Source organism: Arthrobacter sp. HLT1-20, from assembly GCF_054510895.1.
In genome coordinates, this window is the sequence record NZ_JBTNDR010000007.1 from 57,672 (window position 1) to 115,342 (window position 57,671).

A 57,671-nucleotide genomic window follows, 5' to 3' on the forward strand; every position below is an offset into this window, starting at 1 on the left:
AGTCCGGGAACGGGTTCACGTCATTGGCCAGGACGGGAACCGTTTCCAGGCGCCCGGCATGGGCATCCGGGACGGAATCGTCATTGGCCACAGCCTTGGGCTGGGTGGAGGAGATGACCTTGACGCTCACGGCAGCCGTGACGGGCGGGTTATGTCCGTCAGTCACGGAAATGCCCACCGTCTGAGTGGAGCCCAGGGCCGCGTCCTTGCCCGCCTCAACCGTGAGAATGCCGGCGTCGAGCTTCATCTTCAGCCCGGCCGGCTTGTCTCCGGCCACGGCAAACGTCAGCGGATCCTTCTCCGGATCGCTGGCCAGCAGATTTAGATTGGCTGTGCCGGATTCCAGCTGGGCCACCTCCAGGGAACTGCCCTGGAGCTTCGGCGCCAAGTTCTTCGCCGGGGCGGGGGCCACCTCCGTCATGATGGTCAGCGTCGATTTCAGCCCCTGCGGGTCATCCGGTCCGGTGCCGTCGGTGACCTCAAAGGTGATGGATCCGGGACCGTAGAAGTCAAGGTTCGATGCATAGCGCAGCCCTGCGCCGTCCGGGGTGACCAGATTGGCACCACCGGCGCCAAGCATCTTGATCTTGTCCACCTGGGTGATCCGCGGCGTGCGGCCGGGGCGGACTTTGACGTAGTCGCGCAGATTGGCAACGGCCGTCTCCCCGGCCTTGACCTCAATGACGTCATTGCTGGCCAGCACAGGGTACTGGGCATCAAGGCCGGGCACCCAGACAATGGCTGTTGAGGCCAGCTTGTCCTGGTCGGTGACAGTGTACGGCACCATTTGGGGCACTGCCGTGAGGGCAATGCGCAGTGTGCCGTCGGCGTTCACCGAGGCGTTCGGGTTGGGCAGCGTGAGGCTCACGGTAAGATTCTCGGCCACCCCGTCCGGGTCCTCGTCGTTCTTGAGTACCGGGACGTTCACGGTGTTTTTACCCAGGGCCTCCTGCACCGTGACCTCGTCATCGCGGGCAATGGGGGCGCGCAGCGGCGCATCCGGGGTTACCGTCATGCGGATGTTGGCGGTGGCTGTGGCGCCGGCCGGATCACCCACCTTGTAGCCCATGGTGGCGATGCCCGTCGCCGCAGGGCTGCTCAGCAGCACGCGTCCCAGCTCAGTGACCGAGGGCTTCATCTCCCCCGGCCCGCTGAAACCGTCCTTGAGGACAAAGAGCTTGTCGCCGTCCGGGTCGCTGTCATTGAGGGCCACGTCCAGGGCCACCTGGCGGCCCGGGCGCAGGGTGATGAAATCATCGGCAGCCTTGGGCGGGCGGTTGCTGGAATCCTCCGGCGCAATGCCCACCTCAACGGTGCCGGTGGCCTGCGCGCCCTGACGGTCCTTGACCTTGTAACTAAAGGTGTCGGTGCCGGCCGCGTTGCCCGCCGCCGTGTAGAGAATGAAACCATTGCCCGCCACAGCCGTGCCCAACGACGGCGGGATGTCGATCCCAGCCAACCGCACCGAATCGCCGTCGGGGTCAATGCCGTCCAGCGGGATGTGAATCTTAGTCTGGCCGCCGGCGATGACCCGGCCCTCAACATTTTTCGGCGCCGGGGGCAGATTGCGTTCGGGGTCCTGGGCAATGATGTTGATGGTCACCGCGGCCGAGTCCACCTGGCCGGAATCATTGGTGACCTTGTAAATGGCAGTCACGGAACCGGGGGTGTCCGCTGCCAGGAAGCGCAGCGCGTTTTGGTCAACCCACAGCTTGCCAGCCCCCGCGTCCGGGCTTTCCACGATTTCCGGGTGCTTGAGGGTGTCGCCATTGGGGTCAAAGTCGTTGGCCAGCACGGGGATGCGGACCACATCGCCCACCCGGACATCCACCACGTCGGGGCGCGCCACGGGTGGCTGCAGGGTTGTTGCGGACGGGATGCGCACCACTGAAACAGCACCCACGGAGGTGCCCTGGCCGTTGGAGACCGAGTAGTGAATGGTGACGGGGAAGCCGGGATCGCGCACATCGGTCATTTTGACAACGTTGTGTTCCAGCACTGTCACCGAGACGCCAGCGTCTTCGGGCACGTCAACGCCGCGGACCACCAGCACGCCGCCGGCGGGGTCGGTGTCATTGCCCAGCACATCCACCAGCGTGGTTCCGCCCACAGGCAGCAGTGCCATGTCCTTGACGGCAATGGGTGCCAGCTCGGCCTGTGCCGGGACCACGTCGATGCGGATCAGCCCCGTGGCGCTTTGCGGGCCATTGGTCACCTGGTACGTCAAATAGCTGGCACCCAGGGTGTCGGAGCTGAAGGTGATGGTGCCGTTGTCCGCAATGGCGGAAACACTGCCCGTGGCGGGCTTGTCCACGCTGGCCAGGCGCAGTTCCCCGCCCAGCGGGTCCTGGTCGTTCTTCAGCGGTGCCACAATGGCTTTTTGGCCCGCCACGACGCGGACGTAGTCGGCGTTGGCCACGGGCGGCACTCCCCCGGCGGGCTTCACACTGATTTGGATCTTCTTTTCCACAATGGAGCGGGTATCGGAGACCTCAATGACCACTGTGCGCAAACCGTTGGAGGAGCCGTCGTCGGTGTAGCTCAATTCACCGTCCGGGGTGAACTTGACCTGCCCGGTTTCCTCCTGGGAGGTGGCGCCCACCAGGAAGATGCTGTCGCCGTCGGGGTCGATCATGTCAGCCAGCACGTTCTGGCTGATGGCTTGGCCCTGTGCCACCACCATGGTGGTGGGGCGCAGCGAAGCGGCCGGGGAGTTCTCGGCTTCCGGCACCACACGCACACTCACGGCGCCCTTGGCAGTACCGCCACGGCCGTCGTCGTTGGTGTAGCCAAAGGATTCAGTCCCAGCAGGGGCACCCTCGGGCACCACCAGCTGCAGGCCCGTGCCGCCGTAGACGGTTTGCAGGGTGCCGGCCTTGATGGAGGTGGCACTATCCCGCACCGTCAGCACGTCACCATCGGGATCGGAATCGTTGTACAGCACCGGCAACAGCGTGGTGCTGCCCGCCCTGACCCCAAACTGGTCTGGCTCGGCCAGCGGCGGCCGGTTGGGTTTCGTCCTGTCAGGGAGCGTGTTGACCACATTGGGGTCCGAGGAGTCCTTGTCAGCATTTTCGGCGTTCTTTTGGTCCACCGTGAGGTCATCCCAGTTGTTGACCAGCATCATGTTCTGGTTGACCAGCCACACGTCCCCGCCGGCCATGTCATTGAGCACCACAACGTCCCGGTTCTGCCGGAACACGAGATCCGAGGCCGCCGTAACCTTGGGCACGCTGATGGGCTTGGCGTCACCGCCGGGGCAGTGGAAAAGGTACTTGTTGGAGCCGTTCCAGGCGGCGTGGACGCAGCCACCCTGCTGCACCGGGGTCACCGGCCGGCCCAGGGCTCCTGCATCAACACTGCTTGCTGCGCCGCCCTTGAGTGGCTGGAGCACCAGGGCATTGCCGGTTTCCAGGGCCACAAAATCCGACTCCGCACTGCGTTGTTGCAGGCGGGCGCCCTTGGCATTTTCCAGCACAACGCGCTTGTTGCCGGGCAGGAACACTGTGCCGGTGTCAGGGTCAAACACCACTGGCTTCTCACCCACCATGCTCATCATCAGCTTGGCCGAATCCGGCACGCCGTCCATGGCGGTCTCGGCGGCGTCCACCACCTTGCCATCGGCAGAAATTCTGGCGTGGGTGAGTTGCGCCTTACCGGGGTCCAGCACAAAGACGTCGCTCACGCCGTCGCGGGTGGAGAGGGCGACGGCGGCCTTGGCGTTGGTGATTTTCGTCAGGATGGGCTTGCTGGTCTTCTCATCAAACGAGGCCGCCGCTGCGGTGGGCACGGCCCACACCTTGCCGGCCGCCGCGTCGGTGATGACTGTGATGGCACTGCCCAGCGACACTGCTTTGCCGCCGCCCAGGGCGGTGTCCTGGGTCAGGGTCATGGCAGGTACGTCCACCTGGTTCAACAGAGTGCCGGAGTCGTTGTCCATGAACACTGTCCCGGCATCCTGGAGCACGTTGAAGCCCTGGGAGGTGGCCGTGAAGCCGCCATCCAAAACCTCGGAGGGGACGTTGAGGTGGCCCGCCATGTTGATGCTGCGGTTTGTCACCCACACGCCGCCGTCGTTGAGGTCAACGTCGGCGGTGCTGAAGCCGGGGTAAATCAACGCCCCGGTCACCACGGCTGCCGTAACGGCGGCCGCGGCGGAGACGGAGAAGAACCTCTTGCGGGCAAAGATTTTTGAAGCCATGACAAACCCTTAGCTCGGCCGATTTGTTGGAGTCAGCCGGATGAAACCTGATGAAACGGTGGTGCGGAAGGCGGAACGGACGTGGTACGGAAGGACTAGTGCGCCATTGTCAGTGTTGCCGACGGCGGCACACGCAGCAATGGGGAGTTGTGCCCGCCAAGGCCCAACTCCCCATTGCCCGCGGTTACTGCTAGCAGCGGAGGCCGCCGCCATTGCGGTCGCGCACGTCCACTGTGTCATTGCGGACCCAGCGGCCCGGGTGCGGGCCATTGGACATGACGTACCAGCCGCTGCGGCAGCCGGTGACCTGTACCCAGCCGTCGGCCGTATCCAGCCATTTGCCGCCAAGGTTAACGTCACCGCCGGGCGACCTGACACCGTCGCAATAGGAGTCGCCATTGATTTTTTCGTAGTTGCTGTTCTCACCCTGCCCCTGGGTGCAGGAGTGCCACGTGCCTCCCTTTACCTGAACTTCGGTGACGGGCGGATCCGGCGGCGGCGGGGCCGAGCCGGCCTTGGCTTGCACGGCTCCGGAGCCGGCGCCACAGCCACCGGCGTTGCAGGCCCGCACATTGAGTGTGGCAGTGTCGTTGTAGTTGGCCGTCCCGGTTTCGTAGCTCGTGGCCATGCCACGGTTCTCCCAGCCGGTGCCATTGAGCCTGCTCTCAAAGCGGGTGATGGTGCTGCCATTGTTGTTGGGCACATTCCAGCTCCAGCGCACAGTCTTGTCACCCTGGCCGGCCGTCTTGCCGTCGACGCCCACCTGATTTGGCACACCGTAGGGAGCCATTGTTGGCGATGGACCCGAGGACGGGCCCCTGTCATTGGTGTTGGAGATGGGCCGCACAAACACGTTGGCATAGACGGCTTGCCCGTTGGGAGCGGCGAGCGTAACACCGGAGGGTACCCCGCAGCTCAGACCAGCCGTGGACAGGGTGATGCAGTATTCAACTTCAGTGCTGGCGTAGCCATTGAGCTGTGACTCGGCAACAGCCTGGTACGTGACCCGCACCTGACCGCCAGCACCATTGGTGCCCTCAAGCGTCATGCCGGGCGCTTGCGGAACTGCAGAAATTTTCCCTACGGCCCGTTGCGGCGCGGACGCTCCACCAAACGCGGTGGTGCCTGCCTTGTTGGTGGCACGGACACGGTACTGGTACCCCTGGGTGGAGGTGCCCACCGAGAACGTGGCACTGGTGCCCGTCACGGTTTGTGTGACGGCCCCTTGTCCGCCGCCTGAGCGTTCAACATCATATTTACTGACGGGGTCGCCGTTTTCAAAGGACGCTTCCCAGCTGACGCTGACCTGGCTGTTGGAACCCACGGCGGGCTGCGTTTGAACAGTTGGTGTGGCGGGAACGCCCGGCAGTCCTGCCGGGATCACTGAGGCCGAGTACGCTCCCCACTCGGAGGGTTTCGGCGCGTTGTTCACGGCTTGGACCCTGAATTGGTACTCCGTGCCATTCTCCAGTCCCGACCAGGTCAAGGTGTTACCCGTGACACCGGTCTTCTGGCCGTTCTGGCCTGCGGGCACCGGCGAGATTTCCACATTGTATTTAGTGACGGCAGAGAATTTGCCCACGGGGGTAACCCAGCTGACATCCACCTGCTTGTCACCAAAAACGGTGGACGGAGCAGCGGGGGCATCGGGCATGCGGTCAGGTGTTGCCGTGACCGAGGCCGGCGAAGCCGCCGAGGTGCCCACATCATTGCTGGCCGTCACAGTGAACTTGTACTGTGTGGTGTTGTTCAGGCCAGTGATGGTGCAGGTGTTGGTTTCGCAGTCCTGCGTCCCCCCTGCCCAGGCCACCGTGTACTTGCTGATGGGCGCGCCATTGTCCGCGGGCGGATCCCACGTCAGCAGCACGGCTTCATCCTTTTCCTCAACGATTTGTGGCTTGCTGGGAGCATCGGGTTTGCCCTTGACGGTGATGCGGATGCGTCCGTTGACGTACCTGTCCTGGTTCTTGGTCTTATCCGCAACGGTGTAGCGCACCACCACAGTTCCCTTGTAGTCCGGATCGGTGTTGACGGTGACGGCGTCGTCAACGTGGGTGACAATAATTCCTGCACTCCCCGTCTCCACGGAGGTGTCCACCACTTTCAGTGCCGTGTCCGGGAACGGGTTCACGTCATTGCCCAGGACCTTGACAACCTCGGCACGGCCGGCGTGGGCGTCCGTCACGATGTCCTCATTGGCCACCGCCAAGGGTTCGGAGGAGGACGTCGCCGTCAGGACCACCTCGGCCGTGACGGGCTCGTTGCTGCCGTCGGTGACCTGCACCCTAACGGTGCCTGTGGCCCCCACCGGGGTGCCGTCATTGGCGGAAACCGTTAATTCAGTGCCCTTGAAGTCCACGGTGAAACCGGCTGGCGCACCACCGGCCATGGAGTACTTGAATTTGTCCTTGTCTCCCGGATCAATATCAAAGGCCAGGGGCCCAACATCCAAGGTGGCCTTCTCCTGCTGCGGCACCTCCAGGCTGGACCCGGTGAAGGTGGGCGGAGTGTTCTTCTTCTCCGGGTCCTTCTTATCCTTCTGACTGGCCGGGGCCGGATCAACCAGGGTCATGACTGTCAGGGTCGATTTCAGGCCCGCTGGATCGTCGGGTCCGGCGCCGTCGGTCACCTCAAAGGTGATGGAGCCCGGGCCATAGAACTTAATGTCGGAGGCGTACGTGATGCCCTCGCCGTCGCCCATGATGACGTTCTCATTGGAGGCGCCCAGCAGGGAGATTTTGGCGGCCTCGGTGAGGCGCGCCGTGCGGCCTTCACGAACCTGCACGTAGTCGGTCAGCTTCAGGGTGGCGGTTTGGCCGGCAACAACGCGGATCACGTCAGTCTTTTTCAGCACGGGGTACTGCTTGTCCAGCCCCGGCACCCAAATCACGGCCGTTGCTTTCAGCCCGTCCTGGTCGGTGACGGTGTAGGGGACCATCTGCTCCCCGGCTTCCAGAACCACGCGCACGGCACCGGTGGAGGTGACGGACGCGCTGGTATTCGCCTTGCCGGGAGCTTGCTCAACGGCCACCGCCAGTGTCTGCGTCACGCCGTCGGGATCGGCATCGTTGTCCAGCACGGGCACGTCTACGGTGTTCTTGCCCAGCATTTGTTTGACGGTCACCCTGTCATCACGCGCAATGGGAGCCTTCAACGGGGCGTCAGGTGTGACTGTCATGCGGATGTTGCCGGTGGCCCTGGCCCCAAACTTGTCCGCCACGGTGTACATCATGGTGGCAATGCCCGGTTCCAGCGGCGCTGTCAGCACCACCTTGCCCTTGGGCGTGATGGAGGGTGCCATGGCCTCGGGGCCCTTAAACCCGTCCTTCACCAGGCCCAGCTGGCCGCCGTCGGGATCTGAATCATTGAGCACCACATCCAGCGCCACTTTGCGGCCCGGACGCATGGTGATGAAGTCATCCTCGGTGACCGGCGGGTGGTTCATGGTGAGAGGTGGGGCCACGCCCACATCAACGCGGGCCATGGCCTCGGCGCCCAGCCTGTCCCGCACCCGGTAGGTGAAGGTGTCGGTGCCGGCCGAGCTTCCGCCCGCCGTGTAGTAGATGTAGCCGTTGCCGGTCTCGGCGGTGCCCAGCTTGGGCGCCTTGTCGATGCCCACCAGTTCCACGGAATCACCCTCGGGATCAATGCCGTTCAGCGGGACAGGAATCTTGACCTGATCCCCCGCAATGACGCGTCCGGTGATGTTCTTCGGGGCCGGTGGCAGGTTGTGCTCGGGATCGGCGGCCACAACGGTGATATTCACCGTGGCCGAGTCAAATTGCCCAGAGCTGTTGGCCACCTTGTAAACGCCCGTAACCTTCTTGGGTGTCTGACCCGCAATGTAGCGGAGCTGGTTTTGGTCGGCGAACAACGTGCCCGCGGCCGGATCCCCCGCCTCGGTCACAACGGGCGCCTTGAGCACCTCACCGTTGGGGTCGGTGTCATTGGCCAGCACGGGAATGCTGACAATGTCCCCCACCCGAACCACGGCGGTATCATCCTCGGCACGCGGCGGCAGCAGCTTGTCCGACGCCGGGATCCTGATCACCGCGATCTCCCCCACGGCACTGCCCGCGCCGTTGGAAATGGTGTATTTGATGCTCATGGCGGAGTTGAGGCCGCGCACGTCCGTCAGCTTGATGACGTTTCGTTCAATGATGGTGGCCGCCACGGGTGCCCCGCCGGGGACATCTACCGCTTGAATCACCAGTACGCCTCCTGCCGGATCCATGTCATTGCCCAGCACGTCCACCAGCACCGAGCCGCCGGCGGGCAGCATGGCCAGATCCTTCACGGCCACGGGCAGCCCTTGTTGGTCTGCCGGAACCACGTCGACGCGGATCAGGCCGGTGGCGCTCATGGGGCCGTTGGTCACCTGGTAGTCCAGGTACACAGGCCCGGGCGCACTGGCCGTGAAGGTCACGGTGCCGTTGTCGGCAATCTTGGAAACGGTGGCATTGGCTGGCTTGGACACACTGGCCAGGCGCAAGGTGCCACCGGAGGGGTCCTGATCGTTTTTGAGCGGCGAGAGCGCAATGGGCTGGCCCACCACGGCGCGGAAGAAGTCGGCGTTGGCCACGGGAGGCACCGTGCCGGTCGCCTTGACGTTGACCTTGACCTTTTTCTCGCTGCTGTCCATGCCGTCGGAAACGGTGATGGTCATGGACTTCAGGCCGTCTTTTTCGCCGTCGTCGGTGTACTTCAGTTCCCCGTCGGGGCCGGTCTTGATGACGGCGCTCTTGTCGTCGGAGACAGCGCCGGTGAGGAAAATGTCATCCCCGTCGGGGTCAATCCAGTCGGTGAGAACGTTTTGGCTCATGGTCTGGCCCAGCTCCACCACCATGGTGGAATCACGCAAAACCTTGGGCGGGGTGTTTTCGCCAGCCGGCACTACGCGCACGTTGACGCTGGCCCGGGAAGTACCGCCGCGGCCGTCGTTGGCGATGTAGCCAAACTGGCCGGACCCCTTGGACTCGGCCGGAACGTTAATCTGCAGCCCGGTCCCGCCGTAGATGGATTGCACGGCGCCCAGAGGAGGGTCGACGGCGGGCGCCTCCACCGTGAGCACGTCACCGTCGGGATCTGAGTCGTTGAACAGCACCGGCAGGATGCTGGTTTTGCCTGCGCGCACACCAAATTCATCCGGCAGCGCCTCGGGTGGGCGGTTCGGCTTGGTCCTGTCCGGCAGGGTGCTGACCACGTTGGGGTCGGCCGAATCCTTGTCCGCGTTGTCCGCGTTCTTCAGATCAGTTTTGAGGTCATCCCAGTTGTTGACCAGGAGCATGTTTTGGTTGACCAGCCAAACGTTTCCGGTGTTGACATCGTTCAGGACAACCACGTCACGGTTCTTGCGGAAGACAAAAAGGGACGCGCCACCGGCCTTGGGAATGTCAATGAGTTCGCCCGCTCCCCCACAGGACAGCGCGTACTTGTTGGCGCCGGACCAGGCTGCGTGGACGCAACCGTCCTGCACCACCGGTGCCACGGCTTTTCCGGTGCTGCCCAGTTGCAGGACTTGCGCGGCCGAGCCGTCCAGCGGCTGGGTGAACAAGGCGGTGGAGGTTTCCAGCGCCACAAAGTTGCCCTGGTCCGCGGGCTGGGCCAGGCGCGCCCCGGCAGAGTCCGGGATGTTCACCGTTTTGCCGCCGGGCAGGAACAACTTTCCGGATTCTGGCGAGAACGCAACGGCCTTGCCGCCGGCCACGGTGACTTGAAGGTCCTTGGCCCCAGCCAGGCCCTCAACCTTCGCCCGCTCCTGGGAGGCAACCTTGCCGGCGTCGTCCATCACAGTGGAAATCAACTCACCCGACTCGCCGTCCACCGTGTAAACGGTGTCATCGGGGGCCGTCACGGATACGGGGTTGCGCAGGCCCGTGAGGATGGGGACGGTGCTCTTGTCATTGAAACTGGGGGCGTTCTGGTTGGCCACGGCCCACACTTTGCCGGCGCCGGGGTCGGTCAGGGCAACCATGCCTGTGCCCTGGGAGACTGCCATGCCGCCGCCAAGACTTGTCTCCGAGGCAAGGGCCATCATGGGGATGTTGACCGGATTCAGGAGGTTGCCGCCGTCGGCGCTCATGAAGACGTTGTCGGCGTTCTGGACCACATCAAAGTTGGTGGTGGTGGCTGTGAAGCCGCCGTCGAGGACCTTGGACTGGTCGTTGAGGTGGCCCACCAGGCCGTCAACACGGTTGGTGACCCAGACGCTGCCGTCATTGAGGTCAACATCTGCCGTGGTGAAGCCGGGGTACACCACTGCCCCCGTCACCACTGCTGCCGAAAGCACAATCGCAGCCGATGCCGTGAAGAACTGCTTCTTGTTGCCTGACCTGGTGAAAAGATCGCTCAATGCCATGAATAGCCTTTATTCATCCGATTCCTAAGGCAGAATGCGGGTCCAAACTGACTCTGGGCCTACGCAAAGGGAGGCACCCTTAGAATCCTATCGGATTGATCCAAATGATGGGCTAATCACATTCGGCGGCCTGGAGCTCCTTGGGTGGCGGCCCCGGCGGACACTGCAGGGCACAGCGACAGCCCCGCTGCGCAAGGTCCGCGGCGGGGTACAGGTGTGGCGGGAACGCGCCTGCTACTGTCCGCTCAGCTCAGCCGGCGAGCCCTGGTGCAGGCACAGGATATTGCCATCCGGGTCCTTGAACCAGGCCGCCTTTTCCGCGCCGAGAACGCAGACGTGGTCAGTGGTTTTGAGCCCGGGTAGGTCGTAGTCCTCAAAGACCACGCCGCGGGTGCCCAAATCGCCAATCGAGGCCTCGATGTCCGCCACCTCGAAGCTCATGGCGGTGTGCACGGAGGGGCTCGCGTCGGGGTCTTCCATGAGGGCAAGGCTGGCGGAGCCCTCCAGCCCAAAAATCAGGTTTCCGTCGGCCGATTGCCCACGGAATTCCAGGCCGAGTGACTCGGCATAATAGTCTCGGGAACGGGCCGCATTGGCCACCGGCAGAACGGTTGTTGCGGGACTGGATGCAAGGGACATTGTCATCATCGCCTTAGGGGATCAATGGCACCCATTCTACGCCGGGCCTGGCAGATCCGCAGCGTTTTTCGCGGTACTCAGCAAGCTAAAACGAGCCCGCAACATTGGCCCCACCCGGGGACCGCTGCGCTAGTGTGTCAACATGCGACGGCTTCGAGATGAGATGGGACGTCACCTTGGTGACCTACCCTCTCCGGGGCTACCCCGGGGCACGAAGACTTACCTCCAGCATGCGCCTTGGGCGCTCCGCTACGCTCCGCGAAGAGCAGCGCCCAAACAGACAGATTGGTCATCTTTGAAGCCGTCGCCGCATTGACCCCCTCACTCTCCTCCGCCGTGCTGGCCCGCAGTCCCCGGCCCACGCCCCAGACTGTAGCCACAGCCCTGTCACACGCATTCCTTGCGGCCGAGGACTGGTCCAAGCCAGCCCTTGTCAATGCGGGCGCCAACGTTTTGGGGGCTCGACGGCGTTGGCTGGGTCCGCTGGCCGGCCACATCGTGGGCCTCTACCACCGGCGCCCGGCAGACGCCCCCCGTGAGCTGGCCGCCGTCGTTCTGGGCAACGAGGCCTTCAGAACGGCGGTGATGAAGGCCGCCAAGGCGCGCAAGCCGATCACCCTGGCGCACTACGTGGTGCAGCCCGCCGAGGCCCGCGAGGCCAAGGTCCGCCACCTCCACACATTGGCCGAACTGACAGGGCTGCTGGGCTTGGGTATGGGTGAGTTGGAGTGGTTTGCCGATCCCCGGCAGTGGAACCGCACAGCCACGAGCAGGCGGCTGCAGCATTACAGGTATCAGTGGCGCAGCCGTCCCGGAAAGGTGCCCAGGCTTCTGGAAATTCCGCATCCGCGGCTGCGGGCGCTCCAACGCACGGTGCTGCGTGAGCTGCTGGCACCCATCCCGCTGCACAATGCAGCACACGGATTTGTGCCCGGGCGCGGCGCCGTGAGCGGGGCAAGGCTGCACACCGGCTCCGAGGTGGTGGTGAGCCTGGATCTGGCAGCCTTCTTTGCCCATGTCACCCCGGGCAAGGTGTTTGGCGTGCTGCGCCAGGCCGGATTCACCGAGGCGGTGGCGCACCGGGTGACGGGGCTGTGCACGCATGCCGTCCCGGTTGGCGTCATCGCCGAGATGCCGCCGGGCGGGGACCCCGCGGACCGTTTTGCGCTGCGCAAGGCCCTGGCCGTGCCGCACCTGCCCCAAGGCTCGCCCACCTCGCCCATGCTGGCCAACCTTGCGCTGCGCCGGCTGGATTCCAGGCTGCAGGGCTGGGCTGAAGCGTTCGACGCCGGCTACACCCGTTACGCCGACGACCTCGCCTTCAGCGGGGGTTCTGAACTGTCCCGGCGTGCCGATGCGTTTGTGCGTGGGGCTGCCCGGATCGTTGCCGATGAGGGCCATTCGCTGAATCGATTGAAAACCCGGGTCCAGCGGGCTGGGGTGCGCCAGAGCGTGACGGGCGTGGTGGTCAACCGGCACACCAACGTCTCCCGGCGTGAGTTCGATGCGTTGAAGGCCGTGCTGCACAACTGCGTTGTGCATGGCCCCTCCAGTCAGAATCGCGACGGCCATACCGATTTCCGGGCGCACCTCATGGGGCGCGTGGGCTGGGTTTCAAGCGTTAATCCGGGCCGCGGGGCCACGCTGCGGGCCCTGTTTGAGCGGATAGTTTGGTAGTCCGGCAGCTCGGGCTGGTTTGATTCATGCACCGTACTGGTAAGTTGCATATTTTATCCACATACCAGAACATACATTTCAAGAATGTCAGTGCCTTGTCCTAAAATTAATGTATGGAAGCAACGGCAAGGACGCCGGGAAATCCCGGATCCACAAGGGCGCGGCAAGCGGTGGGGCAGCACATCCACCAGCTTCTCCGGCTTGCCGCAGCGCTGGTCCCGGCCGCTAGTCCTTCAGTCGATTCCGAAGTGCCAACCATTGCGGCGCCGTTGGGGGTGGATTTGACGGGCCTCACGGATTCCCAGGTCATCAGCTGGGGCCAGTCCTTGGAGCATCTGGACCACATCCTCTCCGCCCTGCAGGTGCAGGCAGCAGGAGAGCTCGCCGCGCGCACCCGGGCGTCGCGGTTCAGCGACGCCGGATTCACCAAGCCCGTGGCCCTGCTGACCACCTTCCTAGCGCTGGGAGCTGCCGAGGCTTCCCGCCGGTTGCGCCTGGCCGATCACTTTCTCCCCGTCACGGACCTGATCACTACCGTGACCACCCCGCCCGCCCAACCCATCCTGGGATCGGCGTTCTTCAGCGGGGAACTCTCCCAGGAGCAGGCCCTGGTGGTTTCCGGCTTCGCGGACGACGCCCGCCATCTCGCGGATGCCGGACGTATTACGGAGCAAAGCGCCCAAGACCTTGAAACCACCCTGACCAGTTATGCCAAAGATGAGCCACCGGATTTCCTGCGCCGCATCGGCACCCGGGCCGTCAACCTCTTGGATCCGGACGGGCAGCAGCCCAGCGACGGCGAGCTGCTGGCCAAGCAGGGCATTTTCTTTAGGAACCCCCGCCGCGGCCTGGTCCATGTGGACGGCCACCTGACCGTCGCCCAATACGAAACGCTCATGTCCGCCATAGGATGGGCCACCAATCCCAACGGCCACCTGGATATTGACAGCCTTGAACCTCTGAGCGGCCAAGCATACGCGGAGGGCAGCGAGAGCGCTTCGGTCGGCGGAAGTGGCGCGGTCAGTGGGAGTGGCACAGGCAGTGGGAGTGGCACAGGCAGTGGGAGTGATCCGTTCGACGGGAGTGCCAGCGGTGGCGGGGTTCGGCAACTGCCAGGCCAAATGGAGCTGCAGGACTTCATTTCCACCATGTCCGCGGCGTTCGGCAGCGGACAGGCATCTCCTTCCGCTGTCTGGCCGCCATCCCAGGGACCCATCCCCCAATGGGCGGCGGACCCCGGTGCAGATGAGTTCGGAGCAGATGAGCCCGGAGCAGGCCGTCCGGGAGCAGGCGGTACCTGCAAGAGCGCCGCAAGTACGGCTGTTCCCGCGCCGGAGCCATGGCCGCACCTGGTCAACGGGATCCTTGTGCCCCAGCCCGGATATGAGCAGGACCTCCCCGGCCTTGACCCGATCGACCCCAACAGCACCGACCCGGCCGTGGCGGACAGGCGCAGCCACGGGCAGAAACTGCTCGACGGGCTGATCGACTGCGTCAAACTTGCCGCCAGGACCGGGAAGCTGCCGCTCAACGGCGGGCTGAAATCACAACTGTTCATCAGCACCACGGAGGCCGAGCTTCAGCGACGCACTGCAACCGGCAGCGGAGGCGGCATAGCGTTCCTGCCCTACAGCGGCCCCCAACCCTTGGAACTCTTCACGGTGGAGCTTTGCGACGCAGACGTGACCACCATGATTCTGGGCAACGGCCAGGAGATTCTCAATGTGGGGCGCACCCAACGCCTCTTCACCACGGCGCAACGCAAGATCCTCGTGGCCCGCGATCTGGGCTGCGCCTACCCGGACTGCACAGCCCCGGCCAGTTGGTGCGACGCCCACCACATCATTTCGTGGCAGGACGGCGGCGAGACCAGCGTCAGCAATGGTGTGCTGCTCTGCAGTCTGCATCACCATTTAGTTCACCGCGGCCACTGGACCATTGAGGTTCGCGAGGGTGTGCCGTGGTTCATCCCCGGCTTTTGGCTTGATCCCACTCGGCGGGCCCGACGCAACAACTACCACCACGGGCTGGCGAGGAATGGGCCGCCGGAGCCGCCGCGACCACCAGAGCCACCGGAAGCTGCCTAGTCTACAACCAGGCCCTTGCCCTTGCCGCGCTGGAGCAGCACGGGGGCAATCTCACCAAAACCGCGCACGTTCTCCACGGGCAGCTGGGTCAGGATGAACCTGTCGTCGTTGGTCAGCGCCGAGGCGGTCACGGAGTCAACCAGCACCGTGCCCGGTTCGGCCAATGAGGTCAGGCGGGCAGCCAGGTTCACGGTGGGGCCATAAATATCGCCCAGGCGGGACAGCACGCGGCCCCACACCATGGCCACGCGGGCTTCGGGCAGGAAGTCATCGGCTGCCATGGCCTCGGCCAGGGCCAGGGAAATTTGGGCACCGGCAACAGGCGTTTCGCAGTTGAACAGGACTTCGTCACCAATGGTCTTCACCAGCCGGCCACCACCCACGCTGATGATCTCGGCGCAAATGTTCTCAAAACGCTGCACCAGCTTGGCCAGGGTTTTCTCATTCATGCGCCGGGACAGGGAGGTGTAGCTGACCAGGTCGGCAAAACCAACGGCTCGGGCCAGGGGCAGCGGCGCGTCATCTTCATCGCCGTCGCGCCCCAGTTCGCTGGCAGCCAGGCCCGACTCGGCACGCACTGCCAGGCGCTGGATGCCTGCATTGAGCTGGCGCCGGTAGGAATAGACCAGGAGTTCTTCCAGCGGGGCAATCAGGCTTGGCAGTTCGGACACCACTGCGCGGCGGGCCTCGGCATCGCTGACGCCATGCTCCACCACCAAGTCCTCAACCAGGGCCTCGATCTGCCACACAGCCATCCTGTCCGTCATTTGCCCGATGGAGCGGGTGACGGAGATGGCGGTCTCCTCGGTCAACAAGCCCTCACGGACCATATTGACAACAATTTGCAGCGCTTCCTGGTCGCGCTCGGTGAAGGCCACGTCTTCATCACCAATGTTGGGGAAGCCCATGGCGCGCCAAATTTTGCGAGCAGAGAGCAGTGATACGCCAACTCCGGCAGCAACGTCACGGCGTTTGAGCGTCCGCTCACCGCCCAACAGCTGGGTTTCCAGGGCTTTGGTTTGGTTGCGTGAGGCAGGAGGCAACAGCGGCTCGGGCCGGTCAGTGGTCTCTTCCAAGCTGGCGCAGCTCCTTTTCTCTTGTAAGTTTCGTCAATAGCCTAGTCCCCTTGTTGGGGTGTTTGCTGAATGGAGGCCGTTAACACTGCCGTCCAGGCCTGCTGTGTCTCACTGTTGAACTCCTTCACGACAGGCACTTCCTTTATGGTCCGCATCTTGCCGCGGTACATGTGCAGCTGCAGGTCCCCCGAGCCCACTAGCCTTTGCCGCCAGTTTTGCACGGGGCGCACTTCCTCAATCCCAGCCAGCACGTGGAACTGGGCGTTGCGCCGCCGCGGCCCTCGACGCACCACCAGCCGCTGGTTGGTAAGGACAATGTGGGTCGAAGCCCACCGCAGCACACGCCGCACCGGATAGGCCAGCAGCACCAGCCCCACAACAGTCAACAGCACAACAATTGCGGGTTCCCGCAGCGGCCAGGACTGCGGTGCCCACTGAGCGAAGGGCTCGGGCTGCAACTTCGCCAACGCGGCTGAGGCACCAAGAATGAGCAACAATCCCACCGTGATGGGCCAAAGGAGAACACGGGAGTGGGGCCTAGAGTCAATAAGTACGTACTCCCCCTCCTGTAACCAGCTGCTACGCATAGTTCAGCGTGCCATCGGTTTCTGTGCGGCGTAGATGAATGACATCGCCGGCGCTGACAGGGTGAAGCGTTCCTGCGGCGTCGCGAATCAACAAGCTGCCGTCCACGTCCAGCCCCACGGCGGTTCCGAACAGCATGGCACCGCCGGGCAATTCCGCCCGGACGTCCTGGCCCAGGGTACTCATGTGCTGCGCCGCCAGTTCCAACAAGCTGCGTCCGTCCCCCCTGCTGCCGGACAGGGGTGCGTTCGCGTCGCCAGCTACTGCAACAAATTCGCAGTACAGCGTGGCAAAGGTATTCAGGTACGCAGGCAGCAGCACATTCCTGTCCAGCGATTCCGGGGCCGCGCCTTCCACCAGCAGCGACGTGGCACGGTCAGTGGGGAGCTGATGGGCGCCGGCACTGACATTCACGCCGACACCAACAACCACGCCGGGCCCACCCGTGGTGGACGGCACCAGCTGGGCAAGAATGCCAGCAAGCTTGCGTCCATTCACCACAACATCATTGGGCCATTTCAGGGATGCCGTCACGGCGGTGTGCTCGCGCAGCGCTTCACACAGGGCCACGCCAGCCAGGACGGAAAGCCAAGCGTAGCCCGTCGGAGCGAAGCTGGCAGGAGTGAAGGCAGCGGTAGCGGGTGCTCCGGAAACGGGCGCGGAAGCGGACGTGCCAGAAGCAGGTGCGCCGGAAGCGGACGTGCCAGCTGCACCGGATCCTGCCCGCCCCGCAGCTGCTGGCGCCCGGTCTCCCGGTCGCAGGAAGACGCTTGAGATCATGGCAGCCCCGGCCGGTACCACCCATGCCCGGCCCAAACGGCCCTTGCCTGCTTCCTGGGCGTCGGCTATCAAAACACTCAAATCCGGCCACAGCTGATGCGGGTCGGCAGCATGGCCAGCCAGGTCGGTGTTGGTGGAGCCTGTGGTGCCCACAATCTCCACCCGGCTAAAGGATCCATGAGGGCGCAGCAAGGCAGCCTTCAGTGCAGGCTGGTCAAGTGCTGGTGGGGCGCCGGTCATGCCCACAATCTTATCCGGGGCCTCTGACATTCTCCGCGCAGCCACCACGGAGCCCGGCCCAACGGCGGCACCGCAGCGCCGGGGCGCCCACCCACAGGTCCACAATGCCTCCACCTCACGCCCGGACCCCCGGACCCCACGCCTTCACCCCACGCCCGCACCTCAAGGCCGCGCACGCCACGTGGTGGCGGAACCTGCGACTGTAAAGTGTCGACTTTGTAGGGTTCCTACACACGCACGGCCGGAATACGTTACTAGAATGAACTTAGAGTTTGCCCTTTTGTGCGGTTCCTACTGCGAGGGCTGCCAGCTTCCACCTACTGAGCCGGAGTACCAATGAGCCACGACCTTTCAACGACAGCAGGCAAAATTGCCGATTTCCGCGACCGGATGGCCCAATCGGAAAAGCCCTCAGGGGAAGCTGCCATTGAGAAGCAGCACGCCAAGGGCCGCAACACCGCCCGGGAACGCATTGACCTGCTCCTTGACCCGGACTCCTTCGTGGAGTTTGATGCCCTGGCGGTGCACCGCTCCACAGCGTTCGGCATGGAGAAGAAGAAGCCCCTGGGCGACGGCGTGGTCTCCGGCTACGGCACAGTGGACGGGCGCCTCATCGCCATCTACAGCCAAGACTTCAGCGTCTACGGCGGCTCCCTGAGCCAAGTCAACGGCGAGAAGATCGTCAAGGTCCAGGAATTTGCACTGCGCAACGGCTGCCCTGTGGTGGGCATCAACGACGGCGGCGGCGCCCGCATCCAGGAAGGCGTGGCGTCGCTGGCCATGTTTGCGGATATCTTCCGCAACAACGTGCACGCCTCGGGCGTTGTCCCGCAGATCTCGCTCATCATGGGCCCGTGCGCCGGCGGTGCGGCCTACTCCCCCGCCCTGACCGACTACGTTGTCATGGTGGACAAGACCTCCCACATGTTCATCACCGGCCCCGACGTCATCAAAACCGTCACGGGCGAGGATGTTGACATGGAAACCCTCGGTGGCGCGCGCCAGCACAACAGCACCACCGGCACCTCCACCTACCTGGCCACCGATGAGGCCGACGCCATTGAGTTTGTCCGCGAACTCCTTGACTTCCTGCCCTCCAACAACCTGGCCGAGGCTCCCGTCACCGAGCATGAGCAGGAGTTGGAGCTCGACGCCGGCGACCTCGCCCTGGATGCGCTGATCCCGGATTCGGCCAACCACCCGTACAACATGCGTTCAGTGATTGAGCAGATCGTGGACGACGCCCATTTCCTGGAAATGCAGGCCCTGTACGCACCCAACGTCATGATTGGCTACGGCCGCATTGAAGGCCACACCGTTGGCATCGTGGCCAACCAGCCCATGCAGTTCGCCGGCACCTTGGACATCAACGCCTCGGAAAAGGCAGCCCGTTTTGTCCGCAATTGCGACGCCTTCAACATCCCCATCATCACCCTGGTGGACGTTCCGGGCTTCCTGCCCGGCAAGGACCAGGAATTCCAGGGCATCATCCGCCGCGGCGCCAAACTGCTCTACGCCTACGCCGAAGCCACAGTGCCCAAGCTGACTGTCATCACCCGCAAGGCCTACGGCGGAGCGTACATTGTGATGGGCTCCAAGAAGCTCGGCGCCGACCTCAACTTGGCCTGGCCCACAGCCCAGATCGGTGTCATGGGCGCCCAGGGCGCCGTCAACATTCTTTACCGCCGCGATCTTGCAGCGGTTGAGGCAGAGGGTGGCGACGTTGAAGCTCGCCGCGCCGAGATTGTGCGCAACTACGAGGACGAGCTGCTGAACCCGTACCAGGCCGCCGAGCTTGGCTACGTGGACGCCGTCATTGCCCCGTCCGACACCCGCATCCAGCTCATCAAGGGCCTGCGCGCCCTGCGCGACAAGAGAGCCAGCTTGCCCGCCAAGAAGCACGGGAACATCCCGCTGTGACCACTGACCAGCCGGCTGCCGCCGAGACCGCGCCCGAGCCGTTGCTTACCGTCACCAAGGGCGATCCCACGGCCGAGGAGCTTGCGGCGGTCACCGCCGTCGTCCTTGCCCTGCAAGGCGGCGACGGCGGACAGGAAGCCAAGACTCCAAGCCGGCATTGGGCGCGGCGGGCACTCCTGAAGCTGCCGCCCAAGCCCGGCGCCGGCGCCTGGCGTCGTTCGGGGCGCTAACTTCGAATCTGGTGGCTACGGGGCGGTAGGCTCGGGGCATGACTTTGCCCACACAGCCCGTAACCCGGGCCACCACTGCCATTGACAAGCTTGCCAACTCCTACACGGAGACGCTGCTGGAGCTCGATCCGGGATTTGCCACCACGTTGGGCCGGCCGGGGCGTGAAAGCGAGTATCGCGACCACTCCCCCGCCGGTTTGGCGGCCGCCGAGCAGGCCGCGCGGGATGCCCTGACGGGCCTCGCCACCCTGGCACCGGCGGATTCCGTTGACGCCGTGACCCGCCACGCCATGAACGAGCGTCTGGGCCTGGATTTGGAGCTCCACCACAGCGGCTGGCTGTTGGCGGATCTGAACAACATTGCCTCCCCTGCGCAGGAAATCCGGGCCATTTTTGACCTGATGCCCACCGCCACCGTGACCCAGTGGGAACACATTTCCGCCCGCCTGGTCAACGTGCAAGGAGCCGTGGACGGCTACATTGCCTCCCTGCGGGCCGGTGCGCAGCTCGGCCTGGTGGCCGCCCGTCGGCAGGTTCAAGCCGTCATCGAGCAGTGCGAGCGGCACGCTGCGCCGGACGGCTATTTTGTTTCGCTGGCGCGCGATGCCGCCTTGGAGCCCGCTTCCGCGCCTTCTGCAGCAGCGGACGACGCCGGAACTTCCCTCCCAGCCAACCTCGCCGCCGCGCTGCTCGCCAATGCCGAAGTGGCCCGGGCCGGCTATGGCGCGTTGGTGGATTTCCTGCGCGAGGAATTGCTCCCACAGGCCCCCGCGGCCGATGCCGTGGGTCGTGAACGCTATGCACTTGCCTCACGGCAATTCCTGGGCGCAAGCATTGACCTTGAGGAAACGTACGCGTGGGGTGTCGCCGAACTAGCGCGCATCATCGCCGAACAAGAGGCCGTGGCCCAGCAGATCACACCCGGCGCCTCCATCGAAGAGGCCAAGGCCATACTGAACGCCGACCCCGCCCGCGCCCTCCACGGCACCGAGGCACTCACCACCTGGATGCAGGGCCTGTCCGATGCGGCCATGAACGAGCTTGCCGGCACCCAGTTCGACATCCCGGACATCATGCGCACCCTGGAATGCCGCATTGCACCCACCCAGGATGGCGGTATTTACTACACGGGCCCCTCGGAAGACTTCTCCCGTCCGGGCCGGATGTGGTGGTCGGTGCCTGAGGGCGAGGATTCCTTTACCACCTGGGCAGAGACAACCACTGTGTATCACGAGGGCGTCCCCGGACACCATCTCCAGGTGGCCACGGCCACCTTCCAGTCGGGGCTGCTCAACGAGTGGCGCCGGAACGTGTGCTGGGTGTCCGGCCACGGTGAAGGCTGGGCGCTGTACGCCGAACGGCTCATGGATGATCTGGGCTACCTGGCTGACCCGGGCGACAAAATGGGTATGTTGGACGGCCAGCGCATGCGCGCCGCACGCGTGGTCTTCGACATTGGTGTCCACCTGGAACTGCCCATCCCCGCGGCCTGGGGCACCGGCAACTGGAGCGCCGAGACCGGGCTGGAGTTCCTGCGCGCAAACCTTGACATCTCCGCCGGGCAGCTGGACTTCGAATTCAACAGGTACCTCGGCTGGCCCGGCCAGGCGCCGTCGTACAAGATTGGCCAGCGCCTCTGGGAGGACATCCGCGACGCCCGGGCCACCCGTGATGGTGAAGAATTCTCCCTGCGCGATTTCCACACCCAGGCCTTGAATCTTGGCTCCGTGGGTCTGGACACCCTGAAGATGGCATTGCTGGACAGCTAAAGCTCCCCGCGGAAAAGACGGCGCTTGCGCAATAGGACAGCGGTCATCAGCCGTCCTATTGCGCAGGCGCCGTCATACTTCCTGCCGATGCGGCCATGACGCACGTAACAATCGATTTTGCTATGCGTAACAGGAGGAAACACAAATTTCAGGGTGTTATTGTTCCGCACCTACCGTTGGGCTATGACTTCCACAGCGAGCAACACCAAAGTGTCGAAGCTGCCCAGGTGGGCAAGCTCCTTCGGCGTTCAAATCATTGCCGGCCTCCTCGCCGGCCTTATTCTGGGCCTGATTGCCCGTCAGCTGGGCGGCGACCCCAAAACGGACCCCAACGGCCTGGTCACCACGCTGAGCACCATTGGCAACAGCTACGTTTCCATCCTCAAGGCGGCCGTGGTGCCGTTGATCTTCACGGCAGTGGTTTCCTCCATTGCCAACCTTCGTGAAGTGACCAACGCGGCCCGCCTGGCCTGGAACACCCTGCTCTGGTTTGCCATCACGTCCTTGATTGCCGTGACAATCGGCATTGCACTGGGTGTGCTCTTCCAGCCCGGCGCCGGCACCGGCACCGCAACACCGGCGGAATACACCGGCAAGTCCGGCGACTGGTGGGCCTTCCTTGTTGGCTTGTTCCCCTCCAATTTCCTGGGCCTGAGCGCCTCCACCAAGGCTGCCGAATCCGGTGCCCTGACCACCAGTGTCAGCTTCAACGTCCTGCAGATCCTTGTCATCGCCATTGTGGTGGGCATCGCCGCGCTGAAGGTTGGCAAGGCAGCGGATCCGTTCCTCAAGCTCAACGGCTCCGCCTTGGCCGTCATCCAGAAGGTGCTGTGGTGGATCATCCGCCTGGCCCCGATCGGCACCGTCGGTTTGATCGGAACAGCAGTGGCCACTTACGGCTGGACCACCATTGGCTCCCTCGGCAAGTTCACGGTGGCCATCTACATTGGCCTGGCCATTGTCCTGTTCGTTGTGTACCCGGTGCTGATCAAGACCCACGGCCTGTCCATCAAGCAATACTTCTCGGGTGTGTGGCCGGCTGTTCAGCTGGCTTTCGTGTCCCGCTCCTCGATCGGCACGCTGCCGCTGACTCAGCGCGTCACCGAACGCAACCTTGGCGTGCCCCGCGCCTATGCATCCTTCGCGGTACCGCTGGGTGCCACCACCAAGATGGACGGCTGCGCAGCCATCTACCCGGCCATCGCCGCCATCTTCGTGGCACAGTTCTTCGGCATCCAGCTGGATCTGGGCCAGTACCTGCTCATTGTCCTGGTCTCGGTTCTGGGCTCCGCGGCAACGGCGGGCACCACCGGCGCCGTCGTCATGCTCACCCTGACGCTGTCAACGCTGGGACTGCCGCTGGCCGGCGTCGGACTTCTGCTGGCCGTTGACCCCATCCTGGACATGGGCCGCACCGCCGTGAACGTGGCTGGCCAGGCACTGGTTCCCACCATCGTCTCCAAGCGCCAGGGCATCCTGGATGAGGAGCTGTACAACGCTCCCCGCAACGGCAACCCCTTTGCCGACGACGCCGATGACCTGCTGGCTCAGACGAATGCTGCCAACTCCGCCGACGACGTCGATCCCAAGCGCCAGGCGGCCAACGCCTAGGGCACAGGCACCATTCTGGTAACAGCTCGCTAGCTGGCAGTCCAAACCTCCCGTCCCGGAGGCGATCAAAAGATCGCCGCCGTGGCGGGAGTTTTGCGTTCAGGAAGACGCCGTAGGATCGTGCGGGACAGTACAAAGCCATACACAAAGGACTGCAATGATCATCGTCACCACCAACGACATCCCCGGCTACAAGATCGACGCCGTCTTTGGCGAAGTCATGGGCCTGACAGTGCGCTCACGCCACATCGGCGCCCAGTTCACCGCCAGCTTCCGGGCCTTGGGCGGCGGCGAGCTGCCGGAAATGACCAAGGCACTCTACGAGAGCCGCCAGGAAGTGGTGGCCCGCATGGTCAAGGAGGCGCAGCAAAAGGGTGCCAATGCCATTGTGGCCACACGTTTTGACACCTCTGAGATGGGCGGAAATTGGACAGAAGTGTGCGCCTACGGCACCGCCGTGTACGCCATTCCACTCGCTGAGGGCCAGCCCGGCGCGACCGGTCAGTCCATCTACCTCACGCAAAACCCGCAGGGCTAAATCCGTTCATGCAGGCAGCGTGGCGGGCTGGCGCGCCCAGACCGCACTGGGGGCCGCCCGCCACCCAGCTGTGCGTGGCGGGCTACTGGCTTGCACTTAGTGCAAACTTGCACTTAGTGTAGAGTTGTGAGTTCTTCTGCCCTTCCCACACACCCACCGTTGGCCGATCCGCAACCCTCCCGCCGCGAGCTGAACAAGGCCGCGACGCGAGACGCAATTGCCAATGCCGCCCTCGAATTCCTGCGCAGTGGTGACCTGAACTCCTTCACCGTGGACGACGTCGCCGTGGCAGCCGGCGTCTCCCGGCGCACCTTTTTCAACTACTTTTCCTCCGTGGAAGCGGCCGTTGCCAGCTTCACACAGAACTACCTCGACCAGGTCATTGTTGAACTGGTTGCCCGGCCCACCGACGAGCCTGTGCTGGAATCCGCCCAGATCGCCCTGTCGGCTGTGGGCAGTGCCCGCGATTTGGCCATTCTGGCCGAGACCTTCGCCCTCACCCAGGACCCCCAGCTGGGCCGCTTCCAGCTCCAGGCCTGGGAGGAATGCAGCATGAAGATCACCGAAGTCGCCAGGCACCGCCTGCCCCCAGGCACCGACGAGCTTTACCTATACGCCCTGGTGGGTGCCGTCACGGGCAGCTGCCGGGCGGCCTTCCAGGTCTGGTTCCACAAGCACGGAAGCAACATCACCGAGGAATCGTTGGCAGATTTGCGCGGCTTCTTGGATAGCACCATTTCCCACATTCGAAACGGCTTCAGCCACTAGTTTTTTGCGCTCCGCGCAGCTCAACAGCCTCCGCCCCGCCCGCGTCGGCACCTTTAGAGAATGGAACGATCATGGCCCTCTGGCTCTACAAACTGGGACGGTTCTCCGCCCGTCGTGCATGGCTGGTGATTGCCGCCTGGGCTCTCATCATGGGAATGGTGGGCGGTGCCGCGGCATTGTTCATGGGCCCCATGTCCAACAACTTCCAGATTCCGGGCACAGAAACCCAGCAGATGGCAGACAAGCTGCAAGCCGATCTGCCGGAAGCTTCCGGCGGAACCGGCGCCGTGGTGTTCACCACAACCAATGGTGAGCCATTCACTCAGGCCCAGCAGAAGGCCATCACCGAAGCCCTGGAAACTGTCACCACTGTGCCCACTGTCAAGGGCGTCATCGACCCGTTCCTGACAACCTCGCAGAAGGCTGACGGCGCCGCACAGCTGGCCGACGGAGCCACGGCGCTGGCTGCCGGCGAGGCACAGGCCGCGGCAGAAAAGCCCAAGTTGGAAGCTGCCGCCAAGGAGCTGACCGCAGCGAAGGCCAAGCTGGACGCAGCCCAAGCCCAGCTCGACGCGCAGAAAACCCAGTTGGCCGCCCTGCCTGCTGGCTCACCCCAGGCCGAAGCCGCAGCAGCGCAACTGGCGGCGGCCCAGGCCCAGCTGGACGCCGGCCTGAAGGAGTGGCAGGCGGGCCAGGCCGCGTATGACGCGGGCAAGGCCAAGTTCGACGCCGGGCTGGCAACGCTGGCGGAAAAGAAGGCTGAGCTATCCGCCGGCCAGCGCATGGCAGACGCGGCGGCGGACGTTCTCTTTGTTTCTGAAAACAACAAGGCCGCCATTGGCCAAATCCAGTTCAGCGAGTCCATGAACGCCGTCACTCCGGCCAATCGCGAACTGGTGCAGGAAAAGCTCAACACCTTGGATTCCAGCGGCATCACCGTCTCCTATAGCAAGGAAATTGTGGAGGACGTGTCCTCCCTGTTCGGCATCTCTGAGGTGGTGGGCATTGCGGTGGCAGCCGCGGTGCTGTTGATCATGTTGGGCACCTTTGTTGCCGCCGGCTTGCCGTTGCTCATGGCAGTTGTTGGCGTGGGTATTGGCGTGGGCGGCACCATGGCCCTGACAACCGTCATCGAGATGTCCTCCATCTCCCCCATGCTTGCCCTGATGCTGGGCCTTGCCGTGGGTATTGACTACTCGCTGTTCATTGTGAACAGGCACCGCCAGCAACTCCTGGCCGGTATGGACATGCGTGAATCCATTGCCAAGGCCACCGGCACCTCGGGCAACGCTGTCACCTTCGCAGGCCTGACGGTTGTCATCGCCCTGGCGGCACTCTCCGTCACCGGCCTGCCGTTCCTGGCCATCCTTGGCTTGGCCGCCGCCGCAACAGTCGCCATCTCAGTGCTCATTGCCCTGACGCTGACACCGGCCTTGCTGTCCCTGATTGGCACCCGCCTGATCTCCAAGCGGGCGTGGGCCAAGAACGCGGCCACCCAAGCAGCCCATGACGCCAAGCTGGAAGGTCTGGATGCCAGTGGCAAGGCTGCGGCCGACGAGGCAGCAGATGTTGCCCGCAGTGCCCGTGGGTGGGGCGGACTGGTCACCAAGCACCCCGTGGTTGCCCTGATCAGCGCCGTGCTGGCCCTGGCCGTCATCGCCATCCCGGCGGCGGGTCTGCGTTTGGCTCTGCCCGACGGCGGTTCCGAGCCCGTTGATTCCAGCGCCTACCAGGCGTACTCCATCACCGGTGCCAACTTTGGCGAAGGCATGAACGGGCCCATCATCGTGGTGGGCTCCCTGCCCGCTGGCCTGGACAAGGCCAGCGCCACAGTGCTGAACCTGGATGTTGCCGACCAGCTGCGCCAGGTTCCCAATGTGAAGGCCGCCGTTCCCGTCATGCTCAGCGAAGACCTGCGCACGGCCGTCTACCAGGTCATCCCGGCCGAGGGCCCGGCCAGCGAGGGCACCGTCCAGGTGATTCACGACCTCAGGGACCAGGGCGCCACCATCCAGGCTGATCAGGGTGTCACCATCGGCCTCACCGGCCAGACCGCTGCCAACGTTGATGTCTCGGAGAAGCTGGGAGCGGCGCTGCCGCCCTACCTGGCCATCGTCGTCGGACTTTCATTGATTCTGCTGGTCCTCGTATTCCGCTCCATCCTGGTGCCGCTGCTGGCAACTGCCGGTTTCCTGCTGTCGCTGGTGGCGGCGTTTGGCGGCGTGGTGGCCGTGTACCAGTGGGGTTGGCTGGGTGGCATCTTCGATGTGGCGAACCCCGGCGCCGTGCTGAGCTTCCTGCCGATTATTTTGATCGGCGTGCTGTTTGGCCTGGCCATGGATTATCAGGTGTTCATTGCCTCCGGCATGCGTGAGGCGTACGCGCACGGGCAGGACGCCAAGCAGGCCGTGCGCACAGGATTCAAGCACGCCGCGCCCGTGGTGACGGCCGCCGCGATAATCATGATCAGCGTGTTCTCCGGCTTCATCTTCAGCCACCTGACCATGGTGCGGCCGCTGGGCTTTGCGCTGGCGTTCGGTGTTTTGATTGACGCGTTCGTTGTCCGCATGACAATTGTTCCGGCGGCCATGCACCTGCTGGGCAAAACCGCCTGGTGGATCCCGGCCTGGCTGGATAAGATCCTGCCGGATGTGGATGTGGAGGGCGCCAAGCTGGCCGCCCTGACCGACGTCGACGCCGAGGCGCAGCAGTTGAGCGAGGAACCCGAACCCGTGCGCTAGTGAGTCGCCGCCTAGGCTCCTCGCAGCGCTGACTGGACAGATAGTGCCGCTTCCCCTGTGGGGAGCGGCACTAGCTGTCCAGTGACGGTTGAGCGGGCTCCCCGTTGTGCGCTGCCGCCATGTACACCCGCCCCGCACGCTGCCAGAATGGGAGAACAGTCCCCGCCAGCGGCGCTGCGAGGCACAGGGAGGCACATCGTGAGCGAAGACCCACAGGTCCGCCAGGACCTCACCGCACGCATCCACCACCGCAGGGCCAGCGTCCTTGCCTTTCTGCGCACCGCCCGGCCGCGGCGGAACCGGTTCACCCACATCAGCATCATCGGCAGTGCCCTCGCCGCTGTCTTCACAGTGGGTCCGGCCGTGGGCGGAAGCAGGTTCACCGAATCCGTCCAGGAAGTTTTCTCCCTGCGCGATGACTCCGTAGTGTGGCGGGTCCTGTGCCTGGCCGCCGTGCTGCTCTCACTCGCGGCAGCCGTAGCAACAAATTTGGCCAACTCGCACGCCTTGTCCGCCCAGGTGACGGCAGCCGAGGCCGCAAGCGCCGAACTTGACGGCCTGGAATCCGCGCTGAAGTTCGGCACCCTGCCCACGGACAACGCCGTGGAACTGTACCGGCAATACGTGGCAAAGGTGGCCTTCATCGACGACGCCCCCTTGCACTAGCTGGATCCCCCGGTCGGCACAGGCAAGGCCCAGCCGGCTGGTCTAGACTGGTGAGCTACGGCACATTTTTCGCAATTCTGCGGGCCGTTTCCCATCAATGGCGCTGTTCCCACCCATGGCACTATGGTTTTGGAGAGTTGGTTTTGGAGAGTTGATGCCCACGACACACCCCCTACTTGCCGATCTGCCAGCCTTGCGGCCCTTGGTGCGCGAGTCGTGGCAGCGCTCCATGGATGCCCTGAACACACCCGCAGGCCTCACGCCCCCGGTGGTGTGGGAGAGCCGGGAGCTTGCCGCGTTCCGGCGCGACCACCCGCTGGCAGCCATCATGCCCGTCATCACCAAATTGCTTGTCCAACCCAGCCATGACACCGGCCTGCTGGTCGCCGTGGGTGATGAGCATGGCCGCCTGCTATGGGTGGAGGGCGACCCCTCAGCCCGCCGCCATGGCGAAAACATCAACTTCGCCATGGGCGCCGACTGGTCTGAAACCGTTGTGGGCACCAGCGCCCCGGGCACGGCCTTGGTACTGGGCCGGAGCGTGCAGATTGTTGGTCAGGAACACTTCAACCCCGCCGTCCACTCCTGGAGTTGCACGGCCGTTCCGGTCCACGACCCGGATTCGGGCGCCATTTTGGGGATTGTTGACATTACTGGGGGGCCCGACGCCGTGGGCGCCAATACGCTGTCCCTCGTGGAGGCAACCGTGGCCGCGGCACAGGCGCAGCTGCGCATCGAGCGCCTGGAACAGCGGGTGCAGCGCGCGGCACCCTTCAGCAGTTCCAACAAGCCGCTATATCGGGACAGCCTGCAGATCCTGGGCCGGGACCAGGGCCTGTTGCACGTCTCAGGGCAGGCCTTGACACTCAGCGAACGGCACACCGAAATCCTGGCCGTGCTGGCCCTGCATCCCGCGGGCCTCACCGCTGAAGTGCTCTCGGACAAGGTCTATCCGGAGGGCACGTCGCTGACCAGCATTCGGGCCGAGATGGTGCGCCTGCGTAAGCTGCTGGCGGCGGAGGCCCCCACCCTTGTGCCGGAATCGCGCCCGTACCGCCTGCCCCGGACGCTGGTAGTGGATGCCGAACAAGTGCACAGCTACCTGGACCGTGGTGCGCACCGACTGGCGCTGAACATTTACCGCGGCGAGGTCATGCCTCGCTCGGCGGCGCCTGAGATCGAGGGCCTGCGCACCCGGCTGGCCATCCAGCTTCGTGAAGCCATCCTCAACGACGCCAGCCCCGACGTTCTGCTCACCTACCTGCAGCTTCCCGAGGCAGCGGACGACGTCGACGCCTGGCGCACAGCCCTGCGCCTCCTGCCGCCTCGCTCACCCAAGCGATCCGCGGTGGTGGCCCACCTTCAGACCCTGGAAACCTAGCCCACTTTTCCAACTGGCCCGCAGAAAACAGCAAAAACACACCGTTTTCCCGTGATTTTTTCCTTTTTCTGCGGGCCAGTTGGTGGGTGGCGCTGAGAACGAGGGTGGCGCATGCACTCAATTCGGCCAGCGCCGACTTTTGCTATGCGCCACGCCAACTCCCCCTATTTACGTATCAGTTTGATGGGGTGGCGGGTTGTAGCTGCGCCGCCCGGTCCTTCGCGGCAGCCCACCCCAGCAGGCCCAGCAATAGGCCGCCCACAAAAAGCACCCCTGTGCACAGCAGCGGTGCGTTCGCCTGGAAGGATGCGGCGAATTCAATCTCATCAGCCCGGACACCGCCGTCATTCCACGGCTCCCGGCTCAATTCCCACAGTGACCAGAGCTTGAGGCTGGCCCACAGCATGAGTGCCGTGGCCACGGGAACCACGGCCAGGTACATGCGCCACGTGCGCACACTAGCCATCTTCGTCAACAGCACACAGCCGGCCAGCAAAATCACGGCCGTGGCCGCCACGGACCCTAGCAGCAGTATCAAAGTCTCATTCCCCATACCCCCAGCCTAGGACCTGCCAGAGCTTGCAACGTGTTTGCAACGTGGCGCCACGTACGCTTCTGGGCAAGGACACCGACGTCCCCCACGCAGAGGAGTTTAGACAATGACTGTTTATGCACAGCCCGGTGCGCCAGGCTCAAAGGTCACCTTCAAGGACCGGTACGAAAACTGGATCGGCGGCGAATGGGTTGCCCCCGTCAAGGGTCAGTACTTTGAAAACATCACCCCCGTCACCGGCAAGGTGTTCTGCGAGGTGGCCCGCGGCACGGCCGAGGACATTGAGCTTGCCCTGGACGCAGCCCACAAGGTGGCCCCGAGCTGGGGGCAGACATCGGCCGCCGAACGCGCAGCCGTCCTGAACAAGGTGGCAGACCGGATTGATGAAAACGTTGAGCTCCTGGCCGTCGCCGAGTCCTGGGACAACGGCAAGGCCGTGCGCGAAACCCTCAACGCCGACATCCCGCTCGCGGCCGATCACTTCCGCTACTTCGCCTCAGTGGTCCGTGCCCAGGAGGGCCGCCTGACGCAGCTCGATGACAACACCACGGCGTACCACTTCCACGAGCCGCTCGGTGTGGTGGGCCAGATCATCCCCTGGAACTTCCCCATCCTCATGGCCGTGTGGAAGCTGGCGCCGGCACTCGCCGCGGGAAACGCCGTCGTACTAAAACCCGCGGAACAGACACCCGCCTCCATCCTGGTCCTCATGGAACTGCTGTCGGACATTCTGCCCGCGGGCGTCATCAACGTGGTCAACGGCTTCGGCGTGGAGGCCGGCAAGCCGCTCGCCTCCAGCAAGCGGATTCGCAAGATCGCGTTCACCGGAGAGACCACCACAGGCCGGCTCATCAGCCAGTACGCGTCCCAAAACCTGATCCCCGTCACGCTGGAGCTGGGCGGCAAGAGCCCCAACATCTTCTTCGAGGACGTCATGGCGAAGAACGATGCGTTCTATGACAAGGCGCTCGAAGGCTTCACGCTCTACGCCTTCAACCAGGGCGAGGTGTGCACCTGCCCGTCGCGCGCGCTGGTCCAGGCCTCCATGTACGAGGCGTTCATGGCCGACGCCGTGGCCCGCACCGAAGCCATCATCCAGGGCAACCCGCTGGACACCGACACCCAGATTGGGGCGCAGGCCTCCAATGACCAGATGGAAAAGATCCTCTCCTACATGGACATCGGCAAGCAGGAGGGCGCCAAGTTGCTTACCGGCGGCGAGCGCAACATCCTGCCCGGGGATCTGGCCGGCGGCTACTACGTCAAGCCCACCATCTTTGAGGGCACCAATGACATGCGCATCTTCCAGGAGGAAATCTTTGGCCCGGTGCTGGCAGTGACCAAGTTCGACGACTACGCCGACGCGCTGCACATTGCCAACGACACCCTCTACGGCCTGGGTGCCGGCGTCTGGTCCCGCAACGGCAATGTGGCCTACCGGGCGGGCCGCGAAATCCAGGCCGGGCGCGTGTGGGTCAACAACTACCACGCCTACCCCGCGGGTGCTGCGTTTGGCGGCTACAAGTCCTCCGGGATCGGCCGCGAGAACCACGCCATGATGCTGGATCACTACCAGCAGACCAAGAACCTGCTGGTCAGCTACAGCGAGGACAAGCTCGGCTTCTTCTAGACACCGACGCTGTCGCAGCAATGGCGTGTTTTTTGGGCACGCTATCGCAGCAATGGCTGGATTCCGAGTATCCCTCTCGCAGTATTCACGCACGACGCCGGGCACCTGCCCCAGGTACCCGGCGCACGCCCGTCATCACCACGTTCGAAGGAGAACCCCATGAGCACCATGCATGCAGCAGTTGTCAAGGAATTCGGCGCACCCCTCAGTGTTGAGGAATACCCGCTGCCCACCCCCGGGCCGGGCCAGGCCCTGGTGAAGTTGATGGCCAGCGGCGTCTGCCACACGGACTTGCACGCCGCCGAGGGCGACTGGCCCGTCAAGCCCAGCCCGCCGTTCGTGCCCGGCCACGAAGGCGTGGGTGAAGTGGTTGCCCTGGGCCCTGGCGTCACCTCACTGTCCGTCGGCGACCGCGTGGGCAACGCCTGGCTGTGGAGCGCGTGCGGGGACTGTGAATTCTGCCGCACCGGTTGGGAGACCCTGTGCGAGTCCCAGCAAAACGGCGGCTACAGCGTGGATGGTTCCTTTGGCGAGTACATGCTGGTCGATGCCGAGTTTGCCCCGCGCATCCCCGAAGGCGCCGACCCCGTGGAGATCGCCCCAGTGCTCTGTGCCGGCGTCACTGTCTACAAGGGCCTGAAAATGACCGAGGCCCGCCCGGGCCAGTGGGTTGTCATCTCCGGCATTGGCGGCCTGGGGCACATCGCCGTCCAGTACGCCGTGGCCATGGGCTTGCGCGTTGCCGCCGTGGACATTGCCGAGGACAAGCTGGCCCTGGCCCGCAAGCACGGCGCCGAAATCACCGTCAACGCCCGGGATGAGGACCCGGTGGAGGCCATTCAGGCCCAGACCGGCGGCGTCCACGGCGTGCTCGTCACCGCAGTCCACCCGGCAGCGTTTGGCCAGGCCATCGGCATGACCCGCCGCGGCGGCACCATCGTCTTCAACGGCCTGCCGCCGGGCGATTTCCCGGCCCCCATCTTCGAGGTGGTACTCAAGGGCCTGACCATCCGCGGCTCCATCGTGGGCACGCGCCAGGACATGACCGAGGCCATCGACTTCTACGCCCGCGGCCTGATCCACCCCACCGTCTCCACGCGCAGCCTGGGCGAGATCAACGAGGTCCTTACGGAGATGAAGGCCGGGGCCATCGACGGCCGCGTGGTCATCGCCTACTAATTCCCCCCGGGAACGCTATCGCAGCAATGGTGTGTTTTTAGCCCACGCTATCGCAGCAATGGCTGGTTTTTCCGGAACCGTATCGCACCTTCCCCCGTTCGACGGCGGCAGGTCACCTTCCCAACGAAGGGTGACCTCCCGCCGTCGTACTTGGAAATAGACGCCAACTGAACAAAGGAGCAGTTCCATGGACGCCACCGATGAAGTGCTGGATGCCGCCGTCACCATCCCGGGCGAGACCCATTCCCGGGTTGCCCTGAGTGGCACGGCCGTGGAACTGCTGCAAAAACTCTGGGGCACCCACGGCCCGCTCATGTTCCACCAGTCCGGCGGCTGCTGTGACGGCTCCTCCCCCATGTGCTACCCGGCGGGCGAGTTCATCACGGCGGAGGCGGACATCCTGCTGGGCCTCTTTGAGCTCCCTGGGTGCGGGCCGCTGGAGTTTTGGATGTCGAAGGAACAGTTCAACTATTGGTCGCACACCCATTTGACGGTGGATGTGGTGGCCGGCCGGGGCAGCGGATTCTCCGTCGAGGCGCCGGAGGGCAAACGTTTCCTGATTCGCTCCCGGCTGGTGGAGGGCTTCGTACCCGCCAGCCGTAGTTAGGGTTTGCGCGCCTCGATCAGGAAGCGGGTGGTGGTGGCGCTGAACTTGCCGTCGCGCTCGATGATGGCGTGCAGCTCGCGCAACTTGTCCTGGTGCGCCTCAACGGTGAAGCCGGGGACCATCCAGATGACTTTGCGCAGGAAATAGACGACGGCGCCGATGTCGTAAAACTCCGTGCGCAGCGCAGCCGTCTGCAGGCCCACCACGTCCAGCCCGGCTGCCGTGGCGGCCGCGACGGCGTCGTCCCAGTGCCTGCCTCGGCGCACGGGTTCCGGCTGGGCACCCAGGAAGAATTCCCCCAACTCAAAACCGCTGGCCGGCCCCACCTGCTGCGACACATAAGTACCGCCCGGTGTCAGCACCCGGTGGATTTCGGACCACCAGGCCTTGACGGGGTGGCGGCTGGTGACCAGGTCAAAGGCGTTGTCCGCAAAGGGTAGTGGTGGCTCGTCGTTGTCGGACACCACCACCACGCCCAGCGGATGAAGCCGGGCGGTGGCCACGGGCAGATTGGGCGGCCAGCCTTCTGTAGCCACGGCCAGCGGTGGCACCACACCAGCCCCGGCCAGGACTTCTCCGCCGCCGGTCTGCAGGTCAAGCGATGCCGTGGCGGCGGCCATCCGCTCCGCCATGACGCGCTGATAGCCCCACGGCGGCCGCTCCTCCAGCGCGCGCCCGTCGAGCCAGGAGAAATCCCAACCATCGACTGACACGGAATTCGCTTCGGCCACGAGCTCCTCAAACGTTGTACGCATGCCTCCAAGGCTAGCGCCAGAAAGGGGCCCGGGCGAGGCGTCCTCGGCCAGCGTTTAGGCTTGGATCATGACTGAACGCCTGATCCTCGCCTCCGCCTCCCCCTCCCGCGCCAAGCTACTCAACGACGCCGGAATTGGCCACCGCATCCTCGTCTCGGACGTGGACGAGGACGCCGTCAGCGGAGCCGCCGGGCCGCTGACGCCTGCCGAAACTGCGCTGCTACTGGCCCGCGCCAAGGCCGAAGCCGTGGCTGCAGGCGAATCCCAGGCGTTGGTCATCGGCTGTGATTCGGTCTTTGAGTTCGACGGCGAGCCGTACGGCAAACCCTGGGAGCCCGACGTCGCCCGTGAACGCTGGCAGCTCATGCGGGGCAAGTCGGGGGTGCTCCACACCGGGCACTGGCTCATCAACGTTTCCGACGGCACATCAGTTGCCCACGGTGAGATCAACAGCGCCGTGGTCCACTTTGAGGACGTGTCCGACGCCGAGATTCTCGCCTATGTTGCCACTGGCGAACCCCTGCAGGTGGCCGGCGGGTTCACGATTGACGGACTGGCCGGGGCCTTCATCAGCGGCGTTGACGGCGACCCGCACACGGTGGTTGGGCTGTCCATTTCCACGCTGCGTCGCCTGCTGGCTAAGACGGGCGTCTCCATCACGGAGCTGTGGGCCTAGGCGGCCGGCACACAGTGAACGTATGCGTGGAACCCGCCGCGAGTTCTGCGCATGAGCGTTCATGCGCAAAACCCACAGTCAGTTCCACGCATACCTTCAGAGATTGTCTAGAAAGTACTTTCATGCACTGGTGTCACGACATTGTTGAGACACCAGCGAAGGGCAATCTCATGAACCAGCACCACAGCTCCCCCTCGGCCGATGAGGCCCGCGAACTCCTCGCCAAGGCCGAGGGCATCGGCTCCACGGCAACGAGCGCTGCGGGCTGGCCCACTGCCATGGTGTTCAACTCGCTGGCAATCCTTGGATCCATGCTCATGATTGGTGTCCAGATAGTGGCCCACACCGGCTACGGCGCCCCGCTGCTGGCCGTGAGCGTTGGCGCGTGGGCCGCTGTCACGGCGCTCACCTGGACTTTCATGCAGCGCACCACCAAGTCCGGATTCACCAAGCGTTGGCATTTCACTCATCGCCTACGTGGTCCTGGCCGCCGTGGCCGTTGCGGCAGCATTCCGCGAGTTGCGCGCATGAGCGGCCAGCCAGGCCAGCCAGGCCAGCCGGGCCAGCCGGAAGGAGCAGGGTCACGGGAAGAACCAGTCCAGCACCCGCGCCACGAGCTCAGCGAGGTACAGCGGGGTACTGCACCAGCCCGTCAGATTCTCCATCGCCGCGGCCCTGGCCAAGACCGAAACCATGGATTTCAAGGACCTGCGCAACACCATCCAAGTCAGCGATTCCGTGCTCAGCAAGCAGCTTTCAACCCTTGAAAAGGCCGGATTCATTGAGATCAGGAAGGCCTTCGTGGGCAAGTTTCCCCGCACCTCCGTCAAACTCACCCCGGAGGGGCATCAGGCGTGGGAACACCACATGGCCACCCTGCGCCTGATCGCCGGCGGGTATCGCCACCCGGCCCGCAGGCACAGCTGCGACACAATTGAGCATTTTTGTAGGTTCTCCACAAAAGAACTGTCATGCACACGCATAATAAGCATGATGAGTGAGTAAAATCCACATAGTCACGCTAGGCTCTGTGAAGAATAGAAGGAGTCTCGTGTGAGCATTTCACAGTCCGCCAGTGCGCAAAAGCTGAGCAAAGTCCTGATCGCCAACCGCGGTGAAATTGCCGTCCGCATCATTCGGGCGGCACGCGACGAGGGCATCACCTCCGTTGCCGTCTACGCTGAGCCGGACCGGGAAGCACTGCACGTGCGCATGGCCGATGAGGCCTTCGCCCTGGGCGGGTCCACGGCGGCAGACTCCTACCTGGTCATGGAGAAGATTCTCGACGCCGCACAGCGCTCGGGCGCCGACTCCGTCCACCCCGGCTACGGCTTCCTCGCCGAAAACGCCGACTTCGCCCAGAAGGTTATCGACGCCGGGCTGATTTGGATTGGCCCCTCCCCCGCAGCCATCGCCGCGCTGGGTGACAAGGTCCAAGCCCGCCACATTGCCGAAAAGGTTGGCGCACCCCTGGTGCCTGGAACCAAGAACCCGGTTGCCTCCACGCAGGAAGTCCTGGACTTCGCCGACGAATTCGGCCTGCCTCTGGCCATCAAGGCAGCCTACGGCGGCGGCGGACGCGGCATTAAAGTTGTCCGGACCCGCGAAGAAATCCCTGAACTGTACGAATCGGCAGTCCGCGAAGCCGTTGCAGCCTTTGGCCGCGGCGAGTGCTTCGTGGAACGCTTCCTGGACGCTCCCCGCCACGTGGAAACCCAGTGCCTGGCAGATGCGGCGGGCAACGTCGTCGTCGTCTCCACCAGGGATTGCTCCCTGCAGCGCCGCAACCAGAAACTGGTGGAGGAAGCCCCCGCACCGTTCCTGACCGATGACCAGAACAAGCGCTTGTACGAGGCCTCCAAGGCCATCATGAAGGAAGCCAGTTACGTTGGCGCCGGCACCTGCGAATTCCTCGTGGGCACCGACGGCACCATCTCCTTCCTGGAGGTCAACACGCGCCTGCAGGTGGAGCACACCATCTCTGAAGAGGTCACCGGCATTGACCTGGTGCGCGAGCAGTTCCGCATTGCCCGCGGCGAGGAACTCGGCTACGGTGACCCCGAAATCCGCGGCCACTCCTTCGAGTTCCGCATCAACGGCGAAGACCCGGGCCGCGGCTTCATGCCGGCCCCCGGCACCGTGACCACCATGAACCTGCCCACCGGCCCCGGCGTCCGCGTCGATTCCGGCATCACCGCCGGGGAGGTCATCGGCGGCAACTTCGATTCCATGCTGGCCAAGCTCATTGTCACCGGCGCCACCCGTGAGCAGGCGCTGCAGCGTTCCAGCCGCGCACTCGCGGAAATGCAGATCGGCGGCCTGCCCACCGTGCTGCCGTTCCACCGCGCAGTAGTGGTTGACCCCGCCTTCGCCCCGGCCAACGGTGCCGCGTTCACCACGCACACGCGCTGGATCGAGACCGAGTTCAACAACACCATTCCCGCCTTCGACCTCACCGGTGTTGGAGGTGCCGCGGACGACGCCGGAACTCGCCAAAGCGTTACCGTCGAGGTGGGTGGCAAACGGCTTGAAGTGACGTTGCCGGCGCAGTTCGCAGTGGGCAGTGTTTCCAATGGCGGTGGCGCCAAGAAGGCCAAGAAGGCTGGCCGCAACCGCAGCGCCGGCCCCGTGGCCGCCAATGGCAACGCCCTGACCTCTCCCATGCAGGGCACCATCGTCAAGGTGGCCGTGGCCGACGGGGACGTTGTGGCCGAGGGCGATCTCATTGTGGTGCTGGAAGCCATGAAGATGGAACAGCCTCTCACGGCGCACAAGGCGGGTACCGTGACCGGGCTCAGCGCAGCAGCGGGCGACACCGTCGCCGCAGGCGCAGTCTTGGCAACCATCGAGGACTAGTCCCCACCGCATTAAACATCTGTGTCGCAGTTGTTGGACGAAAAAACGCCCGAAAGCGCTTTCCACGTCCAACAACTGCGACACAGTTATTTAAGGGGTCAGCTGACGTTGGTGGTGTAATCCAGGTCGCGGGTTTCCTTCATGATGAACAGCGCAATCAAGGTCAGCACTGCCATGGCGGAGAGGTACACGCCCACCAGGACCGGGCTGCCACCAGCGGACTGCCACAGGGCCACGGCGATGAACGGTGCCACGGCGGCACCGAGGATGCTGGCCATGTTGTAGCTGATGGCCGATCCCGTGTACCGCACATTGGTGGGGAACAGTTCAGGCAGCAGGGCGCCCATGGGTCCAAAGGTGAGGCCCATCAGGGTGAAGCCGATGATCAGCAGGGCCATGACACCCACCATGCCTGCGCCGAACAGCGGCACAAAGGTCAGGCCGAACACCAGGATGCCTCCGGTGACCCAGAGCAGGGTCTTGCGGCGGCCAAACTTCTCCGCCAGCGGGCCTGAGACAAGGGTGAAGATGCCGAAGAACACCACACCGATGATCAGCATCACCAGGAACTCGTTGCGGGTGTAGCCCAGTCCGGGAACCCAGGCGGCGATGGCGTCGGCGCTCATGGGCTTGCCGGCTGCCTGGGCCTTGGCCTTGGCGGCCTCAAGGGTTGCCGGGGCTGTGCCGTAGGAAAGCGTGAAGGTTGTCATGAGGTAGAACAACACGTAGGTGGCGAGCATGACGAAGGTGCCCACGATCAGGGGGCGCCAGCTGGTCTTGAAGACCCGGCCCACAGGCAGTTTGGACACTTCACCGGCGTCGATCACGTTCTGGAAGGCGGGGGTTTCAACCAGCTTCAGGCGGACGTACAGGCCAATGATGACCATGACGGCGCTGAGCAGGAACGGAATGCGCCAGCCCCAGGAGGTGAACTGCTCAGTGGTCAGGCCAAGGCTCAGGGCCAGGAAGATGCCGTTGGCCAGAATGAAGCCAATGGGTGCGCCCAGCTGCGGGAACGTGCCGTAGATGGCGCGCTTGCCTGCCGGGGCGTTTTCGGTTGCCAGCAGTGCTGCACCACTCCACTCGCCGCCCAGTGCCAGGCCCTGCATGAAGCGCATGACCACCAATAGTGCGGGTGCCCAGAAGGCCCAACCCGGCACCGATGCCGTAGGCAGGCAGCCAATGAGGAAGGTGGCAATACCCATGGTCAGCAGGGACGCCACCAGTGTGCCCTTGCGGCCAAACTTGTCACCGAAGTGGCCAAATACAATGGATCCCAGCGGACGGGCCACGAACGCCACACCAAAAATGGCGAAGGAGCTCAGCAGCGCTGTGGCTGCGTCGGCGGTGGGGAAGAACAGGGCCGGGAAGACCAGGACGGCCGCCGTGGCATAAACGTAGAAGTCGTAGAACTCAACTGTGGTGCCAATGAGGCTGGCCACAATGACGCGTCCTCGGCTGTTGGCTTGTGGAATCTCCACTGTCTCCGCTTTTTGGGGAGTGCTCATGGTTTGGCTTTCTCTAGGGCCTTGTCAGTGGTTTGTAAACCGCTACAAGGCGTTGGCGATACTTTGTGCGACCGTCAACACTATAGGCAGTGTCCACCCATTGGACAGTCATCGCCACGATATGGACATTAGAAAAAATCCCAGATGCTGCCTAACAAGGCGGGGCCGGGCGTGGATAGGGAAATGTCACAACGATTTCACACCCCGTGACGGCCCCGGAAACGCCGTCTCCCTAACGTTGTGCTCAGGGGGTTGACCACAGCGTTGTACCCACAGCGTTGATCGCACAACAAAGCCACGAGGGAGGCACGCCATGACTGTAGAGAACATGAACGGCTCACAAGTCCACGCCGGAGCCAGCACCGGAACCGCCGGAGCGGCCCTGACACACAAACCGGGCCGCTGGCTGCACGGCTGGGATGCCGAGGACACCGCCCAATGGGACAGCGTGGGGCGGGCCATCGCCAAGCGCAATCTCTGGTGGTCCATCGCCTGCGAGTTCTTAGGCTTCGTGGTGTGGCAGCTGTGGTCCATTGTGGTGGTTTTCCTACCAGCCGCCGGATTCACCTTTAGCTCTGCCGAACTGTTCTGGCTCATCTCCATTCCGTCCCTGGTGGGGGCCACGCTGCGCATCCCGTACACCTTCATGGTGGCCAAATTTGGTGGACGCAACTGGACCATCATCTCGGCCCTGCTCCTGCTGATTCCCACCCTGGGCATGGCCTGGTGCATCAGCGATCCCACCACGCCGTTCGGCACCATGCTGGCGGTCGCCGCACTGGCCGGGCTGGGCGGGGGCAACTTCGCCTCCTCGATGGCTAACATCACCTACTTCTTCCCGGCCCGCGAAAAGGGCTGGGCGCTGGGACTGAACGCCGCGGGCGGAAACCTGGGCGCCGCCGTCGCACAGTTCATGGTCCCCCTGGCCGTCACGTTCCTCGCCGCCGGCACCCTGGGACTGCCGCTGGCAGGGCTCATGTGGGTGCCGTTCATTCTCATCGCCGCGTGGGGCGCCTGGAAGTACATGGACAACCTGGCCAGCGCCAAATCAGACATTGCCGGCTCGCTGGCGTCCCTGCGCGAGCCGCACCTGTTGATCCTGGCGCTGCTGTACATCGGCACGTTCGGCTCGTTCATTGGCTTCGCAGCCGTTTTCCCGAAACTGATTGTGGATTCCTTCGGCCCCGGCGTGGGCATCGCCATTGGCCCGGCCATCATCTCGCTGGCCTTCCTGGGCGCCCTGGTGGGCTCGCTGGCCCGGCCCTTCGGCGGGAAACTTGCCGACAGGTGGGGCGGCGCCCGGGTCACGGTGGCCTGCTTCGGCGTCCTGTCCCTGACGGCCCTGGCGCAACTCCTCACGCTCCCGCTGGGAAGTTTCCCGCTGTTCCTGGTCCTGTTCCTGGTGCTGTTCGCCGCGGCAGGCGCCGGAAACGGCTCCACCTACCGCATGATCCCCATGGTCTTCGCGCTGCGTTCCAAGACGGTCGACGGCGGCCACGTCAGTGCCGCACGCAAGGCTTCGGCCGCGCTGGGCATCATCTCGGCGATTGGTGCCTACGGCGGATTCCTGGTCCCGCAAGTCCTGAACGCCTCACGCCAAGCCACGGGCGGCTACGAGAACGCCTTCCTGGCCTTCGTGGCCGGCTACCTGATCCTCATGGCGGTGACCTGGGCCGTGTACCTGCGCCCGTCCTCCGCCGCCCACCTTGGAAGTGTCTAGTGACGGCGCCGGCGCAAGCCACGGACACGCACTGTCCGTATTGCGCCCTCCAATGCGCCATGACGGTGACGCCGGCGGGGCCAGGCAAAGCGGCGGTGCCAGGCAAAGCGGCGGGGCCACCAGCCACGGCGACAGCCGCGGAGCCCGTCATCGCCGGCCGTGAGTTCCCCACCAACCGGGGCGGGCTGTGCCGCAAGGGCTGGACGTCGGCAGCTTTGCTGGGCCACCCGGAACGGGTCACCACTCCCCTGCTCCGCGGCCCCGACGGCGTTCACCGCCCGGTCCCGTGGACCCTGGCCCTGAACCTCATCGCGGAGCAGGTGCAAAAGACCCGCGCGCAGCACGGACCGGATGCTGTGGGTGTGTTTGGCGGCGGCGGGCTGACCAATGAGAAGGCGTACCAGTTGGGCAAGTTTGCCCGGCTGGCCCTGGGCACCTCAAGAATCGACTACAACGGGCGGTTCTGCATGTCCTCCGCTGCGGCCGCCGGCAACCGGGCCTTCGGCGTGGACAGGGGCCTGCCGTTCCCGGTGGAGGACCTGGACAGCGCAGATGCCGTGCTGCTGCTGGGCTCCAACGTTGCCGAGACCATGCCCCCGTTCGTCCAGCACCTGGCGGGTGCCCGGGCCGCCGGCGGCTTGATAGTGGTGGACCCCCGGCGCACGGCCACAGCGGATTTCACGGCCGACGGCGCCGGCCTGCACCTGGCGCCCGTCCCGGCCACGGACCTGGTGCTGTTGCTGGGACTGAGCCACATCGCCATTCATGAAGGCCACGCCAACAGCGGCTTCATCACCCAACGGACCGCGGGCTACCAGGCGGTGGCCCGCAGTGTAGCCCCGTGGTGGCCGGAAAGGGTCCAATCCATCACCGGCGTTCCCGTGCACCTGCTGCGTGAGACCGTCAGGCTGTTGGCACAAGGGGCATGCAACGGCGGCAGCTACATCCTGACCGGCCGCGGCGTGGAACAGCATGTTGACGGCACGGACACAGCCACCGCCGCCATCAACCTGGCGCTGCTGCTGGGCCTGCCCGGCTCCGCAAACAGCGGTTACGGCACGCTGACGGGCCAGGGCAATGGCCAAGGCGGCCGGGAGCATGGCCAAAAAGCCGACCAACTGCCCGGCTACCGCAAGATCACCGATCCGGCAGCCCGGGAACATGTGGCGACGGTGTGGGGCGTGGATCCGGCGCTGATCCCCGGGCCGGGACTTCCCGCCGTCGAACTTCTGGCGTCCCTGGGCAAGCCGAACGGGGTGCGCACCTTCTTCATCCATGGGGCCAATGTGGCGGTGTCGGCGCCCAACGCCGGGCAGGTGCTCAATGGGCTGCGGGCGCTGGATTTCCTGGTGGTGTGTGATTTCTTCATGTCGGAGACGGCACAGGAGGCTGATTTGGTGCTGCCGGTCCTGCAATGGGCCGAGGAGGAGGGCACCATCACCAATTTGGAGGGCCGGGTGCTGCGGCGTCGGGCCGCCATCACACCCCCGCTGGGCGCTCGCTCGGAGCTGTGGATCATGGCGGAACTGGCCTGCAGGCTCCAGGCCCCGTCCACCTTCAGCGCCGATCCCGAAACCGTCTTCACGGAGTTGCGGGCGGCCTCCGCCGGCGGCTTGGCCGACTACTCGGGCATCGACTACCCGCTATTGGATTCGGGCGCGGCGGCCTACTGGCCCTACCCGGTCGGCAGCCACGGCACGCCCCGGCTCTTCCTGGACGCTTTTGCCCACCCGGACGGCCGCGCCGTGTTCACGCCCGTCACCCCCGCCGCGAACCCGGCACGGGACCCGCTCTTCGCCGGCGCAACCCTGGCCCTAGTCACGGGGCGGCTGCTGGAGCACTACCAGTCCGGCGCCCAGACCCGCCGGGTGGAGGCGCTGGCCGGTGCCGTGCCCCGTGCCGAGTTGCTGATCCATCCGCTGGCTGCGGCGTCCCGTGGGATTTCCGACGGCGCACAGGTCACCGTGGCCAACGCCCGCGGCACGGTGCGGTGCGCGGCCAAGATCAGCACGGCCATCCGCTCCGACACCGTCTTCCTGCCGTTCCATTTTGCCCAGGCGGAGAACGCGAACTTGTTGACCAGCCAAGCCACCGACCCCATCTCGGGTATGCCGGAGTTCAAAGCCAGCGCCGTCACCGTCACGGCACTGGCCACCGTCCCCGCGCTGCCGCAAAACTGAAGCACCCCTGAAGGAGGAGCCATGACAAACACACCCCTGCACATAGTTGTTGTGGGCTATGGGCCTGTTGCCGCCAGGTTCACGGACCAGCTACTCCCCGCCGTCCGCAGCGGTGCCGTGGCGCTCACAGTCATCGGCGAGGAACCCACCGCCGCCTACAACCGCGTGATGGTGGCCGATCTTGGCGTGGGGCGCACCACCGCGGCAGCCATTGCGCTGTCCGACGCCGCGGAACTCATCGCTGCGGGCGTCAACGTCCACCTGGGCACGCGGGTGCTGCGCCTGGACCGGGCCCGTCAGCACGTGCTGCTGGCGGACGGCACCTCCCTGCACTACAACAAACTGGTCTTCGCCACCGGTGCGCGTCCCGTGGTGCCAACCCTGCACGGCCTCAACCCGGACCCGGCCGCCCGGGTGCCGCTGCCCCGTGGCGTCACGGCGCTGCGCGATCTTGCCGACGCCGCACAGCTGCGCAACGCCGTCGAACGCAAGGCAAAAGTGGTGGTGCTGGGCGGCGGCATCCTGGGCCTGGAGGCGGCGCTGGCCGCGCAGGATGAGGGCGCCAGTGTCACTGTGGTCCACCACGGCCCGCACACGCTGGCCCGGAGCATCGACGCCGGCGCCGGCCACACCCTGGCCGCCGCGCTGCGTGCCAGTGGCGTCACCGTCGTCTCCAACGCCCGCTCCGTCGGTGTGGAGCTGAGGCCCGACGGCGAACCTGGGTTCTCTGCCCTGCTGCAGGAAAGTGGCGCTCGCGTGGAGGGTGATCTGCTGGTGCTCTCCTGTGGCGTGCGGCCTCGCGTAGAGGTGGCGGCCGGGGCCGGACTGGCCACGGACCGCGGCATCCTGGTGGATCACGGGCTGGCTGCCCTGCACGATCCCCACGTCTTTGCCATGGGCGACTGCGCGCAGATCCGCTGCCTGGACTCCGGCTGTGCCGAGTGTGCGGCCGGCAGCGGCCCGCTGGGACTGATTGGCCCCGGTTGGCGGCAGGCCGAATGGCTCGCGGAATTCTTGCTGGGATCCCTGGCAGTGCCGCTGGCGCCCGAGCGCGCCCCTGTCATGATGCTCAAGGCCCGGGGCGTGGACGTTGCCGCCGCGGGGGACGTGCAGGCAGGGCCGTTCGATGCCGCCCCGGGCCTGTCCGTGAGCCAGTGGGCGGACCCCGAACACGGCAAGTACGTCAAAATGAGCACACGCAATGGCGTGCTGGCCGGCTTCATCAGCGTGGGCATGCCCCGCACGGGTGCCGAGCTCACACTGCTCTTTGAACGCGGCGCCGAACTTCCGGCGGACAGGTCCGCGCTGCTGCGCCTGGATGGACCCGACAGGGACGTGGCAGCCAAGGCGGATCCGGCCCGGACGGTGTGCCGCTGCGCCGGGGTTGCGGAGGAAACCATTACGGCTGCTGTCACCGGCGGTTGTTCAACGGTTGCAGAAATTTCAGCGCAGACCAGGGCGGGCACCGGGTGCGGCGGCTGCCACGGGGATCTGAAGGAACTGATCGAGAAGCACTTCGCCCCCGCCTAAAACCAACTAGCCCGCAGAAAACGGCGAAAAATCGATCAAAATCGCGATTTTTCGGCGTTTTCTGCGGGTCAGATTGAAGGGGTGGGTGTTACATGTGGGTGTGGAGGCGGCGGGCCGCTTCGGCGATGGAACCCGAAAGGGACGGGTACACGGTGAAGGTGTTGGCGACGTCGTCCACGTGTAGCTTTTGCGTGACGGCCAAGGCGATCGGGAAGATCAGCTCACACGCGCCGGCACCCACCACAACACCACCAATGACTGTTCCGGAGCCCTTGCGCGCAATGATCTTGATGAATCCGTCGTTGACGCCGCGCATCTTGGCCCGGGCGTTGGTGTGCAGGGACAGCTTGATGACGTCGCCCTGGTACTTGCCGGAGGCCAAATCGGCTTCCGAAACACCCACCGAGGCAATCTCGGGGGAGGTGAAAATGTTGGAGGAAACCTGGGTCAGCTTCAGCGGGCGCACTCCGTCGCCGCCCAGGTGGGCCACGGCGATGCGGCCCTGCATGGCAGCAACCGAGGCCAGGGCAAACACACCCGTGCAGTCGCCGGCCGCGTAAACGTTGGGCGCGCTGGTGCGGGAAACACCGTCCACCTTGATGTGGCCGCTGGCGGTGACTTCAACCCCGGCCGCCTCCAAACCAATGTCGGTGGTGTTCGGGATGGAACCCACGCAGACCAGGCAGTGCGATCCGGTGACCTTGGTGCCATCGCCCAAGGTGACAACTACGCCGTCGGCCGTGCGTTCCACAGCCTCGGCACGGGACTTGGACAGCACACGCAGACCGCGCCGGGCAAAAACATCCTCCAGCACGGCGGCGGCGTCCGAATCCTCACCCGGCAACACCTGCTCACGGCTGGAAATCAGGGTGACCTTGGAGCCCAGGCCGTTGAAGGCGGAGGCAAATTCGGCGCCTGTGACGCCGGAGCCCACCACAATGAGCTCCTCGGGAAGCTCGTCAAGATCGTAGATCTGGGTCCAGTTCAGGATGCGTTCGCCGTCGGGCTGGGCCGTGGCAAGTTCGCGCGGATGGGCACCCACGGAGACCAGGATGGCGTCGGCCTTGATGATTTCCTTGGACTCGCCGCGGTCCACTTCAATGGTCCGGTTGTCCAGCAGCCGGCCGGTGCCAATCACAATCTTCACCCCCACGGCCTCGAGCCCGGCGCGAATGTCCGCAGACTGTTCCCGGGCCAGGCGCATGACGCGTTCGTTAATGTGCTTGAGGTCTGCACGCATGACCGTCTTGGGGTTGCCCTCAGGTGTTTCGAAGCTCACACCGAGCTCGGTGGAGTCAACGCTGCGATTCATGGCCTCGGCCACCGCGATCAGGGATTTGGACGGGACCACATCGGTGAGCACTGCCGCGCCACCCAATCCGGCGCGCTCCACAATGGTCACGGATGCACCCATCGAGGCGGCCACCATGGCGGCTTCATAACCGCCGGGTCCACCACCGAGGATGGCTAGGCTGGGAAGGGCAAAGGGCTGAAAGACATCTTGTTGGCTCGTCACAATTGTTCATTCTTCCCTAGCTTGCGCTATGCACCAAGTTATTCGAGCCTGTGTACGCAGGCACGAGGTGCCGGTATGTTGGTTCCGTGACTAATCAACTTTTTCCGGCGGACACAGATCCTACCGAACTGGCCCGCGAGGCCGCAGCATATATTGCCGAACACACGGGCGTAACCCACCACGACATTGCCGTAGTACTCGGTTCCGGCTGGGGTGAGGCGGCAGGCCTCATCGGCGAGGTGACGGCCACCGTGGACGCCGCAGAGGTGCCCGGCTTCTCGGCGCCCGCCGTGGTGGGCCATGTGGCCACCCTGACCTCCATCCGCACACCCGGCGGCAAAAACGTCCTGGTGCTGGGCGCCAGGACCCACTTCTATGAGGGCAAGGGCGTGCGCGCCGTGGTCCATGGCGTGCGGACGGCAGCTGCCTGCGGCGCCACCACCCTGGTGCTGACCAACGGTTGCGGCGGGCTCAACGAGGACTGGACGCCCGGCACCCCCGTGCTCATCAGCGACCACATCAACCTCACGGCCTCCTCCCCGCTGGAAGGCGCCACATTTGTGGACCTGACGGACCTCTACTCCACCCGCCTGCGTACACTGGCCCGCGAGGTGGACCCGTCGCTGGCGGAGGGCGTGTACGCACAGTTCACGGGCCCGCACTATGAAACCCCCGCCGAGGTCCAGTACGCCAAGCGCATTGGTGCCGATCTGGTGGGCATGTCCACCGCGTTGGAGGCCATCGCCGCGCGCGCAGCGGGCATGGAAGTGTTTGGCATCTCCTTGGTGACTAATCTGGCGGCCGGGATCAGCCCCATTCCCTTGAGCCACGCGGAAGTTATCGAGGCCGGCGCGGCTGCCGGTCCCCGAATTTCGGCCCTGCTGGCAGATATTATCGCCAAACTGTAGCGCCATCTTCAAGGAGTGCGGCTACATTTATGGGGTGAGACATGTAGATGAGACCACCTCGACGTCCAAAGCCGCACTCGAGACCGAGGCCCTGAAGGCCGCTGCGCTGCAGTGGGCCAGCCACGATCCCGACCCCGCCACGGCGGCCCAGCTGCGCAGCTGGGTCGCTGAGGGGTCCCCGGAACTGACGGACAGCTTCACCGGCAACCTGGCGTTCGGCACGGCCGGGCTGCGTGCGGCCATGGATCCGGGCCCGAACCGGATGAACCGGATTGTGGTGCGCCGCGCCGCTGCCGGGGTGGCGGCCCACCTGCTGGCCCTGGCTGAATTGTCCCCGGAGTCCCAGCCGTCCCAGACGTCCCAGGATCAGACGGACGACGCCGGAACCTCCCCCGCGGGCGAGCCCGCCGCCCAGCCCGCGCACCAGCCAACCGCCTACCAGCCCAGGGCTGTTGTGGGCTTTGATGCCCGCTACAACTCAGCAGTCTTTGCCCAGGAGACGGCGGCCATCTTTGCGGCCGCCGGCATCGAAACGTTCCTGCTGCCCGCCGCCCTGCCCACACCCGTCCTGGCCTATGCCGTGCGGGCACTGGAGTGCGAGGCCGGCGTGATGGTCACGGCCAGTCACAACCCGCCTGCGGACAATGGCTACAAGGTTTACCTGGGCGGCCGGGCGGTGGCCCCGGAGGCTCGCGGCGTCCAGATTGTGGCTCCCCACGATGCCCAGATCGCAGCGCACATCGACGCGGTGTCCAACACGGCGGAGATGGGTGACACCTCGGCCATTGCGTTGGCCGAAAGCGGCTGGAACGTGGTGGCTCCGGAGCTTCTGGAAAACTACCAGCACACCATCACCGACTTTACCGACCGTGACGCGTTCCCGCACCGTGAACTGCGCATTGTGCACACCTCCCTGCACGGGGTGGGGCATGAGACGGCACTGGCGGTGCTGCGCGGTGCCGGCTTCACGGACATCCATGCCGTGGATGAACAATCCGCACCCGACCCCGTTTTCCCCACCGTCTCCTTCCCCAATCCGGAGGAGCCGGGAGCCATGGATTTGGCTTTTGCGCTGGCGGAAAAGGTGCGTGCTGATGTGGTGCTGGCCAACGATCCCGACGCCGACAGGGTTTCCGTGGGGGTCAAGGACCCGGCGAGCGGGCAGTGGCGTCAGTTGCACGGCGACCAGGTGGGCGCACTGCTGGGCGCCCATGTGGTGGCCCGCGGCGGCCACGTGGGCAGCACGGGAACCGCTGGCGACGAGGGCACAGGTGCGGCAAAACCCGTGTTTGCGAACTCCATTGTTTCTTCACGGCTCCTGGCCAGGATTGCGGCCGCGGCCGGCTTTGAGCACGTTCAGACCTTGACCGGATTCAAGTGGATTTCCCGGGTGCCGGGCCTGAGCTATGGCTATGAGGAAGCCCTGGGCTACTGTGTGGCCCCGGAAGTGGTGCGTGACAAGGACGGCATCTCCGCCGGGCTGCTCGTGGCGGAGATGGCTGCCGGCCTCAAGGCTGTTGGCAGGACGCTCCAAGACGTGCTGGATGATCTGGCCCTGGCCCACGGCCTGCACGCCAGCAACCAGATCAGCATCCGGGTGGAGGATCCGGCCGAGATTGAGAGCATGATGGCCAGGCTCCGGGCCCAGCCGCCGGCCAGCTTTGACGGCTCGGCCATTGCCCAGTTCACCGACCTCTCGGTGGGCACACCCCAACTTCCCGCGACCGACGGCGTGAGTTACCTGAGCGAGAACGGCACCCGGGTCATCGTCCGGCCCAGCGGCACCGAGCCTAAGCTCAAGTGCTACCTGGAGGTCATCGTGCCCGTGGCCGGGCGGGAGCAACTTCCGGCAGCTCAGCAGGAAGCAGAACGCGCGCTGGCCGCCGTGGTGCAGGACGTCAAGGCCTCGCTGGGGCTGGAACCGCTCTAAACCGATCCCTGATGCGGGTATGGCGCTGACTCACGCATCGTTTGGACACCTGATGCGGGTATGGCGCTGACTCACCCATCGTTTGGACACCTGATGCGGGTGTGGCACTGACTCACCCATCGTTTGGACACCTGATGCGGGTGTGGCGCTGACTCACGCATCGTTTGGACACCTGATGCGGGTGTTTGGCAGAAGCACCCGCATCAGCTGCCCAAAAGATTCGAGTTGGGGCTGGAACCGCTCTACACCGAAACCTCAACCACGCCATCCACCACCCGCACGGGATACGTGCCCAGGTGCAGTTCGGGGCGCCCAAAACACTCCCCCGTGGCCAAGGAGTAGACCTCCTTGTGCAGCGGGGAGGCGATGGTGTGGGTGCGGCCCCGCGTGCCCACCATTCCGCGGGACATGACGTGAGCGCGGGTACTCGGATCGGCCTGGGCCACGGCAAAGACGTCCCCCCGCCCCACCCGGAACAGGGCCAGTTGCTGCCCCTTGACCAACGCCGCCTCGCCCCAGGAATCGGCCAAATCATCGAGTCGACATACCCGGACCCACTGCGCTGCGGCCGGCGCTGCGGCTGGCGCTACGGCCAGGGCTGCGGCAGTCGGTGTGGCGGCAACAGGTGCGCCCAAGGTGGCGGGCTTTTCCATGACGATTTCCATGAGCGTTCCTTAAATAGGGGTCCGAACTGTTTGGTTCACACACTAGGGAGCCCATGTTTCGCCCTGCCGCCGCGCATGTGACAGGGGCGTAAATCCTGTGTCACCGCCTGCAACGGATGGCCGGTAGGAGGACGTTAACTGTCCGTTACACAAGCGAAACGGCTCGGCAATGCCTGTTTTCTACCATGGAACTACACGTTGGTGCAGGCACCAGCCCAGTGAAAGGCCATAGCCATGAAGCAGCCAAACGCGCAGGACCCCAAGAACCCCATTGCCCCAGAAGCGTTCCGCAGGATCGTCGTGGTGGGTGGCGGTCCCGCCGCCCACCGCTTTGCCGAGGCCATGCACGCCCGCGGCCTGCAGGGTTGGCATCTGACGGTGTTGACCGAGGAGGTCCACGCCCCCTATGACCGGGTGGCCCTGAGCCAGGCCCTCACCCAGGTGGATACGGACCTGAGTCTGGGCGATCCTGCCCTGTGGGAGCACCCCGCCGTAACTTTGGTCCGCGGTGCGCAGGTGGCCGCCATTGATCCGGAAAATCAGACGGTGCAGACCATGGCTGGCGGCGAACTGACGCACTACCCCTATGACGAGCTGGTTCTGGCTACCGGATCCGATGCCGTCCGGCTGTCCATTCCGGGCGCCGAACACACTCACGTTTACCGCACTCTTGAAGACGTGTGGACACTGAACGCACAGCTGGAGCTGCTGGGGCAGAAGCTGGGCCGGACGGTGAACACGGCCGTCATTGGCGGCGGTCTGCTGGGGTTGGAAGCCGCCGCGGGGCTCATTAAGCTTGGCGCCGCCTCGGTGGTCATCAACGGCGGCAATTGGCTCATGAACACCCAGCTGGATGAGGGGGCGGGCCAGGCCCTGGGACGTTTGGTGGCCGCCAAGGGCATGAACGCCACAGCGGGCGTCTTCCCCGCAGCAGTTCAGACGGATCGCGAAGGACAGGTCACCGGTGTTCTGATGGCCGACGACTCGGTGGTGCCCGCCGATCTGGTGGTGGTGGCCGTGGGTGTGCGCCCCCGCGACGAACTGGCCCGGGGGGACGACGGCGGCGCCCTCCACGGTTTTGAACTGGGCCCGCGCGGCGGCGTAGTCATTTCCGAGCACTGCGCCACCACGGTTCCGGGTGTGTGGGCCATCGGTGAGGTGGCCAACTTTGGCGGCATGTGCCTCGGCCTGGTGGCCCCGGCCAACACCATGGCGGAGATCGTGGCGGACAGGTTGCACGGCGGCAGCGCCACGTTCCCCGGCTTTGACACGGCCACCAAGCTCAAGCTTTCCGGCGTGGACGTGGCCAGTTTTGGCGACGCGTTTGCCCGGGCTGAAGGCAGCCTGGAGGTGGTGTACGCCGATCCCGCCCGCGGCGTCTACCAAAAGATCGTCACCAGCTCCGACGCGAAGGTCCTGTTGGGCGGCATCTTTGTTGGCGACGCCACCCCCTACACCAGCCTGCGCCCCCTGCTGGGCCGGGAGCTGCCCGCGGAACCCGGAGCGTTCCTGTCGGCGGCCGGCGGAGGGGATGCGCCCGTCGTCGAGCTTCCCGACGACGCCATCCTGTGCTCCTGCAACAACGTCACCGCCGGTGGCATCCGCGACGCCGTCAACGGCTGCGGCACCTGCGAGGGGCAGGACCCGGTTCAGGACCTGCCCGGCCTGAAGGCGTGCACGCGGGCCGGCACCCAATGCGGTTCCTGCGTGCCCCTGCTGAAAAAGCTCATGGAGGGCGAGCTGGCCAAGTCCGGAATCGCCGTCTCCAAGGCCCTGTGTGAGCACTTTGCCATGTCCCGGCCCGAACTTTTTGAGGCTGTCCGGGCCCTGGAGCTCAAGAGCTTCCCTGACATTCTGGCCCGCTTCGGCATCGATGAAACAGCCAAGGAAGGCCGCGGCTGCGACATCTGCAAGCCCACGGTGGCCAACATTCTGGCCAGCCAGCACGGGGAATACGTGCTCGACGCCGGTCGCGGCACCCTGCAGGACACCAACGACCGGGCGCTGGCCAACATGCAAAAGGACGGCAGCTACTCGGTGGTGCCGCGCATTCCCGGCGGGGAGATCACCCCTGACAAGCTGGCCGTGATCGCCCAGGTGGCCCTGGACTTTGGCCTGTACACCAAGATCACCGGAGGGCAGCGGATCGATTTGTTCGGGGCCCGGCTGGAGCAGCTGCCGCAGATTTGGAAGATCCTGATCGACGCCGGCATGGAGTCCGGGCAGGCGTACGGGAAGTCCCTGCGCACCGTGAAGTCCTGCGTTGGTTCCACCTGGTGCAGGTTTGGCGTCCAGGATTCGGTGGCCATGGCCATCGAGCTGGAGCTGCGGTACCGGGGCCTGCGCAGCCCGCACAAAATCAAGCTGGGTGTCTCCGGCTGCGCCCGGGAATGCGCCGAGGCCCGCGGCAAGGACGTGGGCATCATCGCCACGGCCGACGGCTGGAACCTGTACGTTGGCGGCAACGGCGGGGCCACCCCGGCGCACGCCCAGCTGCTGGCCAAGGACCTGGATGGGGACACCCTGGTGCGCTACATCGACAGGTACCTCATGTACTACATCCGCACGGCGGACCGGCTGCAGCGCACAGCCCGCTGGCAGGAGGACCTCCCCGGCGGCCTGGCCCATGTGGTGGACGTGGTGGTCAACGATTCCCTCGGCATTGCTGAAGACCTCGAGGCGGCCATGGCGGCCCATGTGGAGAACTACCAGGACGAATGGGCGGCAACCCTGGCAGACCCCGAGCGCCTGCTCCGCTTCCGCTCCTTTGTCAACGCCCCCGAATCCCTGGACGAATCCATTGTGTTTGTTCCCGAACGCGGCCAGATCCGCCCCGCCACCGAGTCGGAAAGGGCCGAAAGCGGTCCTGTGTTGATAGCCACCCACATTCCCGTTCGTGGCGCAGACGCGCCCACCCATTGAAGGCAGGGACCATGCCACGCACACGGCGTTCTGGACGCATCACCCTTGTTGGCGGCGGCCCCGGCCCCGCAGATCTGTTGACCCTGCGCGCCGCCAAGGCACTGGCTGAGGCGGACGTGGTCTATTTTGACCGGTTGGGCCCCACCGAAGATTTGGCGGTTTTGGCGCCGCGGGCCACCTTTGTGGACGTGGGCAAGACGCCGGGGCATCACAAGGTTGTGCAGGAAGACATCACGGCCAGGATGATCTGTGACGCCCGAAGCGGCCTGCATGTGGTGCGGCTCAAGGGTGGGGACCCGTTTGTGTTTGGCCGGGGAGGGGAGGAAATGGCAGCAGCCGTGGCTGCGGGCATCCCCGTCACCGTGGTGCCCGGGGTCTCCAGCGCCGTCGCCGTACCCGGCGCGGCCGGCATCCCCGTGACGCACCGCAATGTGAGCCACTTGTTCACTGTGGTGTCCGGCCACGCGCCCCTGACTGGCAAGGAGCACAGGCACTTGGCTGGCTTGGGCGGGACCATTGTGGTTCTGATGGGCATCGGCACCCTGCCCTCGCTGGTGGCAGGTTTGCGCATGGCCGGGCTGGCCGCTGGGACTCCGGTGGCCGTCGTCGAACGCGGATTCAGTCACACCCAGCGCACCACCATCGCCACACTCGGCACCATTGTGGGCGCGTCCTCTACCTGCCGCAACCCCGCGGTGATCGTCATTGGGGATGTGGTGGCCCTTGCCAAGGACAACGGTCTGGCCGTCGCGGATTTCCTCGACGATGCCCGTTTGCAATCGGCGTAGGGCACCTGGGGTGAACCGCCGGGAATGTGCGGGCCTAGGCCAGCTGCACCCGCGCAAATCTGTGCTTGAAGCTCAGGGCTGGCAGCTCAATCCAACGGTAAGACGCCTCGGCCACAGCAAAGGTGACTGCGAGCGCACACGCGATCAGCACGGCGGGGTGATGAATGAACTGTTGCAGCGTTTCCAGGGCCAAGAGGTTCCACAGGTACAGCCCATAGGAACGCTGGCCCAAGTATCTGAGCACCGGGGATCCCAGCACGCGCGTGGACAGGGCCGTGCGGCTGCCGGCGTTCGGCCCCAAGCTCCGCCCCGCACTCCGGGCAATGATGGCGCAAGTGGCCACGCTCAGGACCGGGATGCTCACGGCGTGGGTCACCACGCTGTCCAGATCGGGCGGGTAGATCGCCACCAGAAGGAGCAGGCACCACGCCATGGGCGAGAACCGGGCAAGGTCCGCGCCGAACCGGCCCTGGGTTCGGTGTTGGGCGATGGCCAGGGACGCGCCCATGAGCAGCGGGGCAATCCACGTCCACGTCCGGTAGAAGGACATGGGTCCGAACACCAGGAACGCTGCAATGCCCAGTGCGGCAAAGACCACGGCAGCCCCCAGGACAATCCCCTGCAGGTGCCGCTTCAGCACGGGCACGCCCAACATGAGAATCAGCACCACCGGCCATACCAGGTAGAACTGTTCCTCCACGGACAACGTCCACAGCGGAGTCATGGCATGCGGAATCTGAAGGCCGGCAAAATCCACCCAATTGAAGACGTAGAAAAACGCCAGCGCGGCACCGGTCACAGCACCGCCCCGGTCCAGGTGCAGGGTCGCGCCGAACGTGAACGTCAGGGCGAGGGCCACCAGCAGAAATGCGTACAGTGCCGGCAGCAACCGCAAGGCCCGCCTGGCGTAGAACGCCTTGAGGCTAATCCGCCCCGAGCGCTCATATTCAGCCAGGAGCAACGTGGTGATGAGGTATCCGCTCAGGACAAAGAAGATGAGGACTCCGTACGCGCCGCCGCGGAATCCGCCAGGGACAAAGTGGGACGCGATCACGGCACTGATGGCGATCCCACGAATGCCGTCAAGGGCTGCGTTGAGTGGTGCGGCCCGGACGTGCGGCGCGGCAACTGGCTGGACGGCCACGATCTCTCCCCCGTTTGCGCCATGGCGTCGATCGCCCCGGCCCTTGGTTCCGGGTTCACTGTATCCCGGTACGCCGCGGGGTTTCCAACCCCGGCGTTGCACACCACGCAATAGTCGCCGCTCTCGGTAGCATTGCTAAGACTTCCCCTCCCATGCTGGTTTGCCAGCCGGCTTCTAAGGAACACATGAGCGAATCACCAGAGCGCCGCCCCGCCCAGCCCCTGCGCGGATTCCGGATCGGCGTCACGGCCCACCGCAGGGCCGGGGACCTCATCGAGGCGCTGGAACGCCGCGGCGCGCAGGTTTTGCATGCCCCCGCACTGAAGATTGCCCCGGTGGAGGACGACGACGCCCTGCGCGCGGAAACGTCTGCCGTGATTGCCGCGGCCCCGGACATTGTCATGGTCACCACCGCTTATGGGATGCGCCGCTGGTGCGAGGCCGCCGACGCCGCCGGGCAGGGCGAGGAATTGCTGGCCGCCCTGGCCAGCGCCGCCATTTATGTGCGCGGGCCCAAGGCCCGCGGCGCCGTCCGTGCCGCCGGCCTGGATGACCTGGGCATCAGCCCGGACGAGACCACGGCAACCCTGACGGAGCTGGTGATTGCCGCCGGCGTTGAGGGGAAAACTGTGGCCGTCCAGGTCCACGGCTACACGGACGTTGCTGCGCTTCAGCGGCTCCGTGCCGCCGGGGCAACAGTGCTGACGGTGACCCCGTACCGCTGGGTCAACGCGGAGGACGGTGACAAACTGCCCCAACTCATCGAGGCCGTGATCAACGGGGAACTCGATGTCATCACGTTCACCAGCGCGCCCGCGGTGGACGCCGTGTTGAGCACCGCCGAGCAGTTGGGGCGGGGCCCGGAGTTCCTCGCGGCCCTGCGCGGTAGCGGGCTGGGGCACGTGGTCAGTGCCGCCGTCGGGCCCGTCACCGCTTCCCCCCTGGAAGAAGCCGGGATCACGCCACTGGTGCCGGAAAGGTTCCGGATGGGCGCCCTGATCAAAACCGTCTGCGACCACTTGGAACAAACCGCCGTGCTGCGCCGGGAGAGCGCGGGGATGCTGCTGGAGGTGCGCGGGCAGTCGCTCACCGTGGACGGAATCCCCATCCCCCTGGCCCCCGCCCCGCTGCAGCTGTTGCGGGCGTTGATGCGCGCCGGCGGAGCAGTGGTCTCGCAGGCTGATTTGGCGGCCGAGATGGGCCAAGGAGACGCCGATCACGCCTTGCACATGACCATCAGCCGCCTGCGCTCAGCCCTGCCCGATCCCGCCATTGTGGAAACGGTGGTCAAGCGCGGCTACCGCCTGCGCTGAGGGCTACGCCGGGCCGCCGCCGGGCCGCGAATGTGGCACCATGGTGTAATCACCCAGCACGTAGGAAGGTTCACATCATGACACCCACCAGCCCCTTGGCAGAACCCAACGCCACAGACGATTTGGCCCGGTACATTGACCACACCCTCTTGGCGCCCGAGGCCAGCCGTGCGGACATTCTGCGGCTGTGCAAGGAAGCTGCTGAGCACCACTTCAAGTCGGTCTGCGTCAACCCGGTCTGGGTGGAAACTGCCAAGAAGGCGCTGCTGGGCACGGGCGTGCTGACGTGCACCGTGGTGGGATTCCCCTTGGGCACGCACAATACCGACGTTAAGGTTTTTGAGGCCCGCGGGGCCACCATGGACGGCGCCGACGAGGTTGACATGGTCATCAACATCGCCTCCGCCCGGGCCCTGGACAAGGACGCCCTGGTCTCCGACATTTCAGCTGTTGCCGAGGTGGTCCACGCGGAGGATTCACTGCTGAAGGTCATCATTGAAACCTCCCTGCTGAGCGACGCCGAGAAGATCCTCGCGTGCCAGGCATCCGTTGAGGCCGGGGCCGATTTTGTGAAGACGTCTACCGGTTTCAACGGCGGCGGTGCCACCGCGTCCGACGTCGCACTCATGCGCCAGACCGTGGGTCCGGACCTGGGTGTGAAGGCCTCCGGCGGTGTCCGCACCCGTGAGAAGGCACTGGAAATGATTGCCGCCGGCGCCACCCGCATCGGCACCAGCTCCGGTATTGCCATCGTCACCGGTGGGGCAAGCACCTCTTCGTACTAATCCGTACTAAGATCGTGGGTAGATCAGCGCACCGGACAGCCGGTGCATCCACTCAGCTCCCCGTTTTGGGGTCAGGAGGAAACGTGTCCAACACCCGTTACCGTGGTGAGAACAGCACCGTGCAGTCAGTTGTCTTGTTCGTCATCTTCTTCGCCTTGTTCCTTGGCGGAATCTTTGCCTTCTCCTTCTTCAGCCTGGAGAGCTTTGCGCACGCCTTCCTCCCGGCCGGCTTGGGCATCGGCCTGTGCTTCCTGTCTTTGGTCATCCCGCAGACCTTTTTGGGCCGCTCAGACTCCGCCGGAGAGTAGCCTCTTTTACAACTGACCCGCAGAAAACGACGAAAATCGCGTCCAAAACGCGTATTTTCGCCGTTTTCTGCGGGTCAGTTTTGTTTAAGGCAGAACCGTGACAGTCCTGGCCGGAGTGTCACCCGGCTTGTAGCTACTGGAGCCAAGGTACTTGGCGTTCAGTATGTGTTTGCCCACCTTCAGTGAGGTGTATTTGAAGCCAGCCTTGCCGTTGACCAGCTTGACCGGTGCTCCCACCTTGGTGTTCCAATCGTAGAACTGCACCCAGCCCGTGGGAGTGGCACCGCCCGCAAGCCGTGGGGCAATGACCGCCTGGACTGTGACGGCTTGGCCCCACGGGATATCTCCATGGTGCGAGGAATGGAATTCGGTCCGGATGGCTGCCAGCGCCGATGTCACCGTATGTGTGACCGGTGCGGACATGGATGAGTAGTAGCTCGGATTCCAGGGGTCGTGAACGTACTCGGCCGTAATAACGTGCCTGCCGGCGCTCATGCCTGTTGTGGTGAAGTTTGCGCGCCACCCCGTCAGCACGGGCGCGGTTGCAACCTCCACCCCGTCAATCCAGAACGTCACCCCTCCCAGGGGTGCAGTGGTCAGTGGCCCCATCGGTGTGGAAACCTGTGCGGTGACGCTGACCATTTGCCCCAGTGTGGAAGTTCCCGAGGGGCTGAGCGTCAGCGTGGTCTGGGTGTTGGGCCCGGTATGTACCACCACCGGGAAGCGGATGGTCTTGGGTGCAAAGTTGCTGTCCCCGGAATAGGCTGCGCGGAAGTAATGCGTACCAAGACCCAACGGGGGTGCTATCAGGACAAAAAGTCCCGGGAGAATGTTGTTGGACAGGACATCGGTGCCCAGCACGGTGTCTCCGGCGTCCGGCAGGAGAACCACCGTCCCGGTGGGCACCTTGGCGGTGGGCGCCGTGGGCAAC

General features: G+C 64.9%; 41 protein-coding genes (2 of these 41 cut by a window edge). 27 read left to right on the forward strand and 14 right to left on the reverse strand.

What is annotated here, in order from left to right; genetic code table 11:
* The 3 genes from ACX80Q_RS05995 to ACX80Q_RS06005 form a co-directional block, all read right to left on the reverse strand.
* On the reverse strand, positions 1-4,201 hold the 5' portion of the coding sequence (locus ACX80Q_RS05995; protein WP_459329614.1) for an Ig-like domain-containing protein. 1,892 nt of this gene lie to the left of the window's left edge; the window shows 4,201 of its 6,093 coding nt (coding positions 1-4,201); its start codon is at positions 4,199-4,201; its stop codon lies beyond the left edge, outside the window.
* Between the two features lie 190 nt (positions 4,202-4,391).
* Positions 4,392-10,559, reverse strand: coding sequence for an Ig-like domain-containing protein (locus ACX80Q_RS06000; RefSeq protein WP_459329615.1), 6,168 nt, complete (start codon positions 10,557-10,559; stop codon positions 4,392-4,394).
* A gap of 234 nt (positions 10,560-10,793) precedes the next feature.
* Entirely contained in the window at positions 10,794-11,198 is a 405-nt protein-coding gene (locus tag ACX80Q_RS06005) for a VOC family protein (protein WP_459329616.1), read from the reverse strand.
* A gap of 285 nt (positions 11,199-11,483) precedes the next feature.
* On the opposite strand from ACX80Q_RS06005, the gene ACX80Q_RS06010 reads away from it, so the two are divergent.
* Positions 11,484-12,875, forward strand: coding sequence for a reverse transcriptase family protein (locus ACX80Q_RS06010; RefSeq protein WP_459329617.1), 1,392 nt, complete (start codon positions 11,484-11,486; stop codon positions 12,873-12,875).
* A 113-nt stretch (positions 12,876-12,988) separates the two neighbouring features.
* Positions 12,989-14,962, forward strand: coding sequence for an HNH endonuclease signature motif containing protein (locus ACX80Q_RS06015; RefSeq protein ID WP_459329618.1), 1,974 nt, complete (start codon positions 12,989-12,991; stop codon positions 14,960-14,962).
* Here ACX80Q_RS06015 and ACX80Q_RS06020 read toward each other — a convergent pair.
* From ACX80Q_RS06020 to ACX80Q_RS06030, 3 genes are all read right to left on the reverse strand, one after another.
* Entirely contained in the window at positions 14,959-16,038 is a 1,080-nt protein-coding gene (locus ACX80Q_RS06020) for an adenylate/guanylate cyclase domain-containing protein (RefSeq protein WP_459329619.1), read from the reverse strand. The genes ACX80Q_RS06015 and ACX80Q_RS06020 overlap by 4 nt on opposite strands.
* Before the next feature lie 41 nt (positions 16,039-16,079).
* Positions 16,080-16,541 carry a PH domain-containing protein gene (locus tag ACX80Q_RS06025; protein ID WP_459329620.1) on the reverse strand — a complete coding sequence of 154 codons (462 nt, stop codon included), beginning with the start codon at positions 16,539-16,541 and terminating at the stop codon, positions 16,080-16,082.
* 76 nt (positions 16,542-16,617) lie between these two features.
* Positions 16,618-17,643 (reverse strand): biotin--[acetyl-CoA-carboxylase] ligase, encoded by a 1,026-nt coding sequence (locus tag ACX80Q_RS06030; RefSeq protein ID WP_459329621.1) that lies wholly within the window; start codon positions 17,641-17,643, stop codon positions 16,618-16,620.
* Positions 17,644-17,979: 336 nt separating this feature from the next.
* Between ACX80Q_RS06030 and ACX80Q_RS06035 the strand changes: the two genes are divergently transcribed.
* From ACX80Q_RS06035 to ACX80Q_RS06075, 9 genes are all read left to right on the forward strand, one after another.
* Entirely contained in the window at positions 17,980-19,563 is a 1,584-nt protein-coding gene (locus tag ACX80Q_RS06035) for an acyl-CoA carboxylase subunit beta (RefSeq protein WP_459329622.1), read from the forward strand.
* Positions 19,560-19,793, forward strand: a complete 234-nt coding sequence (locus tag ACX80Q_RS06040) for an acyl-CoA carboxylase subunit epsilon (protein WP_459329623.1) — start codon at positions 19,560-19,562, stop codon at positions 19,791-19,793. The genes ACX80Q_RS06035 and ACX80Q_RS06040 overlap by 4 nt, the downstream gene beginning before the upstream one ends.
* A 38-nt stretch (positions 19,794-19,831) precedes the next feature.
* Complete coding sequence (locus ACX80Q_RS06045; RefSeq protein ID WP_459329624.1) at positions 19,832-21,562, forward strand: DUF885 domain-containing protein; 1,731 nt, start codon at positions 19,832-19,834, stop codon at positions 21,560-21,562.
* A gap of 183 nt (positions 21,563-21,745) precedes the next feature.
* Positions 21,746-23,173 (forward strand): dicarboxylate/amino acid:cation symporter, encoded by a 1,428-nt coding sequence (locus ACX80Q_RS06050; RefSeq protein WP_459329625.1) that lies wholly within the window; start codon positions 21,746-21,748, stop codon positions 23,171-23,173.
* A 157-nt stretch (positions 23,174-23,330) separates the two neighbouring features.
* Positions 23,331-23,711: a YbjQ family protein gene (locus ACX80Q_RS06055; RefSeq protein ID WP_459329626.1), complete on the forward strand. Its 381-nt coding sequence runs from the start codon at positions 23,331-23,333 to the stop codon at positions 23,709-23,711.
* A 126-nt stretch (positions 23,712-23,837) separates the two neighbouring features.
* Positions 23,838-24,479: a TetR/AcrR family transcriptional regulator gene (locus ACX80Q_RS06060; RefSeq protein WP_459329627.1), complete on the forward strand. Its 642-nt coding sequence runs from the start codon at positions 23,838-23,840 to the stop codon at positions 24,477-24,479.
* A 71-nt stretch (positions 24,480-24,550) separates the two neighbouring features.
* On the forward strand, positions 24,551-27,220 hold the full coding sequence (locus ACX80Q_RS06065; RefSeq protein ID WP_459329628.1) for an MMPL family transporter: 2,670 nt from the start codon (positions 24,551-24,553) through the stop codon (positions 27,218-27,220).
* 198 nt (positions 27,221-27,418) lie between these two features.
* Positions 27,419-27,886 (forward strand): hypothetical protein, encoded by a 468-nt coding sequence (locus ACX80Q_RS06070; protein ID WP_459329629.1) that lies wholly within the window; start codon positions 27,419-27,421, stop codon positions 27,884-27,886.
* Positions 27,887-28,040: 154 nt separating this feature from the next.
* On the forward strand, positions 28,041-29,267 hold the full coding sequence (locus tag ACX80Q_RS06075; protein WP_459329630.1) for a sigma-54-dependent transcriptional regulator family protein: 1,227 nt from the start codon (positions 28,041-28,043) through the stop codon (positions 29,265-29,267).
* 175 nt (positions 29,268-29,442) lie between these two features.
* Here ACX80Q_RS06075 and ACX80Q_RS06080 read toward each other — a convergent pair whose 3' ends face one another.
* A complete protein-coding gene (locus ACX80Q_RS06080) occupies positions 29,443-29,820 on the reverse strand; it encodes a hypothetical protein (RefSeq protein WP_459329631.1) in 378 nt (125 codons plus the stop codon).
* Between the two features lie 106 nt (positions 29,821-29,926).
* Between ACX80Q_RS06080 and exaC the strand changes: the two genes are divergently transcribed.
* From exaC to ACX80Q_RS06095, 3 genes are all read left to right on the forward strand, one after another.
* Positions 29,927-31,450 carry an acetaldehyde dehydrogenase ExaC gene (exaC, locus tag ACX80Q_RS06085; protein ID WP_459329632.1) on the forward strand — a complete coding sequence of 508 codons (1,524 nt, stop codon included), beginning with the start codon at positions 29,927-29,929 and terminating at the stop codon, positions 31,448-31,450.
* A gap of 168 nt (positions 31,451-31,618) precedes the next feature.
* Positions 31,619-32,629: an alcohol dehydrogenase AdhP gene (gene adhP / locus ACX80Q_RS06090; protein ID WP_459329672.1), complete on the forward strand. Its 1,011-nt coding sequence runs from the start codon at positions 31,619-31,621 to the stop codon at positions 32,627-32,629.
* Positions 32,630-32,816: 187 nt separating this feature from the next.
* The gene (locus tag ACX80Q_RS06095) at positions 32,817-33,236 is read left to right on the forward strand and encodes a DUF779 domain-containing protein (protein WP_459329633.1); all 420 of its coding nucleotides are present in this window, start codon (positions 32,817-32,819) and stop codon (positions 33,234-33,236) included.
* On the opposite strand, the gene ACX80Q_RS06100 is transcribed toward ACX80Q_RS06095, so the two are convergent.
* Positions 33,233-33,991 carry a class I SAM-dependent methyltransferase gene (locus tag ACX80Q_RS06100; protein ID WP_459329634.1) on the reverse strand — a complete coding sequence of 253 codons (759 nt, stop codon included), beginning with the start codon at positions 33,989-33,991 and terminating at the stop codon, positions 33,233-33,235. The two genes, ACX80Q_RS06095 and ACX80Q_RS06100, sit on opposite strands and share 4 nt — an antisense overlap.
* Before the next feature lie 67 nt (positions 33,992-34,058).
* Here ACX80Q_RS06100 and ACX80Q_RS06105 point away from each other — a divergent pair, with 67 nt between their 5' ends.
* On the forward strand, positions 34,059-34,667 hold the full coding sequence (locus tag ACX80Q_RS06105) for a Maf family protein (protein WP_459329635.1): 609 nt from the start codon (positions 34,059-34,061) through the stop codon (positions 34,665-34,667).
* Positions 34,668-34,800: 133 nt separating this feature from the next.
* Here ACX80Q_RS06105 and ACX80Q_RS06110 read toward each other — a convergent pair whose 3' ends face one another.
* A complete protein-coding gene (locus ACX80Q_RS06110; protein WP_459329636.1) occupies positions 34,801-34,986 on the reverse strand; it encodes a hypothetical protein in 186 nt (61 codons plus the stop codon).
* Between the two features lie 374 nt (positions 34,987-35,360).
* Here ACX80Q_RS06110 and ACX80Q_RS06115 point away from each other — a divergent pair, with 374 nt between their 5' ends.
* Positions 35,361-35,672: a winged helix-turn-helix domain-containing protein gene (locus ACX80Q_RS06115; protein ID WP_459329637.1), complete on the forward strand. Its 312-nt coding sequence runs from the start codon at positions 35,361-35,363 to the stop codon at positions 35,670-35,672.
* A 48-nt stretch (positions 35,673-35,720) separates the two neighbouring features.
* Positions 35,721-37,523 carry an acetyl/propionyl/methylcrotonyl-CoA carboxylase subunit alpha gene (locus ACX80Q_RS06120; protein WP_459329638.1) on the forward strand — a complete coding sequence of 601 codons (1,803 nt, stop codon included), beginning with the start codon at positions 35,721-35,723 and terminating at the stop codon, positions 37,521-37,523.
* Between the two features lie 98 nt (positions 37,524-37,621).
* On the opposite strand, the gene ACX80Q_RS06125 is transcribed toward ACX80Q_RS06120, so the two are convergent.
* Positions 37,622-39,031 (reverse strand): MFS transporter, encoded by a 1,410-nt coding sequence (locus tag ACX80Q_RS06125; RefSeq protein WP_459329639.1) that lies wholly within the window; start codon positions 39,029-39,031, stop codon positions 37,622-37,624.
* 313 nt (positions 39,032-39,344) lie between these two features.
* On the opposite strand from ACX80Q_RS06125, the gene ACX80Q_RS06130 reads away from it, so the two are divergent.
* From ACX80Q_RS06130 to ACX80Q_RS06140, 3 genes are read left to right on the forward strand one after another with little or no spacing between them, the layout of a single operon-like run.
* Entirely contained in the window at positions 39,345-40,751 is a 1,407-nt protein-coding gene (locus ACX80Q_RS06130; RefSeq protein ID WP_459329640.1) for an MFS transporter, read from the forward strand.
* A complete protein-coding gene (locus ACX80Q_RS06135; protein WP_459329641.1) occupies positions 40,751-42,931 on the forward strand; it encodes a molybdopterin oxidoreductase family protein in 2,181 nt (726 codons plus the stop codon). Before ACX80Q_RS06130 ends, ACX80Q_RS06135 begins: the two co-directional genes overlap by 1 nt.
* Positions 42,932-42,952: 21 nt before the next feature.
* Complete coding sequence (locus tag ACX80Q_RS06140) at positions 42,953-44,461, forward strand: FAD-dependent oxidoreductase (protein ID WP_459329642.1); 1,509 nt, start codon at positions 42,953-42,955, stop codon at positions 44,459-44,461.
* 88 nt (positions 44,462-44,549) lie between these two features.
* Here ACX80Q_RS06140 and ACX80Q_RS06145 read toward each other — a convergent pair whose 3' ends face one another.
* Positions 44,550-45,977, reverse strand: a complete 1,428-nt coding sequence (locus tag ACX80Q_RS06145; RefSeq protein WP_459329643.1) for an NAD(P)H-quinone dehydrogenase — start codon at positions 45,975-45,977, stop codon at positions 44,550-44,552.
* Positions 45,978-46,063: 86 nt separating this feature from the next.
* On the opposite strand from ACX80Q_RS06145, the gene ACX80Q_RS06150 reads away from it, so the two are divergent.
* Positions 46,064-46,885, forward strand: a complete 822-nt coding sequence (locus ACX80Q_RS06150) for a purine-nucleoside phosphorylase (protein WP_459329644.1) — start codon at positions 46,064-46,066, stop codon at positions 46,883-46,885.
* 34 nt (positions 46,886-46,919) lie between these two features.
* Positions 46,920-48,815 carry a phospho-sugar mutase gene (locus tag ACX80Q_RS06155; RefSeq protein WP_459329645.1) on the forward strand — a complete coding sequence of 632 codons (1,896 nt, stop codon included), beginning with the start codon at positions 46,920-46,922 and terminating at the stop codon, positions 48,813-48,815.
* Positions 48,816-49,057: 242 nt separating this feature from the next.
* Here ACX80Q_RS06155 and nirD read toward each other — a convergent pair whose 3' ends face one another.
* Positions 49,058-49,480 carry a nitrite reductase small subunit NirD gene (nirD, locus tag ACX80Q_RS06160; RefSeq protein WP_459329646.1) on the reverse strand — a complete coding sequence of 141 codons (423 nt, stop codon included), beginning with the start codon at positions 49,478-49,480 and terminating at the stop codon, positions 49,058-49,060.
* Between the two features lie 234 nt (positions 49,481-49,714).
* Here nirD and nirB point away from each other — a divergent pair, with 234 nt between their 5' ends.
* Entirely contained in the window at positions 49,715-52,402 is a 2,688-nt protein-coding gene (nirB, locus tag ACX80Q_RS06165; protein ID WP_459329647.1) for a nitrite reductase large subunit NirB, read from the forward strand.
* Between the two features lie 11 nt (positions 52,403-52,413).
* On the forward strand, positions 52,414-53,190 hold the full coding sequence (gene cobA, locus ACX80Q_RS06170; protein WP_459329648.1) for a uroporphyrinogen-III C-methyltransferase: 777 nt from the start codon (positions 52,414-52,416) through the stop codon (positions 53,188-53,190).
* Between the two features lie 34 nt (positions 53,191-53,224).
* Here cobA and ACX80Q_RS06175 read toward each other — a convergent pair whose 3' ends face one another.
* The gene (locus ACX80Q_RS06175) at positions 53,225-54,334 is read right to left on the reverse strand and encodes an acyltransferase family protein (protein ID WP_459329649.1); all 1,110 of its coding nucleotides are present in this window, start codon (positions 54,332-54,334) and stop codon (positions 53,225-53,227) included.
* Between the two features lie 152 nt (positions 54,335-54,486).
* On the opposite strand from ACX80Q_RS06175, the gene ACX80Q_RS06180 reads away from it, so the two are divergent.
* From ACX80Q_RS06180 to ACX80Q_RS06190, 3 genes are all read left to right on the forward strand, one after another.
* Positions 54,487-55,647 carry a uroporphyrinogen-III synthase gene (locus ACX80Q_RS06180; protein ID WP_459329650.1) on the forward strand — a complete coding sequence of 387 codons (1,161 nt, stop codon included), beginning with the start codon at positions 54,487-54,489 and terminating at the stop codon, positions 55,645-55,647.
* A gap of 77 nt (positions 55,648-55,724) precedes the next feature.
* Positions 55,725-56,432 carry a deoxyribose-phosphate aldolase gene (gene deoC, locus ACX80Q_RS06185; protein WP_459329651.1) on the forward strand — a complete coding sequence of 236 codons (708 nt, stop codon included), beginning with the start codon at positions 55,725-55,727 and terminating at the stop codon, positions 56,430-56,432.
* A gap of 83 nt (positions 56,433-56,515) precedes the next feature.
* Complete coding sequence (locus ACX80Q_RS06190) at positions 56,516-56,740, forward strand: hypothetical protein (RefSeq protein ID WP_459329652.1); 225 nt, start codon at positions 56,516-56,518, stop codon at positions 56,738-56,740.
* Positions 56,741-56,824: 84 nt separating this feature from the next.
* Here the strand turns inward: ACX80Q_RS06190 and ACX80Q_RS06195 are convergent, their stop codons facing one another.
* Positions 56,825-57,671, reverse strand: the 3' portion of a protein-coding gene (locus tag ACX80Q_RS06195; RefSeq protein WP_459329653.1) for an Ig-like domain-containing protein. Its footprint extends 212 nt past the window's final position; the window shows 847 of its 1,059 coding nt (coding positions 213-1,059); the start codon falls outside the window, past its right edge; the stop codon is at positions 56,825-56,827.

Excerpts from the sequence above, each read along its gene's own strand:
- ACX80Q_RS06000 (WP_459329615.1), bottom strand. The coding sequence starts at position 10,559 with ATGGCATTGAGCGATCTTTTCACCAGGTCAGGCAACAAGAAGCAGTTC.
- ACX80Q_RS06005 (WP_459329616.1), bottom strand. The coding sequence starts at position 11,198 with ATGTCCCTTGCATCCAGTCCCGCAACAACCGTTCTGCCGGTGGCCAAT.
- ACX80Q_RS06015 (WP_459329618.1), top strand. The coding sequence starts at position 12,989 with ATGGAAGCAACGGCAAGGACGCCGGGAAATCCCGGATCCACAAGGGCG.
- ACX80Q_RS06030 (WP_459329621.1), bottom strand. The coding sequence starts at position 17,643 with ATGACCGGCGCCCCACCAGCACTTGACCAGCCTGCACTGAAGGCTGCC.
- ACX80Q_RS06035 (WP_459329622.1), top strand. The coding sequence starts at position 17,980 with ATGAGCCACGACCTTTCAACGACAGCAGGCAAAATTGCCGATTTCCGC.
- ACX80Q_RS06045 (WP_459329624.1), top strand. The coding sequence starts at position 19,832 with ATGACTTTGCCCACACAGCCCGTAACCCGGGCCACCACTGCCATTGAC.
- ACX80Q_RS06050 (WP_459329625.1), top strand. The coding sequence starts at position 21,746 with ATGACTTCCACAGCGAGCAACACCAAAGTGTCGAAGCTGCCCAGGTGG.
- ACX80Q_RS06055 (WP_459329626.1), top strand. The coding sequence starts at position 23,331 with ATGATCATCGTCACCACCAACGACATCCCCGGCTACAAGATCGACGCC.
- ACX80Q_RS06065 (WP_459329628.1), top strand. The coding sequence starts at position 24,551 with ATGGCCCTCTGGCTCTACAAACTGGGACGGTTCTCCGCCCGTCGTGCA.
- ACX80Q_RS06075 (WP_459329630.1), top strand. The coding sequence starts at position 28,041 with ATGCCCACGACACACCCCCTACTTGCCGATCTGCCAGCCTTGCGGCCC.
- ACX80Q_RS06080 (WP_459329631.1), bottom strand. The coding sequence starts at position 29,820 with ATGGGGAATGAGACTTTGATACTGCTGCTAGGGTCCGTGGCGGCCACG.
- exaC (WP_459329632.1), top strand. The coding sequence starts at position 29,927 with ATGACTGTTTATGCACAGCCCGGTGCGCCAGGCTCAAAGGTCACCTTC.
- adhP (WP_459329672.1), top strand. The coding sequence starts at position 31,619 with ATGCATGCAGCAGTTGTCAAGGAATTCGGCGCACCCCTCAGTGTTGAG.
- ACX80Q_RS06095 (WP_459329633.1), top strand. The coding sequence starts at position 32,817 with ATGGACGCCACCGATGAAGTGCTGGATGCCGCCGTCACCATCCCGGGC.
- ACX80Q_RS06100 (WP_459329634.1), bottom strand. The coding sequence starts at position 33,991 with ATGCGTACAACGTTTGAGGAGCTCGTGGCCGAAGCGAATTCCGTGTCA.
- ACX80Q_RS06105 (WP_459329635.1), top strand. The coding sequence starts at position 34,059 with ATGACTGAACGCCTGATCCTCGCCTCCGCCTCCCCCTCCCGCGCCAAG.
- ACX80Q_RS06110 (WP_459329636.1), bottom strand. The coding sequence starts at position 34,986 with ATGAGCATGGATCCAAGGATTGCCAGCGAGTTGAACACCATGGCAGTG.
- ACX80Q_RS06115 (WP_459329637.1), top strand. The coding sequence starts at position 35,361 with ATGGATTTCAAGGACCTGCGCAACACCATCCAAGTCAGCGATTCCGTG.
- ACX80Q_RS06125 (WP_459329639.1), bottom strand. The coding sequence starts at position 39,031 with ATGAGCACTCCCCAAAAAGCGGAGACAGTGGAGATTCCACAAGCCAAC.
- ACX80Q_RS06130 (WP_459329640.1), top strand. The coding sequence starts at position 39,345 with ATGACTGTAGAGAACATGAACGGCTCACAAGTCCACGCCGGAGCCAGC.
- ACX80Q_RS06140 (WP_459329642.1), top strand. The coding sequence starts at position 42,953 with ATGACAAACACACCCCTGCACATAGTTGTTGTGGGCTATGGGCCTGTT.
- nirD (WP_459329646.1), bottom strand. The coding sequence starts at position 49,480 with ATGGAAATCGTCATGGAAAAGCCCGCCACCTTGGGCGCACCTGTTGCC.
- nirB (WP_459329647.1), top strand. The coding sequence starts at position 49,715 with ATGAAGCAGCCAAACGCGCAGGACCCCAAGAACCCCATTGCCCCAGAA.
- cobA (WP_459329648.1), top strand. The coding sequence starts at position 52,414 with ATGCCACGCACACGGCGTTCTGGACGCATCACCCTTGTTGGCGGCGGC.
- ACX80Q_RS06180 (WP_459329650.1), top strand. The coding sequence starts at position 54,487 with ATGCTGGTTTGCCAGCCGGCTTCTAAGGAACACATGAGCGAATCACCA.
- deoC (WP_459329651.1), top strand. The coding sequence starts at position 55,725 with ATGACACCCACCAGCCCCTTGGCAGAACCCAACGCCACAGACGATTTG.